This window comes from Rugamonas sp. FW305-51, assembly GCF_058786935.1.
Genome location: NZ_JBYSZG010000014.1, coordinates 58010 through 105490, shown reverse-complemented (window position 1 = coordinate 105490; position 47481 = coordinate 58010). Strand labels below are relative to the sequence as shown.

Annotated in this window: 53 protein-coding genes and 1 pseudogene; 34 read left to right on the top strand and 20 right to left on the bottom strand. The window is 66.0% G+C overall.

Translation table 11 applies throughout. The features are described from left to right. The 4 genes from AC3WOS_RS12345 to AC3WOS_RS12330 all read left to right on the top strand — a co-directional run. Window positions 1-834, top strand: an 834-nt coding sequence (locus tag AC3WOS_RS12345) for an SURF1 family protein (RefSeq protein WP_492716250.1), incomplete at its 5' end; no start/stop codon positions are given. After that, window positions 818-2167 (top strand): ATP-binding protein, encoded by a 1350-nt coding sequence (locus tag AC3WOS_RS12340; protein WP_492716249.1) that lies wholly within the window; start codon window positions 818-820, stop codon window positions 2165-2167. The genes AC3WOS_RS12345 and AC3WOS_RS12340, both read left to right, overlap by 17 nt. Continuing rightward, a complete protein-coding gene (locus AC3WOS_RS12335; protein ID WP_492716248.1) occupies window positions 2157-2693 on the top strand; it encodes a response regulator transcription factor in 537 nt (178 codons plus the stop codon). Before AC3WOS_RS12340 ends, AC3WOS_RS12335 begins: the two co-directional genes overlap by 11 nt. A 162-nt stretch (window positions 2694-2855) precedes the next feature. Then, the gene (locus AC3WOS_RS12330) at window positions 2856-3455 is read left to right on the top strand and encodes a hypothetical protein (protein ID WP_492716247.1); all 600 of its coding nucleotides are present in this window, start codon (window positions 2856-2858) and stop codon (window positions 3453-3455) included. 149 nt (window positions 3456-3604) lie between these two features. Here AC3WOS_RS12330 and AC3WOS_RS12325 read toward each other — a convergent pair whose 3' ends face one another. Further along, window positions 3605-4006, bottom strand: coding sequence for a cupin domain-containing protein (locus AC3WOS_RS12325; protein WP_492716246.1), 402 nt, complete (start codon window positions 4004-4006; stop codon window positions 3605-3607). A 410-nt stretch (window positions 4007-4416) separates the two neighbouring features. Between AC3WOS_RS12325 and AC3WOS_RS12320 the strand changes: the two genes are divergently transcribed. Beyond that, complete coding sequence (locus tag AC3WOS_RS12320; RefSeq protein ID WP_492716245.1) at window positions 4417-5502, top strand: M35 family metalloendopeptidase; 1086 nt, start codon at window positions 4417-4419, stop codon at window positions 5500-5502. 66 nt (window positions 5503-5568) lie between these two features. On the opposite strand, the gene AC3WOS_RS12315 is transcribed toward AC3WOS_RS12320, so the two are convergent. Both AC3WOS_RS12315 and AC3WOS_RS12310 read right to left on the bottom strand, forming a co-directional pair. Beyond that, on the bottom strand, window positions 5569-6072 hold the full coding sequence (locus AC3WOS_RS12315; protein WP_492716244.1) for a hypothetical protein: 504 nt from the start codon (window positions 6070-6072) through the stop codon (window positions 5569-5571). Between the two features lie 72 nt (window positions 6073-6144). Next, window positions 6145-6906 (bottom strand): substrate-binding periplasmic protein, encoded by a 762-nt coding sequence (locus tag AC3WOS_RS12310; protein WP_492716243.1) that lies wholly within the window; start codon window positions 6904-6906, stop codon window positions 6145-6147. Between the two features lie 269 nt (window positions 6907-7175). Between AC3WOS_RS12310 and AC3WOS_RS12305 the strand changes: the two genes are divergently transcribed. The 11 genes from AC3WOS_RS12305 (at window position 7176) to AC3WOS_RS12255 (ending at window position 14493) form a co-directional block, all read left to right on the top strand. Then, window positions 7176-7655, top strand: a complete 480-nt coding sequence (locus tag AC3WOS_RS12305; RefSeq protein WP_492716242.1) for a hypothetical protein — start codon at window positions 7176-7178, stop codon at window positions 7653-7655. A gap of 119 nt (window positions 7656-7774) precedes the next feature. Continuing rightward, a complete protein-coding gene (locus AC3WOS_RS12300) occupies window positions 7775-8059 on the top strand; it encodes a type II toxin-antitoxin system Phd/YefM family antitoxin (protein WP_492716241.1) in 285 nt (94 codons plus the stop codon). Next, entirely contained in the window at window positions 8056-8478 is a 423-nt protein-coding gene (locus AC3WOS_RS12295) for a PIN domain-containing protein (protein ID WP_492716240.1), read from the top strand. The genes AC3WOS_RS12300 and AC3WOS_RS12295 overlap by 4 nt, the downstream gene beginning before the upstream one ends. Window positions 8479-8652: 174 nt before the next feature. Beyond that, the gene (locus AC3WOS_RS12290) at window positions 8653-9540 is read left to right on the top strand and encodes an urease accessory protein UreD (RefSeq protein ID WP_492716239.1); all 888 of its coding nucleotides are present in this window, start codon (window positions 8653-8655) and stop codon (window positions 9538-9540) included. A 12-nt stretch (window positions 9541-9552) separates the two neighbouring features. Continuing rightward, the gene (locus AC3WOS_RS12285) at window positions 9553-9855 is read left to right on the top strand and encodes an urease subunit gamma (protein ID WP_182157469.1); all 303 of its coding nucleotides are present in this window, start codon (window positions 9553-9555) and stop codon (window positions 9853-9855) included. Between the two features lie 146 nt (window positions 9856-10001). Then, window positions 10002-10328 (top strand): urease subunit beta, encoded by a 327-nt coding sequence (locus AC3WOS_RS12280; RefSeq protein WP_492716238.1) that lies wholly within the window; start codon window positions 10002-10004, stop codon window positions 10326-10328. Window position 10329: 1 nt separating this feature from the next. Further along, on the top strand, window positions 10330-12030 hold the full coding sequence (gene ureC / locus AC3WOS_RS12275) for an urease subunit alpha (protein ID WP_492716237.1): 1701 nt from the start codon (window positions 10330-10332) through the stop codon (window positions 12028-12030). A gap of 27 nt (window positions 12031-12057) precedes the next feature. Continuing rightward, window positions 12058-12591 (top strand): urease accessory protein UreE, encoded by a 534-nt coding sequence (ureE, locus tag AC3WOS_RS12270; protein WP_492716236.1) that lies wholly within the window; start codon window positions 12058-12060, stop codon window positions 12589-12591. Beyond that, window positions 12591-13271: an urease accessory protein UreF gene (locus AC3WOS_RS12265; RefSeq protein ID WP_492716274.1), complete on the top strand. Its 681-nt coding sequence runs from the start codon at window positions 12591-12593 to the stop codon at window positions 13269-13271. The genes ureE and AC3WOS_RS12265 overlap by 1 nt, the downstream gene beginning before the upstream one ends. Window positions 13272-13292: 21 nt before the next feature. Next, a complete protein-coding gene (ureG, locus tag AC3WOS_RS12260; protein WP_492716235.1) occupies window positions 13293-13937 on the top strand; it encodes an urease accessory protein UreG in 645 nt (214 codons plus the stop codon). Between the two features lies 1 nt (window position 13938). Further along, window positions 13939-14493: a HupE/UreJ family protein gene (locus AC3WOS_RS12255; RefSeq protein WP_492716234.1), complete on the top strand. Its 555-nt coding sequence runs from the start codon at window positions 13939-13941 to the stop codon at window positions 14491-14493. A 172-nt stretch (window positions 14494-14665) separates the two neighbouring features. On the opposite strand, the gene AC3WOS_RS12250 is transcribed toward AC3WOS_RS12255, so the two are convergent. Further along, the gene (locus AC3WOS_RS12250; RefSeq protein WP_492716233.1) at window positions 14666-15286 is read right to left on the bottom strand and encodes a 1-acyl-sn-glycerol-3-phosphate acyltransferase; all 621 of its coding nucleotides are present in this window, start codon (window positions 15284-15286) and stop codon (window positions 14666-14668) included. On the opposite strand from AC3WOS_RS12250, the gene AC3WOS_RS12245 reads away from it, so the two are divergent. The 8 genes from AC3WOS_RS12245 to AC3WOS_RS12210 all read left to right on the top strand — a co-directional run bounded on the left by AC3WOS_RS12245 (window position 15285) and on the right by AC3WOS_RS12210 (window position 23345). Further along, entirely contained in the window at window positions 15285-15506 is a 222-nt protein-coding gene (locus tag AC3WOS_RS12245; RefSeq protein WP_492716232.1) for a hypothetical protein, read from the top strand. The genes AC3WOS_RS12250 and AC3WOS_RS12245 overlap by 2 nt on opposite strands. 3 nt (window positions 15507-15509) lie before the next feature. Further along, entirely contained in the window at window positions 15510-16904 is a 1395-nt protein-coding gene (locus AC3WOS_RS12240; protein ID WP_492716231.1) for a sigma-54 dependent transcriptional regulator, read from the top strand. A gap of 322 nt (window positions 16905-17226) precedes the next feature. After that, window positions 17227-18915: a hypothetical protein gene (locus tag AC3WOS_RS12235; protein WP_492716230.1), complete on the top strand. Its 1689-nt coding sequence runs from the start codon at window positions 17227-17229 to the stop codon at window positions 18913-18915. A 97-nt stretch (window positions 18916-19012) separates the two neighbouring features. Then, window positions 19013-19594 carry a hypothetical protein gene (locus AC3WOS_RS12230; RefSeq protein ID WP_492716229.1) on the top strand — a complete coding sequence of 194 codons (582 nt, stop codon included), beginning with the start codon at window positions 19013-19015 and terminating at the stop codon, window positions 19592-19594. Then, window positions 19591-20274, top strand: coding sequence for a C39 family peptidase (locus AC3WOS_RS12225; RefSeq protein WP_492716228.1), 684 nt, complete (start codon window positions 19591-19593; stop codon window positions 20272-20274). The genes AC3WOS_RS12230 and AC3WOS_RS12225 overlap by 4 nt, the downstream gene beginning before the upstream one ends. Before the next feature lie 14 nt (window positions 20275-20288). Further along, on the top strand, window positions 20289-20780 hold the full coding sequence (locus AC3WOS_RS12220) for a hypothetical protein (RefSeq protein WP_492716227.1): 492 nt from the start codon (window positions 20289-20291) through the stop codon (window positions 20778-20780). Window positions 20781-20827: 47 nt separating this feature from the next. Next, window positions 20828-22306, top strand: coding sequence for an acetate kinase (locus AC3WOS_RS12215; protein ID WP_492716226.1), 1479 nt, complete (start codon window positions 20828-20830; stop codon window positions 22304-22306). A 73-nt stretch (window positions 22307-22379) separates the two neighbouring features. Further along, a complete protein-coding gene (locus tag AC3WOS_RS12210) occupies window positions 22380-23345 on the top strand; it encodes an MBL fold metallo-hydrolase (protein WP_492716273.1) in 966 nt (321 codons plus the stop codon). A 138-nt stretch (window positions 23346-23483) separates the two neighbouring features. Here AC3WOS_RS12210 and AC3WOS_RS12205 read toward each other — a convergent pair whose 3' ends face one another. Then, window positions 23484-24545 carry an alkene reductase gene (locus AC3WOS_RS12205; RefSeq protein WP_492716225.1) on the bottom strand — a complete coding sequence of 354 codons (1062 nt, stop codon included), beginning with the start codon at window positions 24543-24545 and terminating at the stop codon, window positions 23484-23486. 53 nt (window positions 24546-24598) lie between these two features. Further along, on the bottom strand, window positions 24599-24895 hold the full coding sequence (locus AC3WOS_RS12200; RefSeq protein ID WP_492716224.1) for an ArsR/SmtB family transcription factor: 297 nt from the start codon (window positions 24893-24895) through the stop codon (window positions 24599-24601). A gap of 392 nt (window positions 24896-25287) precedes the next feature. On the opposite strand from AC3WOS_RS12200, the gene sugE reads away from it, so the two are divergent. Next, window positions 25288-25605, top strand: a complete 318-nt coding sequence (gene sugE, locus AC3WOS_RS12195; RefSeq protein WP_492716223.1) for a quaternary ammonium compound efflux SMR transporter SugE — start codon at window positions 25288-25290, stop codon at window positions 25603-25605. Between the two features lie 13 nt (window positions 25606-25618). On the opposite strand, the gene AC3WOS_RS12190 is transcribed toward sugE, so the two are convergent. The 5 genes from AC3WOS_RS12190 to AC3WOS_RS12170 all read right to left on the bottom strand — a co-directional run bounded on the left by AC3WOS_RS12190 (window position 25619) and on the right by AC3WOS_RS12170 (window position 29800). After that, window positions 25619-26383, bottom strand: coding sequence for a substrate-binding periplasmic protein (locus tag AC3WOS_RS12190; protein WP_492716222.1), 765 nt, complete (start codon window positions 26381-26383; stop codon window positions 25619-25621). Window positions 26384-26460: 77 nt separating this feature from the next. Continuing rightward, on the bottom strand, window positions 26461-27420 hold the full coding sequence (locus tag AC3WOS_RS12185; RefSeq protein ID WP_492716221.1) for a M14 family metallopeptidase: 960 nt from the start codon (window positions 27418-27420) through the stop codon (window positions 26461-26463). A 58-nt stretch (window positions 27421-27478) separates the two neighbouring features. Continuing rightward, window positions 27479-27946: a hypothetical protein gene (locus AC3WOS_RS12180; protein ID WP_492716220.1), complete on the bottom strand. Its 468-nt coding sequence runs from the start codon at window positions 27944-27946 to the stop codon at window positions 27479-27481. Window positions 27947-28260: 314 nt separating this feature from the next. Then, a complete protein-coding gene (locus AC3WOS_RS12175; RefSeq protein WP_492716219.1) occupies window positions 28261-29151 on the bottom strand; it encodes a pirin family protein in 891 nt (296 codons plus the stop codon). 49 nt (window positions 29152-29200) lie between these two features. After that, window positions 29201-29800, bottom strand: coding sequence for an FMN-dependent NADH-azoreductase (locus AC3WOS_RS12170; protein ID WP_492716218.1), 600 nt, complete (start codon window positions 29798-29800; stop codon window positions 29201-29203). Between the two features lie 111 nt (window positions 29801-29911). Here AC3WOS_RS12170 and AC3WOS_RS12165 point away from each other — a divergent pair, with 111 nt between their 5' ends. Next, window positions 29912-30817 (top strand): LysR family transcriptional regulator, encoded by a 906-nt coding sequence (locus AC3WOS_RS12165; RefSeq protein WP_492716217.1) that lies wholly within the window; start codon window positions 29912-29914, stop codon window positions 30815-30817. 4 nt (window positions 30818-30821) lie between these two features. On the opposite strand, the gene asd is transcribed toward AC3WOS_RS12165, so the two are convergent. Continuing rightward, a complete protein-coding gene (gene asd, locus AC3WOS_RS12160; RefSeq protein WP_492716216.1) occupies window positions 30822-31667 on the bottom strand; it encodes an archaetidylserine decarboxylase in 846 nt (281 codons plus the stop codon). A gap of 589 nt (window positions 31668-32256) precedes the next feature. Between asd and AC3WOS_RS12155 the strand changes: the two genes are divergently transcribed. Continuing rightward, the gene (locus AC3WOS_RS12155) at window positions 32257-32547 is read left to right on the top strand and encodes an H-NS histone family protein (protein WP_492716215.1); all 291 of its coding nucleotides are present in this window, start codon (window positions 32257-32259) and stop codon (window positions 32545-32547) included. Window positions 32548-33001: 454 nt separating this feature from the next. Further along, window positions 33002-33622 (top strand): LON peptidase substrate-binding domain-containing protein, encoded by a 621-nt coding sequence (locus tag AC3WOS_RS12150; RefSeq protein WP_492716214.1) that lies wholly within the window; start codon window positions 33002-33004, stop codon window positions 33620-33622. Between the two features lie 10 nt (window positions 33623-33632). Here AC3WOS_RS12150 and AC3WOS_RS12145 read toward each other — a convergent pair whose 3' ends face one another. From AC3WOS_RS12145 to trpS, 3 genes are read right to left on the bottom strand one after another with little or no spacing between them, the layout of a single operon-like run. Then, the gene (locus tag AC3WOS_RS12145; protein WP_492716213.1) at window positions 33633-34610 is read right to left on the bottom strand and encodes a DMT family transporter; all 978 of its coding nucleotides are present in this window, start codon (window positions 34608-34610) and stop codon (window positions 33633-33635) included. A gap of 53 nt (window positions 34611-34663) precedes the next feature. Next, on the bottom strand, window positions 34664-35020 hold the full coding sequence (locus AC3WOS_RS12140; RefSeq protein WP_492716212.1) for a DUF1294 domain-containing protein: 357 nt from the start codon (window positions 35018-35020) through the stop codon (window positions 34664-34666). Between the two features lie 4 nt (window positions 35021-35024). Next, a complete protein-coding gene (trpS, locus tag AC3WOS_RS12135) occupies window positions 35025-36047 on the bottom strand; it encodes a tryptophan--tRNA ligase (protein WP_492716211.1) in 1023 nt (340 codons plus the stop codon). Between the two features lie 284 nt (window positions 36048-36331). Between trpS and AC3WOS_RS12130 the strand changes: the two genes are divergently transcribed. Next, a complete protein-coding gene (locus AC3WOS_RS12130; RefSeq protein WP_492716210.1) occupies window positions 36332-36592 on the top strand; it encodes a hypothetical protein in 261 nt (86 codons plus the stop codon). Window positions 36593-36728: 136 nt separating this feature from the next. Here AC3WOS_RS12130 and AC3WOS_RS12125 read toward each other — a convergent pair whose 3' ends face one another. Together AC3WOS_RS12125 and AC3WOS_RS12120 are read right to left on the bottom strand one after the other, a co-directional pair. Further along, complete coding sequence (locus AC3WOS_RS12125) at window positions 36729-37547, bottom strand: substrate-binding periplasmic protein (RefSeq protein WP_492716209.1); 819 nt, start codon at window positions 37545-37547, stop codon at window positions 36729-36731. Between the two features lie 40 nt (window positions 37548-37587). Beyond that, window positions 37588-38856: a TCR/Tet family MFS transporter gene (locus tag AC3WOS_RS12120; protein WP_492716208.1), complete on the bottom strand. Its 1269-nt coding sequence runs from the start codon at window positions 38854-38856 to the stop codon at window positions 37588-37590. A gap of 232 nt (window positions 38857-39088) precedes the next feature. Here AC3WOS_RS12120 and AC3WOS_RS12115 point away from each other — a divergent pair, with 232 nt between their 5' ends. Beyond that, entirely contained in the window at window positions 39089-39412 is a 324-nt protein-coding gene (locus tag AC3WOS_RS12115) for a hypothetical protein (RefSeq protein WP_492716207.1), read from the top strand. A gap of 205 nt (window positions 39413-39617) precedes the next feature. Beyond that, on the top strand, window positions 39618-40106 hold the full coding sequence (locus AC3WOS_RS12110; RefSeq protein ID WP_492716206.1) for a chemotaxis protein CheW: 489 nt from the start codon (window positions 39618-39620) through the stop codon (window positions 40104-40106). A 122-nt stretch (window positions 40107-40228) separates the two neighbouring features. On the opposite strand, the gene AC3WOS_RS12105 is transcribed toward AC3WOS_RS12110, so the two are convergent. The 3 genes from AC3WOS_RS12105 to AC3WOS_RS12095 all read right to left on the bottom strand — a co-directional run bounded on the left by AC3WOS_RS12105 (window position 40229) and on the right by AC3WOS_RS12095 (window position 42124). Beyond that, window positions 40229-40927 (bottom strand): ribonuclease HI family protein, encoded by a 699-nt coding sequence (locus tag AC3WOS_RS12105; RefSeq protein ID WP_492716205.1) that lies wholly within the window; start codon window positions 40925-40927, stop codon window positions 40229-40231. Between the two features lie 56 nt (window positions 40928-40983). Further along, a complete protein-coding gene (locus tag AC3WOS_RS12100) occupies window positions 40984-41658 on the bottom strand; it encodes a YXWGXW repeat-containing protein (RefSeq protein WP_492716204.1) in 675 nt (224 codons plus the stop codon). Between the two features lie 202 nt (window positions 41659-41860). Further along, window positions 41861-42124: a hypothetical protein gene (locus AC3WOS_RS12095; RefSeq protein ID WP_492716203.1), complete on the bottom strand. Its 264-nt coding sequence runs from the start codon at window positions 42122-42124 to the stop codon at window positions 41861-41863. A 467-nt stretch (window positions 42125-42591) separates the two neighbouring features. Between AC3WOS_RS12095 and AC3WOS_RS12090 the strand changes: the two genes are divergently transcribed. The 3 genes and pseudogenes from AC3WOS_RS12090 to AC3WOS_RS12080 form a co-directional block, all read left to right on the top strand. Beyond that, window positions 42592-45810, top strand: a complete 3219-nt coding sequence (locus AC3WOS_RS12090; RefSeq protein ID WP_492716202.1) for a penicillin-binding transpeptidase domain-containing protein — start codon at window positions 42592-42594, stop codon at window positions 45808-45810. 114 nt (window positions 45811-45924) lie between these two features. Next, complete coding sequence (locus AC3WOS_RS12085) at window positions 45925-47271, top strand: hypothetical protein (protein WP_492716201.1); 1347 nt, start codon at window positions 45925-45927, stop codon at window positions 47269-47271. Window positions 47272-47282: 11 nt separating this feature from the next. Then, a pseudogene (locus AC3WOS_RS12080) lies at window positions 47283-47481 on the top strand (hypothetical protein); the annotation flags it as partial.

Here is a 47481-nt window from a genome sequence, read left to right as displayed (position 1 = left end):
GCCATGCGCCTTGCATGGCAGGCCGGCGCCGCGTTGATGTGTGCCGGTTTCCTGGCGCTGGGCTGCTGGCAGCTGTGGCGCCTGCAATGGAAACTGGCGCTCATCGAGCGGGTCGAGCAGCGCGTGCATGCCACGCCGGTTGCCGCGCCCGGTCCCTCGCAGTGGCCGCATCTGTCGGCCACGGCGGACGAATACCTGCGTATCACGGCAGCCGGCACCTGGCTGCCAACCCTCTCTACCCGAATACAAGCTTCCACCGAACTGGGCACCGGCTTCTGGCTGCTCACGCCCCTGTGCCGCCCTGACGGCACCGTCTTACTGATCAACCGCGGCTTCGTGCCGGCCCGTCCCGCCGATTACGCCCCCGCCGCGCCCGTGCGCGCGCCGGCCAACGCCTGCCTGCCGCACAACGCGGGCGGGCAGGGCGAGGCCACCGTCACCGGCCTGCTGCGCCTGAGCGAGCCGCGCGGCAGCGTGGTGCGTTATAACGACGCGGCCAGCAGCCGCTGGTACTCGCGCGACGTGGACGCCATCGGCGCCGCGCACCGCCTGCGCCGCGTGGCCCCGTATTTCATCGATGCCGAGGCCGACGCCAATGCCGCCATCGCCCCGGCCGACACCAACGTGGCCGCCAAACCGGCCGCCGCTGCCAATTTGCCCGCCGCCGGCGCCCCCGACGGCGAGCATCCCGTGGCCGGCCTGACCGTGATTTCCTTCCGTAACAACCATTTGGTTTATGCTCTCACCTGGTTCGCGCTCGCCCTGATGGCGGGCGGCGCCTGCCTGTTGCTGACGCGAGACAAATGGAAACGCCAAGATGGAGAAACTAAATGACGGCCTGGACAAGGAATCAGGCTTGACGGAGCGCTGGAATGCCGCCGTGAGCGGCGGCCGCGCCCCCGGACACAAGAACATGCTGTTGCTGATCCAGCTGCGCTGGATCGCCGTGGCGGGACAGGTGACGACCATCGTCATCGCCGCCATCGTCTTCGGCGTGCAGCTGCCGCTGCCCTACATGCTGGAAGTGGTGGCCTGCCTGGTCGGCTTCAACGTGGCCAGCCACCTGCGCTGGAGCGAACAACAGGAAGTGACGAACAGCGAACTGTTCCTGTCGCTGCTGGTGGACGTGATCAGCCTCACGGCCCAGCTTTATTTGAGCGGCGGCACCAACAACCCGTTCGCCTTCCTCTACCTGCTGCAAGTGATTTTGAGCGCCGTGCTGCTGCGGGGCTGGGCCACCTGGATCATCGTGCTGGCCACCAGCGTCTGCCTGGCCGGGCTGGCCCTGTTCGCCAAGCCGCTGCCGCTGCAGCTGGACCATAGCCGCGGCATCTTCAGCCTGTATGTGCAGGGCCTGCTGCTGTGCTTTGCGCTGGACGCGGCCCTGCTCGTGTTCTTCATCCGCCGCATCACCAACAACCTGCGGGCCGGCGACGCCAAGCTGGCCGCGCTGCGCCAGCGGGCCGCCGAGGAAGAACACATCGTCCGTATGGGATTGCTCGCGTCCGGCGCCGCCCACGAGCTGGGTACGCCGCTGGCCACCCTGTCCGTCATCCTGGGCGACTGGCGCCGCATGCCCGCCGTGAGCAAGAATCCCGACCTGCTGGACGACATCACGGAAATGCAGACCCAGCTGCAACGGTGCAAATCCATCGTCAGCGGCATCTTGCTGTCGGCGGGGGAGGCGCGCGGCGAATCGTCGGTGCGCACCACCATCCACACCTTCCTCGACCAGTTGATTACGGAATGGCGGGCCAGCCGCCCCGTGGCCTCGTTCGACTATTACAATCGCATCGGCGAAGACTTGCCCGTCGTGTTCGACTCGGCCCTGAAGCAGATGATCTGCAACGTGCTCGACAACGCGCTGGAAGCGTCGCCGGAATGGCTGAGCTTTGTGGCCACGCGCGAGGACGAGATGCTGGTCATGTCCGTCTCCGACAGCGGACCGGGCTTCGCGCCCGAGATCCTGGCCCAGTTCGGCAAGCCGTATAACTCCAGCAAGGGACGGCCGGGCGGGGGGCTGGGGCTGTTCTTGGCCGTCAACGTGGCCCGCACGCTGGGCGGCACGGTCGAAGCGCGCAACCGGCCGCAGGGCGGCGCGTCGGTGCAAATGCGGCTGCCGCTGGCAGCGCTGGTGTTGGAAGAGGAGTCGGCAGATGCCGAATGAACGACTGTTACTGATTATCGAAGACGACGCCGCATTCGCGCGCACCCTGAGCCGCTCGTTCGAGCGGCGCGGCTACACGGTGCTGCTGGCCGCCAACCAGGACGAGGCGGCCGCACTGCTGGAGAGTCACAATCCCGGTTATGCCGTCGTCGATCTCAAGCTGAAAGGCAATTCATCGGGGCTGGCCTGCGTGCAGATGCTGCATCAGCACGACGAAGACATGCTGATCGTGGTGCTGACCGGCTTCGCCAGCATCAACACGGCCGTCGAGGCGATCAAGCTGGGCGCCTGCCAGTATCTGGCCAAACCGTCCAACACGGACGACATCGAAGCCGCCTTCGGCCATGTGGCCGGCAGCGCGGAAGTTGAAGTAACGGCGCGCTCCACGTCGATCAAGACGCTGGAGTGGGAGCGCATCCACGCCGTACTGGCGGAGACCGACTTCAACATCTCGGAAACGGCCCGCCGGCTGGGCATGCACCGGCGGACGTTGGCGAGGAAGTTGGAGAAACAGCGGGTGAAGTAGGGCGTATATACGGGGGTATAGGCTGGCAGCTCCCTCCGGCGACGTGTCTCGTTGGCCTGTCTCGTTCTGTCTCGTTTTGTCTGGTTTGAACTCGGCGCGAATTTCCTTGTCTAAATAGACAGGACGAGACAGAACCAGACAACTCTGACAGGAGAAACGAGCATGGATGCCACAAGCAGTTTTTCGGCCATACCACACGCCGCCTACATCGAACTGATCGACTACCTGCGCATGTCGGGCAGCACGCTTTCCACCACCGAAGCGGTCGTGCGGGCGCTCCAGCACTGGATGGCCGCGCAGCGTGAAATAGCAACGCCGCTGCAAGGATATCAATGGAAATGCCTGTTCCTGCCCGACCAGAGCCGGGTGCGCATGCATGTAGCGGACACTTGGCATTACGCCGATGTGGTGGGCGATGAACTGATCTACCGTGGCCGCGCCGTCTCGCCGCGCCAGTTGACGCTGCTGGTCGCAGGAGATGGCCGCAATGCCTGGCGCGATTTGTGGATACGCCGCCCCGGCGAGAAGAACTGGACAGCGGCGGCTCGGTTGCGGCGCCAGCTGCAGCAGCAGGCCCAAACTCCGCCCACCTCACCAATGGAAGCTATGCGGGCGGCGGCCAGCAGCATGAGCGATGCGCTCAAGACCGCGTTGACGCTGGTCGAACACGCCAGTTTTCATGCCGAACAGCATGTCGAACGCCGTTTGCCCAAACACCGGCGCCGGGAGGATTTCATGGTCGATGATTGCAAGGCTGACTGACCCGGCCTGCCGTTCGTGCAAATGTTCGCCGGCAGGGGGGGCGACGAAGGCTGGCGGAAGAAGTTGGCAAATATAAAGTGGCGGCGGCATCGTGTCCGTACTTGCCCGATGCCCGCCGCCACTTAGCCAGCGTTGCCGATCATTTGGTTTTATCGCGGGTTGTCGTACAGCGGTTTGTTTTTGTCGACGACATGGACAGTAAAAAGCTTGAATGACTTATCTCCCACGACCTTGACACCGCCGTGAACGATATCTCGGAGGTTCATGATTGCGGTCCCGGTGGCAACGACGGCCGGTTCTTTACCGGGAGCCTGTAACGTTGCCCCCTGCAACACGTAAGCGGCCTCAACGCCGTGATGGAAATGTTTTGGGACATCATCGCCTGGCTTGAATTCCACAATGGAACTAATTACCTCCATGCCGGCCGCGCCGCTCAAATCGGCTCGTTTAAGCTCGGTTCGCGCGGTGGAATCCTGTGCATAGACTGGCGCGTTGTTCACCATGGCAACAATGCTGCATGTGAGCAGCAGGATCGATCGAATCGCCTTCATATGTTTGCCCCCAATGAGTGATAGAGCTATTGATTCTATCTGCAATTGTTAGAGAAATACTACGATTAGATCTGACTTGTGGAAAGCATGCACACGACGACGTCTGCGCATTAATAGTGCCCTAAAAGCAACAATTTACATCTCTAAACATTGCCTATAAGGATAGTCAGTTAAATAACAATGCAAATTCATTGACATTTTTGCATTGCCTCAACATCATCAATGCATGGGCCTGTGCGCCCATATCCCACTGCCGTCCACCATGTGCGAGGCCCGCTACGCGGCGCCACGTCAGGCCGCGCTTTGCCTGACGAAAGCGCCGCCGCGGTCCGCGCACACGGCTACGGCAGGAATCCCCTCACTTTCACAAGGAGTCGAGTATGTATGTGCATCGTTTTTTGAAACTTGGCATGGCAGCAATGGCGGCAACGGCGTGCTTCAGCGCGCAGGCCGGCTCGAATGGCGTGATCGCTTCCATCACGCCCGAGCGCGACAGCCTGGGTGCGAGCGACGACGTGGTCGTCAACGTCACGATCACCAACACTTCGTCCACGCCGCAACACGTGCTGTCCTGGTACACGCCGTTCGGTGAGACGCAGGAATCGCTGTTCGATGTGACCCGTGATGGCGTCAAGGTCAATTATCGCGGTGCCCACTACAAGCGTCACGTGCCCAGGCCCGGTAATTACATCACGCTGGAACCGGGGGAATCGCGCAGCGCCAAGGTCGAGCTGTCGGCCCTGTACGACATGAGCGTGACGGGCGACTATCAGGTCCGCTACCACACGGCGTCGCTCAACCTGTTCAACAGCGCCGTTGGCCACGGCCAGCAGGCGCTGGACACGGCCAGCGCCGATGCCGTCAGCACCGAGAAGGAAATCGGCGAGATCGAATCCGACCCCGCCCGCATCTGGATCGACGGCGTGCTGCAGCGTGGTGCGGAGCCGGCGCCGCGCCTGCTCGATACGCTGCGCGCAGACGCCACCGCTGGCCTGAGCACGGCCAACTGCAGCTCGTCGCAGGTCAGCCAGGTCACCTCGGCCTTCAACGCGGCCAAGACCATGCTCGCCAACAGCAACAGCTACCTGGGCGCCGGCACCAGCGGCACGCGCTATACCAAGTGGTTCGGCTCCTACACCTCGTCGCGCTACAGCACCATCAAGACCCACTACACGGCGCTGAAGGATGCCTTTGCCAACAAGCCGGTGCTGGTCGATTGCGGTTGCAAGGGCAGCGAGTACGCGCACGTGTATCCGGACCAGCCTTACCACATCTACGTGTGCAAGGCGTTCTGGCCGGCCCCGATCACGGGCACCGATTCCAAGGGCGGTACGCTGATCCACGAGATGAGCCACTTCTACGCCGTCGCCTCGACCGACGACTGGGCCTACGGACAGTCGGCGGCGGCCAGCCTGGCCGTCAGCAATCCGACCAAGGCCATCGACAACGCGGACTCGCACGAGTACTTCGGCGAGAACACGCCGGCCTTGCCGTAATGCCGGTTTAGCGCCGCCGATGCTGGCGGCGCGTCGCGCGGCGTGGCTGCCGCGCGTCCGCCGCCGTCACGGCGCCGTGTGCGTGAACTCGGCGCTGGCGGCTGGCGCGGGCAGGGCCGCTTCCACATTTTCCAGATTGCTCAGATAGCTGCCTTCATGCGTAAGCCGGTAGCGGTGGGTGCCGTCCTTGAACGCATAGTCGCTGGTGATGTCGATGGTGTTGTGGCGCACGGCGTGCGGCGCCAGGCGGATGAAATCGTCCGGGCCAAGCGGCCCGCGCTTGACCATCTTGCCAACGTAGAGGAGGGACGTGCCATCGGCCAGGTCGACTATGCCGAACAGGGGGCCGGTCAGCGTGCCGCTGCCGGCGATCGCGGCCGGCACATAGACGGGCTGGGCGCCCTGATTCTCCAGCTTGACACGCACCAGCACCTTGCCATGCGCCGAGCGCACCTGCAACTGCTCGCGTACAGTGCCCGGCGGCGGTGCCGATGTGGCCGCGCCGGCCTGGGGGAGCACGCTCAGCATCAGGGTTGCGCTGGCCAGGAGTAACGATGGCGTATTCTTCATGCTTGCCTCTCAGATAAGTTTTTACCTGATTGTGCTACCGAAGCGGGCGGCCGCCAAGTGAATTCCGGCGTGTCAGTTTGTGCTTTCCACCTTGTATTTACCCAAAAGCTGTTGATACTCCGCTGAACCGGCAAATTTCCTCAGGGCGTCGTCGAAATTGTCGCGCAGCCCAGTGAGATTTTTCGTTTTGGAGAATCCGATAAAGCTTGGGACGATTTCTATCGGTTCCGTCAAGTTCATGATGTCGCCGATGCGTTCGTGCAGCTCGGGGCGCGCCAGCATCGCCGCTGCCGTGGCCTGGTTGCTGGGAACGAGATCGACCCGGCCAATGGCAAGCTTCCTGAAATTCTGTTCTATGCTCGAAGACTCGTCGAGATGCAGCGAAGCCCGGGCTGCCTCAAATTTCGGCCCGTAGTTAATGCCACGCACGACACCGATACGCATGCCCCGCGTCGCTGCCAGGTCGCCGTTGAACACGAAGTGGAAGTCCTGGCGCGCATAGAAATAGACGGTCTGGCGGGCGACGGTTTCCCGGCTGAAGTCCAGAAATTGCTCGCGTTCGGTGGAACGGTACAGTGTAAATATGCAATCGGCTTCGCCCGTCCTGGCCATGAGCAGCGCCCGCGACCATGGGTAGAAATTGATTGTGACCGCGTGGCCCAAATTCCTGAAAACCTGGGTGACGAGTTCGACAGCGAACCCCTCCGGCTGCCCGTTCCGTCCTTTCTGCATCAACGGCGGATAGTCAAACGCCACGCAGGTGTAGGATTCAGCCAGTGCGCCGGGAGACGGCAACAGCAGCAACGCGAATGCGAGACAGTAGAGCGACTTCATGGTCGTGTTCCTCCTGGCAAACTGGCCGCTCATTCGCCTGATGGCAAGCCCGAGCGTGTTGTGATCGCGGGAAACTCCTTGATCAGGTATTTACTGTCTGCATATTTCGGTTCTAACATATTTGAGGGGATCAATCCAGCCGACGGCTAGATCGGCCCCTCTTGAAGTGCTTGTGATTTGAACAGCTTTGGTGCAAGAGGGCATCCGCCCGCTCGGCGGATCGCGTCACACCGAACCTATGACCGCATGATCAGTTCCTGGAGGAGTAATTGAAACAATGGACCATAGTCGTCGCTTTGCTCGTCGGCGGCATGATCGCCGCCACGCTCGATATCCTGTTCGCGCTCTCGTTCGCTGGCTACAACGGCATGCCGGCCATACGCCTGTTACAGACCGTGGCGAGCGGCGCGCTGGGTAACGCGGCCTTTGCGGGCGGCACGAAGACGGCGGCCGCCGGGCTGGTATTGCACTTTGCTTTGTCCTATCTGTGGGCGGCCATTTTCATGGCGGCGGCATGGCGGGCGCCGGCGTTGCTGTGTCGTCCGGTGGTGTCCGGTATGTTGTTCGGGGTCGCCGTTTTTTTTACGATGCGGCTGCTCGTGTTGCCATTGTCGGCGTTTCCGTTCCCGGTCAGGTTCAAGCCGCTCGGCACTATCCTTGATTTGCTATCGCATATGTTCCTGTTCGGCGTTCCGATTGCGGTCACCGCTGGCAAGACTGTGCTCGCGCGGCGGCCGGTTCGCAGCTAGCAGATAAGCGTATTGATCATCACGGGTTTCTTCTAAAAAAGCGTTGTACAAGCCATATCTGAGCCCTAGACTGTGTACACAGTGATAAACATTGTTGAATTCAAGGTCTGGGAGAACAGATGGACGCGACAAAGGTCGGTATCCGGAAATTTCGCGCCAGCTTGGCCGAGCTTCTGGAGACGGGCACGCCGGTGGCGGTCACCCGTCATGGCCGAACCGTTGGATATTTCATCCCGACGCCAGTACAAGATGATGAAAATATCGCTGCCTTACGAAAAGCGGGCGAAGTGCTCGATCAAATGCTGACAGATAAGGGCCTGGATGTTGAGACTTTGGTGACCGACTTCAAGCATGCTCGCAAAGATGCGAACCAAAGAACCAGCCGCTCATCCAAGAAGGCATGAGCGACAAAGCGATCGTACTTGATGCAAACATACTAATACGAGCGGCGTTGGGACGGCGGGTGCGCGAACTCATTTTGAACTACGCTCCGACTGTCGCCTTTTTTGCCCCCGACGTCGCGTTCATTGATGCGCGAAAATACCTTCCTGCTATTTCGAAGAGGCGGGGCATCGATCCGACCGCAGTGTTATCAGTGTTGGATCGTGTGGCCGCTATAGTTCAGCAAATGGATATTTCTGTCTATCGTGGAGCGCAGCCACAAGCACTCCAACGTATCGGTAAACGCGATGCGGATGACTGGCCGGTTCTGGCATGTGCAATGATATTGGCGTGCCCAGTTTGGACGGAGGATGCCGATTTCTTCGGTACTGGAATACCGACCTGGACAACTGATCGTGTGGAGCAGTATTTCGTAGGATAAATGAGCGAGCGCTCCAACGGCGACGGGATAGTTCAAAGCAATGTGAATCTGCACCATACTGGTGCAGATTCACATTGATGGTGCTCAAAAGTTGACTCAAAGCATGATTAACTGAACATAAACGCTGGCACGCATATTGCTCATCAGTAAGGGTTTTCATTTGATTGCCCCACTATGCCCGATTGCATCGCATCCACCGAAACGGCCGCCAGCCACAGCGCATGGCAGGCCAGTCTCGCGCTCGGATTTGCCGACGATGCCGGGACCACGCGCCTGATCGATAACACCCACTGCGGCCCGCTGCGGGTGCAAAAGCCGCTCTATCCCGAAGGCGGGGCCGTGTGCCACGCCATCATCGTCCATCCACCCGGCGGCGTGGTGGGCGGCGACCAGCTGGCCATTGCCGTCAACGTGGGCGCCAATGCACGCGCCTTCCTCACCACGCCCGGCGCGGCCAAGTGGTACAAGGCCAACGGCAAGCTGTCGCGCCAGCGTGTGCGGCTCGAAGCAGGCGAGGGCGCCTCGCTCGAATGGCTGCCGCAGGAAACCATCTTCTTCGACCAGGCCGACGTGGCGCTGGAACAGACCATCGACCTTGCCGCCGACGCCTGCTACATCGGCTGCGAAATCCTGTGCATGGGCCGGCGCGCGTCGGGCGAGACCTTTGCCACCGGCCGCGTAGCGCAGCGCACCGAGATCCGCCGCGACGGCAAGCTGGTCTGGTGGGAGCAGGGCGCCTTGCTGGGCGGCCGGCTCGCCAGTCCGCTGGCGCTCAACGGCCACTCCGTCTGCGCCACCCTGATCGCCGTTGGCCCGCCGCTGCCCGCGTCCCTGTTGACCGAAATCCGCGCCGACATAACCACCATGATGACCGCCAGGATGGCCGTCGATGCGGCCGTCGACATGGCCTTCGGCATCTCCCAGGCCAAGGGCGTGCTGGTGGCGCGCCACCTGGGCGATGACAGCGAGGTGGCGCGCCGCATCATGCTATCCGTGTGGCGCCGCCTGCGCCCGCATCTGCTGGGACGCGAGGCCGTCACGCCGCGCATCTGGCAAACCTGAACTGGAACCGACATGGACCTGACTCCACGAGAAAAAGACAAACTGCTGATCTTCACGGCCGGCCTGCTGGCCGAGCGCCGCCTTGCGCGCGGCCTCAAGCTCAATTATCCGGAAGCCATCGCGCTCATCACCTGCGCCATCATGGAAGGCGCGCGCGACGGCAAGACGGTAGCGCAGCTGATGTCGGACGGCGCCAAGATCCTCACCCGCGCCGATGTGATGGAGGGCGTGCCCGAGATGATCCCCGACATCCAGGTCGAGGCCACCTTCCCCGACGGGAGCAAGCTGGTGACCGTGCATCACCCGATTCCGTGAGCGGCCATGACGATGCTGATCCATCCATTTTCCCGGCCGGCGGCGCTACCTGCGCCATCGGCTTCCCCTGCGCGTCCGCGCGGCCCATCCGGCCCGCGGCGTGCGAACATTTTTCACTACCCACCATTGTTCTTAAGGAGCCCCTCATGATCCCAGGCGAATATCTACTTGAAGAGGGCGAAATCGGCTTGAATATAGGCCGCGAGACGGCCACCGTGGTGGTCCAGAACCGCGGCGACCGGCCCATCCAGGTCGGCTCGCATTTCCATTTTTTCGAGGTTAATCCCGCCCTCGGCTTCGAGCGCTGGAAGGCCTACGGCATGCGTTTGAATATCGCGGCCGGCACCGCCGTCCGTTTTGAACCGGGCCAGCAGCGCACCGTTGAACTGGTCAAGCTGGCCGGCGACCTGGAGGTCTACGGCTTCAACGGCGCAGTGCAGGGCAAACTGAAATCCTCTCCACCCAGGAGCTGACATGGCGACCATTTCGCGCCGGGCCTATGCCGAGATGTTCGGCCCCACCAAGGGGGACCGCATCCGGCTGGCCGACACCGAACTGTTTATCGAGATCGAGCATGACTACGCCACCTATGGCGAGGAAGTGAAATTCGGCGGCGGCAAGGTGATCCGCGACGGCATGGGCCAGTCGCAGCGCGTCCATGCCCACGTGATGGACACCGTCATCACCAACGCCGTCATCGTCGACCACTGGGGCATCGTCAAGGCCGACATCGGCCTCAAGGACGGCATGATCGCCGCCATCGGCAAGGCCGGCAATCCGGACATCCAGCCCGATGTCACCATGGCGATTGGCGCCGCCACCGAAATCATCGCCGGCGAAGGCATGATCGTCACCGCTGGCGGGGTCGATACCCACATCCACTTCATTTGCCCGCAGCAGATCGAGGAAGCGCTCATGAGCGGGGTGACGACCATGATAGGCGGCGGCACCGGTCCGGCGGCCGGCACCTCGGCCACCACCTGCACGCCCGGCCCGTGGCACCTGCACGCCATGCTGGGCGCGGCCGACGCCTTCCCCATGAACCTGGGCTTTCTCGGCAAGGGCAACGTGAGCCTGCCGGCGCCGCTGGAGGAACAGGTGCGGGCCGGCGCCATCGGACTGAAACTGCACGAGGACTGGGGCAGCACGCCGGCCGCCATCGACAACTGCCTGTCCGTGGCCGACCGCATGGACGTGCAGGTGGCCATCCACAGCGACACGCTCAATGAGGGCGGCTTCCTGGAACACACGCTGGCCGCCTTCAAGGACCGCACCATCCATACCTTCCATACCGAGGGCGCGGGCGGCGGCCATGCGCCCGACATCATCGCGGCGGTGGGGCAGGGCAACGTGCTGCCCTCGTCCACCAATCCCACTCGCCCGTTCACCGTCAACACGCTGGACGAACACCTGGACATGCTGATGGTGTGCCACCACCTGGACGCGGCCATCGCCGAGGACGTGGCCTTCGCCGAGTCGCGCATCCGCCGCGAAACCATCGCGGCCGAGGACATCCTGCACGACCTGGGCGCCATCTCAATGATGTCGTCCGACTCCCAGGCCATGGGCCGGGTGGGCGAAGTCATCATGCGTACCTGGCAGACGGCGCACAAGATGAAGCAGCAGCGCGGCCCGCTGGCGCCCGATACGGCCCGCAACGACAACTTCCGCGTCAAGCGCTACGTGGCCAAGTACACCATCAACCCCGCCATCACGCACGGCATCGCCCATGCCGTCGGCTCGCTGGAAGCGGGCAAGATCGCCGACCTGGTGCTGTGGAAGCCGGCCTTCTTCGGCGTCAAGCCGTCGATGATACTCAAGGGCGGCATGATCGCGGCGGCGCAGATGGGCGACCCCAACGCCTCCATCCCCACGCCGCAGCCAGTGCATTACCGGATGATGTTCGGCGCCTTCGGCGGCGGTCTGAAAAAGTCGTTCACCTTTGTCTCGCAGGCCGCGTATGACGCCGGCATCGGCGAGCAGCTCAAGTTGAACAAGACGCTGATCGTGGCGAAGAACATGCGCACGCTGCGCAAGGCCGACATGGTCCACAACGGCGCCACGCCGAAGATGGAAGTCGATCCCGAAACCTATGAAGTGCGCGCCGACGGCGAGCTCCTCGTTTGCGAAGCGGCGGCCGTGCTGCCGATGGCGCAGCGCTACTTCCTGTTCTGAGTCTTCCCTGAATCTGTCGAGGAACCCATGCTGACATTGCATACCAAGATACCGCCGGCCGGCGCCGGCCCGATCGCCGCCCAGCTGGTGCTGCCTTATGAACTGCGCGAGAAATGCCGTTTGCGCGCCACGCTGAGCACGGGCGAGGAAGTCGGCGTATTCACCGTGCGCGGCACCGTGCTGCGCGACGGCGACCTGCTCACCGGCGAGGACAAGCGTGTGATCCAGGTGGTGGCGGCGCCCGAGCCGACCTACAAGGTCACCTGCGCCGACGCGCACACCCTGCTGCGCTGCGCCTTCCACCTGGGGAACCGCCACACGCAGGCGCAGGTGGGCGACGGTTTCCTGCGCATCCGGGCCGACGCGGTGCTCAAGGAAATGCTGGCCGGCCTGGGCGCGCGGGTGGACGAGGAAATGGCGGCGTTCGAGCCCGAGTCGGGCGCCTACGGCGGCGGCCATGGCCACCATGGCGACGACGGTCAAGGCGGACATGGCGGCCACAATCCGCTGGCCCCCATCCCGCTGCGCCAGAAAATCCACCGTCCCGGCGATCCGAAATGATGCAGGCATCCGCCCTGTTAAACCTGCTGCAGTTCGCCAGTCCGGCCTTGCCGATCGGCGCCTACAGCTATTCGCAGGGCCTGGAGGCGGCGCTGGAAAACGGCATGGTGCGCGACGCCGCGTCCGCGCGCGCGTGGATCGCGCGCCACCTGCATGAAGTGGTGGCGCAGTGGGAGGCGCCCGTGTGCTGGCGCCTGATGCGGGCCTACGCGCGGCGCGACGCACAGGCGGTGGCCGATTGGACCGAGCGCTTCATCGCCTCGCGCGACAGCGCCGAATTCCGCGCCGAGACCATCCAGATGGGCTACTCGCTGGCCAAGCTGATCGCGGAACTGGATATCGCCGACGCCGGGCTGCTGGCGCTGTTGCAGCGCACGCCCGAAGTGCCGCTGCCGGCCGCCTTTGCCTGCGCCGTGGCAGCGCTTGATATCCCGCACGAGGCGGCATTGCTGGCCATGCTGTTCGCCTGGGCCGAGAACCAGGTGCTGGTGTGCGTCAAGTCCGTGCCGCTGGGGCAGGTAGCGGGGCAGCGCATGCTGCTGTCGCTGCGGCCCGAACTGGAGGCGGCGGCGCGCCACGCGCAAACCGTGGCCGACGACGACATGAGCAACTGGGCGCCCGGCCTGTCGCTGCTGTCCATGCAGCACGAGGTGCAGTACAGCCGGCTGTACCGATCCTGATTTGTGAAAGAGAGAACCGACATGACAACCACCACCTCCAATCCGCTGCGCGTGGGCATAGGCGGCCCCGTAGGTTCGGGCAAGACGGCGCTGTGCGAGATGCTGTGCAAGGGCATGCGCGACCAGTTCGACATGGCCGTCATCACCAACGACATCTACACCAAGGAAGACATGGAGATCCTGCTGCGCGCAGATGCGCTGCCGGCCGAGCGCCTGATGGGCGTGGAGACGGGCGGCTGCCCGCACACGGCCATCCGCGAGGACGCCTCCATCAACCTGGAGGCCATCGCCCGCATGCAGGCCGACTTTCCCAATCTGGACCTGATCCTGGTGGAGTCGGGCGGCGACAACCTGGCCGCCACCTTCAGCCCGGAGCTGTCGGACCTGACCATCTACGTGATCGACGTGGCCGGCGGCGAGAAGATCCCGCGCAAGGGCGGTCCCGGCATCACCCGCTCCGATCTGCTCATCATCAACAAGACCGACCTGGCGCCATACGTGGGCGCCAATCTCGACATCATGGCGCAGGACGCCAAACGCATGCGCGGTGCGCGGCCCTTCGTGTTCACCAACCTGCGCAGCGGGGAGGGCGTGGCCGCCGTCATCGATTTCATCCGCGAACAGGGCTTGCTGGGGCAAGACCATCACATGGCAAAGGAGCTATGACATGAAACTGATCAAACCCGTGCTGGCCGGCGTGCTGGCCCTGGCCTGCCTGCCCGCGCTGGCCCATCCCGCCGCGGGGGCCCATGCGCACGGCTTCGCGGCCGGCTTCATCCACCCGTTCACGGGACTGGACCACGTGTTGGCGATGCTGGCCGTGGGCATCTGGAGCGTGCGTCAGCCCAATGCGCGCGCGCTGCCGCTCACCTTCCTGGCCATGCTGTTCGTGGGCGTGGTGACGGGCGTGGCGGGCCTCGTCATTCCGGCACTGGAAACGGGCATCGCGCTCACGGTCGCCGTGATGGGCGTGCTGATCGTGGTGGCCGCCCGTCTGCCCGGCACGGTGGGCGCGCTGATGCTGGCGGGGTTCGCCATCTTGCATGGCAACGCGCATGGTCATGAGATGCCGGAAGTGGCCAGCGCCATGGGCCTGCTGCTGGCCAGCGCCGTGCTGCTGGAAACAGGGCGGTTGTTGGGCCGCGTGAGCCCGGCGCTGGTCGTCAAGCTGGCCGGCGCCGTGATCGCAGCGGCCGGCGTGATGCTGGCGGCGGCTGCCTAGCGGACTGTAACGGAAGAATCAAAAATGGGGATAAAAATGGGGACGTACCCCTTTTTCGATTTTAAAAATGGGGACGTACCCCTTTTTCGATTTCATCCGCGAGCAAGGCTTGCTGGGGCAGGACCAGCACGTTGGGGCGCAGCTATGAAACGGTAAGCCGCCGCCCGCCTGCTTATTTGGCGCGCGGTTCGTGGCGCCGTTCGGACAGCACGATGGGCGCCGCCTTGTCCGGATACAGGCCCAGGTGGCCTTCGTAGCCGGCGCGGATGGCGGCCATGTCCGTTTCCTCGTCGCCCGTCAGGTGCACGTGGTCCACCAGGCCCAGCGTCTTGTTCGGATAGTCGATGTACACCAGTGCCAGCGGCACCTTCGCCTCCAGTGCCAGGTGATAGAAGCCGCTCTTCCAGTTGGGGCGGTAGCTGCGCGTCGCCTCCGGCGTGATGCCCACCCAGTACCACTCGGCCGCGTTCATGCGCGCCGCCTGCAGCTTGATGGTGCCGCTCGGCGTGCCCCGTTCCACCGGTTCGCCGCCCAGCGCGCGGAACCATTTTCCCAGCGGCGACTTGAACAGCGTGTCCTTGGCCAGCCAGCGGAACGGCAGGTTCAGCGCCCACTTGCCGAACAGGCCGACCATGAAGTCCCAGTTCGACGTGTGCGGATAGATCACGCAAATGCCGCGTGGCCCCGGCAGCGGCCGGTACAACATGCGCCAGCCGAACAGCCCCAGTATGCGCAGCGACGTGCGCTGGCCCCATGTGGGCAGGTCCTGTGGCCGTAAAAGATAGTCGCTCATGCTCTTTACCCCGTCGTTTTTTGTATTTGTTTTGTTTTCACTATTGACAGGCTGGCATATAGCTAGTCAAAAAATCCGCGCCCGCATTCTATCCGGGCATGGCCAGAGCGGCAAGTCATTCAGCGCCGAGCCCGTCTTGTCCGGGGAACAATGGGCGCCATTCCCGGTCAAAGAGAATCACGCCGGCCTGGCTGTGCGGCGGCTTTTCCTGATCGGGTAGCCCATGACCTCAACCACCATTCTATGCCTGGCCACAGGCGAGCGCGACGTGCTGGACGCGGCCGCTGCCGCGCTGCCCGGCTGGCAACTGTCCTGCGTGGCCGGACTGGCCGAAGCGCGCCGCGCCTTGCGCGCGCGTCCCGCCACGGTCGGCCTGTTGCTGTTCGACACCCATCCCCACGGCGAGGAAAGGCTGGACGCCTTTCTGCGCGAACATTGGCACATGCTGTGGCTCGCCGTGTTCCATCCGCCGGCACTGCAGCAACCCGTCTGGCGCCGCCTGGTGCAGGAACATTGCTGGGATTTCCACACCTGGCCATTGGACCCCGCCCGCCTGGACCATACGCTGGGCCATGCCCAGGGCATGGCGGCCCTGCGGGGCTGGCCGGCCGGCGGTGATGGCTGGCCCGGTGCGGGCGCGCCGGGCCATGCGGAAGGCGCGCAATCCGCCCCGGACGGTACGTTGACGGGGCAGAGCGCGGCCATCGTGCGGCTGCGGCGCCAGATCGCCAAGGTGGCCGGCGCCGCCGCGCCCGTCCTGATCTGGGGCGAGAGCGGCAGCGGCAAGGAACTGGCGGCCAAGGCCGTCCACCTGCAGTCGCCGCGCGCGGCCGGGCCCTTCGTGCCCGTCAACTGCGGCGCCATGCCGGCCAGCCTGATCCAGTCCGAACTGTTCGGTTATGAACGGGGCGCCTTCACCGGCGCGGCGCGCGAGAAGCGGGGCCTGATCGAATCGGCCGAGGGCGGCTCCCTGTTCCTCGACGAAATCGGCGACTTGCCGATGGAACTGCAAGCCAACCTGCTGCGCTTTCTGCAGGAAAGAACCATCTGCCGCCTGGGCGCCACCCGCAGCATCATGGTCGACGTGCGCGTGATTGCCGCTTCGCACGTGCAGTTGCAGCAGGCCGTGCAGCGCGGCGCCTTCCGCGAGGACCTGTATTACCGGCTCAACGTGCTGGCGCTGGACGTGCCGCCGCTGCGCGAACGGCGCGACGACGTGCCCTTGCTGGCCGAACACTTCTTCCACCTGTACGCGAGCGAACGCGCGCCGCGCCTGCGCGGCTTCAGCGCGCGCGCCATGCAGGCCCTGCGCGACCACGACTGGCCCGGCAACGTGCGTGAGCTGATCAACCGCGTGCGGCGGGCCATGGTGATGGCCGAAGGACGGCTGATCTCGGCCCAGGACCTGGGCCTGACGGCAAACGCGGCGCCGGCTGACGGCGCCCCGCTGGGCGACGCCCGCAGCCGTGCCGAGCGCGACGCCATCGACGCGACGCTGCTGCGGGCGGGGCGCAACATGACGGTGGCGGCGCGCGAACTGGGCGTGTCGCGCATGACGCTGTACCGCTTGCTGGCCAAGCATGGCATCGCGCCGCCGTCGCGGGCCAGCCAGCCGTAGCCGTGTCACTGCCGCGTTACAGCCTGCACCCTGGCAATCTTCGCCCCGCCATGCCGCTTGCTTCCCATGTCGGCCCCATGTTTTTCAGCGCGTTGTCCGCCGGCCGGCCCGGCGGCTGTCACATAGCCGAGACGACTGGCTAGCCCGAGGACCGTGCCAGGCCGTCTTTACGGTCCTGCCCGGCATCAATTTCTTCTTGTTTTTCAACGGCTTGTCGTTACTGCCGCAAGGTGGCACCAAGTTTGCGATCACAGGATGGCCGGGCGCATGCTCCCCCGGCCAGGAAACTTCTCGATCAACCCTTGGAAGCTAGGAAACTGCCATGAAAAGAACTTTGATCAGTACTGCCATCGTGCTTGCTTTCAGCGCCAGCGCGTATGCACAGACGACGCCGCCATCCTCGACCGCCCAGTCCGGGGCCGGTGCGATTGCCAACGACAATTCCAGCGCCATGCAGGACAGCAGCAGCAATCGCAACAACGACAGCAGCAACAAGAACAATAACAATAACAGCACCGGCGGAGCCGACGCGAGTGCTGCCGGTGCCGTATCGGCCAACAACGGTGCCGCCGCCACCTCTACCTTCAGCAATTCGTTCAACAATTCCAACGCCACGGCCACCAGCAACCTGAACGGATCGGTCACCAACAATGCCGTCCAGAACATCGGCAACACGGCCAGCAATAACGGCAATACGACAGGCGGATCGGCGGCCGGCGGCGTGGGCGGTACGGGTACGGGCGGCATGGTCACCGCCGCCGGCGGCACCGGCGGTGGCGCGGCCGGCGGCAATGGCGCTGCCGGCGGCATCGGCGGCACGGCCACCAACGGCAGCGCCAGCAATGGTGATGCCTATGGCGGCAACGCCAGCGGCGGCGCCGGCGGTGCCGGCGGGGCGGGTGGAGCGGGTGGTGCCGGCGGCACGTCCGGTAACGCCTTTGGCGCCAGCGGCGGCATGGGTGGCGCCACGGGCGCGGCCACGGGCGGCGCCGGTGGACAGGCCGGCGGCTCGACGGGCGGCGCCGGCGGCAGCAGCGGCCTGGCCAATGGTGCCAACGGCGGCATGGGCGGCAGCACCGGTAACGCCGGTGGCGGCACGGGCGGCGCCGGTGGCGCGGGCGGTCTCGGCGGTGCCGGGGCGGCCGGCGGCGGCGCCGGTGGCGGTACGTCCACGGCCAGCAATATGCCGGCGGCCGGCGGCGCCAGTTCCGGCGCCGGCTCGGCCACCAACACCAGTGGCGCGGGCGGCGAAACGACGGGCATACCGCCCAGCCAGGCGGCCAGCGCTTCGACCGGCGCCAGCACGGGCGGCGGCGCGACTTCCGGTGACAGCAACAGCACAGCCGGCGCCTCGAGCGGCGGCGCCGGGGGCGCCGGTGCCGCTGGTGGTGCCGGCGGCGCCGGGGCGGCCGGCACGGCTGGCAGCAATACGGCCGGTGCCGGTGCGGCCGGCGGCAGCGCGGCCAGTGGCGCTGGCGGTGCGGGCGCCGGCGTGACCAACACGGCAGGCGCCGGTGCCGGCGCTTCCAGTGGCGCCGGCGGCGCGGGTGCGGCCGGTGGCTCGGGCGCCAGCACGGGGGGCGCGGGGGCGGCCGGTGCTGCCGGCGGCAACGGCGCAGCCAGCGGCATGGCCCAGAACACGGGCGGCGCCGGTGCCGGCGGCGGTTCGGCCACGGGCGGCAATGGCAGCAACGGCAACCCGACCAACGGCAGCGCCAGCGCAGGTGATGGCGGCGCCGGCGGGGCTGGCGGTGGCGGCAACAGTGGTGGCGCCGGCGGCGACGGCGGCACCAACACGGCCGGCGCGGGCACGGGCGGCGCCGGTACCGGCGGCACTGGCGGCGCTTCCGGCAATGTCTCGGTCGATGCGGGCACGTTCAACATGTCCAACAGCATGAACAACGTTGGCCAGTCGGCGGCCGGGGTCATGGTCGTCAGCCAGAACAGCGGGATCGCGGCGCTGGTGCAGCAAAGCGTGAACGTGCAAGCCAATTTGCAGGTCGGTAAATAGTAGGCGGTGGCGGGGCCGGGCCAGGTGGACGGCCCGGTCCCGCCTGCGCCGGTCCGCCACACCGGACCGGCGCCCGCATCTCCAGGCAGAGGACGATATGCAACAACGACCAATTCTATGGGGCGGCACGCTGGCCCTTGCTGCCGGCCTGCACGGTATGGCGCAAGGACGGGAAGCCGCCGCGACAGACGCCGCGCCTTACGCCATCGGGCCCATTGCGGCGGCGGCGCCCGCCCCGGTGCCACCGGACGTGATCCGGTACGTGCTGGCTCATGCCGCGCTGGTCCCGCGCGGCGCGAATGGGGCAACGGCGGACGGGGCAGCGGCTGCCGGGGCGGCTTCGGCCGGGGTGGCTTCGGCGCCCCTGGCGATGGTGCCGGCGCCAGCCCTGGTTGCCGGTGCCGCCAACGGCGGCGTGCCGGACGAGGCTCCGTTCGCGGTCCCGCCGCTGGCGGCGGCACGGCTGGAACAATTGCGGGGCGGGACGGACACGGTGTGGAACGACATGAAGCTGGGCGGCACCGTGACGGGCAACACGGCCGTCAACGTGGCCACGGGCGCCAACATCATCACCAACGGCTCGTTCAGCAATGCTTCCGGCCTGCCGGTGGCGATACAGAACTCCGGCGCGAACGTGCTGATCCAGAACGCGACCATCATCAATGTCCAGCTGCAATGAAACGCGCCGTGCTCAGCCTGTTTGTGCTTGCCGCCCTGTGCGGCCGGACCGCTCCCGCCGTCGAGCTTGAGTTGCCGGCCGGGGGCGGCTTTTTTGCGTTGCCCGTGGCCAGTGTCAAGGCCGTGCGCTACCAGGGCACGGTGCACCAGCAATATGACTTCAGCTGCGGTTCGGCGGCCGTGGCCACCTTGCTCAGCTACCACTATGGCTATGCCGTCGATGAACAACACGTATTTTCGGAAATGTTTGCCCATGGCGACCAGGCCAGGATACGGCGCGAGGGCTTTTCCCTGCTGGACATGAAGCGCTACCTGGCCCAGCACGGCTTTACGGCCGACGGTTACGAATTGCCGCTGGCCAAGCTAGTCGAGGCCCGCTATCCGGCCATCGTGCTCGTGTCGGACCAGGGCTATCTGCACTTCGTCGTCGTCAAGGGCGTCGCCGGGGGGCGGGTACTGCTCGGCGACCCGGCCAGCGGCACGCGCGCCATGAGCGTGGCCCGCTTCGAAGCCATCTGGCGCAACGGGCTGCTGTTCGTGATCCACGGCGCGCCCGGGGCGGCCCGTTTCAACGCCGCGGCCGACTGGCGGGCCGCGCCGCGCGCGCCGCTGGCCGACGCCATCGACCGCCGCAGCCTGGCCGACGTCACGCTGCCCAAGAACGGCGCCGGCAATTTCTGATCGCGAGCCCGACCATGCCGCCCCTGCGTCCTCTGTTATTGACCCTGTGCCTGTGCTGCGCGCCGGCCCTGGCCCGCGATCCGGCCGACGACTGGGTGGCTGTGGACGACGGCCGGCTGGCCGACGCGCGCGGCGGCCTGGATGCCGGCAATGGCCTGATCTTGTCGCTAGGTGTGGAAAGATTGGTTTCGATCAATGGCAACGTTGTCGCAAGTAGTAACTTTTCCATTTCCGATGTAGGCAAGCTGGCGGCCGGCGACAGCCGGCTGGGGGGCGAGGCGGTGGCGGCGCTGACGCTGGTGCAAAACGGGGTGGGCAATGAGTTCGCTCCGGCGCTGACGGGCCAGGCGGCGGGCGCGCTGGTGATCCAGAACAGCGCCAGCGACCAGCTGATCCGCAGCCAGACCACCATCAGCACGGTCGTCAACAGCTTGTCCCTGCTCAAGAACCTCAATTTCGAAGGCGGCTTGCGCGATGCGCTGAGCAACGCCGTGCGTCCGAAGTAGGGCGCCGCCGCCCGGCCTGCAGTGAGACCTGTGCTTAGGGAGACACGATGCCATACCGCGAGAAGCTGCGTATCAGTTCGATAGGATTGTCGGTGGTGCTGTGCAGTGCGCCCGTGCTGGCGCAGCAGGGCGGTGGCGGGGCGCAGACGGCCGATGCCGTCACGCTGGCCGGCTTGCAGGCCAGACTGGCGGCCATGCAGCAACAGCTGGCGGAACAGAAGACGCAGCTGCAGGCGCTGCGGCGTCTGCTGGACGAACAATCCGGCTGGCAGCCGGATGGACGAGCGGCGGGGCAGCCAGGCGGCCAGCCAGCGCCGGCGGCGGGCCGGGGCAGCGTGGCGGCTGGCGCCGGGCCGGTGGCATCCGATGCCCAGCTAGCGGCGCAGCGCGGCGCCGGCATGATCGGTGCGGGCGGCATGCATGGCGTCGGTGGCACGGGTGAGACAGGCGGCGCAGGCGGGAGCGCCGGGGGGGCTGCAGCGGGCGGCCCAGGCCCCGCACAGGGCACTGGCGGCACCAGCGTCGCCACCGGCGCGCCCGTGGGCGAGGCCCCGCCCGGGGAGGGCCGTCCGCCCGAGGTGGCGCCCCTGTTCGAGCAGCCCGGGGTGCTCACGCCCAAGGGCCGCTACGTGCTGGAGCCGTCGCTGCAGTTTGGCTATTCGTCCAGCAACCGGGTGGCGCTGGTGGGTTACACCATCATTCCGGCCCTGCTGATCGGGCTGGTCGATATCCGCGAGCTCAAACGCAACACGGTGACGGCCACGCTGACGGGGCGCTACGGCGTCGGGCCCCGCACGGAAGTGGAAATGAAGCTGCCCTATGTGTACCGTTCCGACAGCACCGTCAGCCGCGAAATTCTCACCGGCACCGGCATCGACCGCGCCTTCGACACCAGCGGCAAGGCGATGGGCGACATCGAACTGGCGCTGCGCCACCAGTTCCGGCACGGGCCGGCGGACCAGGCCTATTACGTGGGCGGCCTGCGCTTCAAGACCCGCAGCGGCAGGGACCCGTTCGACGTCGTCACCGATTGCGCGACCCGCTGCGTGGGGCCGGACGCCACCGGCACCGGTTTGCCGCTGCAACTGCCGACCGGCTCGGGTTTCTATGCGCTGCAGCCCAGCCTGACGTGGCTCTATCCCAGCGATCCGGCCATCTTGTTCGGCAGCGTCAGCTATCTGCACAATTTCCGGCGCAGTAACGTGACGCGGCGGGTGCTGAACGGCCAGTCCGAGCCGCTGGGCACGGTGGCGCCGGGCGGCGTGATCGGCTTTAATTTCGGCCTGGGGCTGGCCCTGAACGACAAGGCGGCGCTGAGCCTGGGCTACGACCACAGCTCCATCGCCCGCACCCGCCAGAACGGCCAGCCCGTGCCCGGTTCGGTGCGCACCCAGCTGGGCACCTTGCTGGTGGGACTGTCCTACCGGCTCAGCGACAAGCGCACCGTCAACGTGGCCGTGGGCGCCGGCCTGACCCGCGACACGCCGGACGTGCAACTGTCGGTGCGCTTGCCCGTCACGTTTTGAAGCGAGCTCTGCGGGAAAATGGCGATTCAGGTATCTTAGTGTTCCTGGCAACTTTTTACAGAGGGAACACATGATGTCGACGAAGCGCTCCACCCCGGCCATGGCCGCCATCGCCGCGGCCATGGCCGCCGTTTTCTGCGCCGCACCGGCGCTGGCGGCCGCGCCCATGGCCAAATTCCAGGCCCCGGGCTTTTATCGCACGATGCTGGGCGATTTTGAGGTTACGGTCCTCAACGACGGTACCCTCGACCTGCCTGTGGACACCCTGCTCAAGATGCCCAAGGACAAAGCCGACCAGGCGCTGGCCAAGTCGTTCGAGCACAGCCCGCTGGAAACGTCCGTCAATGCCTACCTGATCAATACGGGTCCGAAACTGGTGCTGGTGGACGTGGGCGCGGCCGGCCTGTTCGGCCCCACCCTGGGCAAGCTGCTGGCCAACCTGAAGACGGCCGGCTACCAACCGGAGCAGGTCGATGAAATCTACATCACCCATCTGCATCCCGACCACGTGGGCGGCCTGATGGCGGCCGGCCAGCGGGCCTTCCCCAACGCCATCGTGCGGGCTGGCAAGGCCGATGCCGATTATTGGCTCAGCCAGGCCAATATGGAGCGGGCGCCGGCCGAGCAAAAAGGATTCTTCCAGGGGGCCATGGGCGCGCTGGGGCCCTATGTGCAGGCCGACAAATTCGTGCCCATCGTCGGTGATACGGAACTGGTGCCGGGCGTGAAGTCCCATGCCAGCGCCGGCCACACGCCGGGCCATACCAGCTACGTGGTGGAAAGCAAGGGCCAGAAACTGGTCTTGCTGGGTGACTTGATGCACGTGGCAGCCGTGCAGTTCGATACCCCGGCCGTGACCATCGGCTTCGACACGGACAGCAAGGCGGCGGCCGCCCAGCGCAAGGCGGCCTTCGCGGAGGCCGCCAAACAGGGTTACCTGATCGGCGCCGCCCACCTGCAATTCCCGGCCCTCGGCCACCTGCGCGCCGCCGGCAAGGGCTACCAGTTCGTGCCCGTCAACTACACCATCCCGCGCTGACCGCTGACCACTGACTGCCGACCGCTGCACGCGGCGCCGGCAAGACAACAGGGCGCCGCAGCGCCCTGTTGTCGATCCGCGCCCACCAGGAGGCAGCGGCCATCCGTCGCATGGGGCGCCGTGGCGCCCCATGGCAACTTACGCCACTTCCAGCGCCGGATAGTCGGTATAGCCTTCTTCGGTCGGATGGTAGAACGTTTCCATCTTCCACTCGTTGAGCGGCGCGTCCAGCTGCAAGCGGCGCGGCAGGTCCGGATTGGCGATGAACGCCTTGCCGAAGGCGATGGCGTCGGCCGTGCCGGCCTCGAGCACGTGCTGGGCCGTCTGCTTGTCCATCTTCTCGTTGGCGATGAAGACGCCGCCGAACTCACGCTTGATCATCGGCGCCAGGCTGTCGTCGCCCACGGCCTCACGGGCGCAGATGAAGGCGATCTTGCGCTTGCCCAGCTCGCGGGCCACATAGCCGAAGGTGGCGGCCGGGTCCGAGTCGCCCATGTCGTGGGTGTCGCGGCGCGGCGCTAGGTGCATGCCCACGCGTTCGGCGCCCCAGACGGCGATGCAGGCGTCGGTCACTTCCAGCAGCAGGCGGGCCCGGTTTTCGATCGAACCGCCATAGTTGTCGGTGCGGTGGTTGGTGCTGTCTTGCAGGAACTGGTCGAGCAGGTAGCCGTTGGCGCCGTGCACTTCCACGCCGTCAAAGCCGGCCAGCTTGGCGTTTTCGGCCGCCTTGCGGTACGCGGCCACGATGCCAGGCAGTTCGGCCGTCTCCAGCGCGCGCGGCACGGGGAAGGGACGCTGCGGACGCAGCAGGCTCACATTGCCCTTGGCGGCGATGGCGCTGGGCGCCACGGGGGCCTGGCCGTCCAGGAACGAGGGGTCGGAAATGCGGCCCACGTGCCACAGCTGGGCGAAGATGCGCCCGCCGGCCGCGTGCACGGCGGCCGTCACCAGTTTCCAGCCTTCCACCTGCTCGTCCGACCACAGGCCGGGCGTGTCCGCATAGCCGACGCCCTGCGGGGTGACCGCCGTCGCCTCGCTCAGGATCAGGCCGGCGCTGGCGCGCTGGGTGTAGTACTTGGCCATCAGGGCATTGGGCACGCGGCCGCCGCCGACGGCGCGGGCGCGCGTCAGGGGCGCCATGACGATGCGGTTTTTCAGGGTGAGGTTGCCGATGGTGATGGGATCAAACAGATTTGCCATGATGAGTTCCTGTCATAAAAGTGCCGGACCGGGCCGGCAAAGGCGGGCCCCGTTCAGAGGCCCGTGTTCATGTGGTCAATGAAAGCTTGGATGGTCGCTTCATCGCGCTTGAAGTAGTTCCACTGGCCGACCCGGTACGACACCACCAGGCCAGCCTTCTGCAGCGTGGCCAGGTGGGCCGACACGGTCGACTGCGACAAGCCGCAGCGGCGGTCGATCAGGCCGGCGCACACCCCCAGGCTGAGCGGGTGCTGCTGGTCGGCGAAAAACACTTCCGGCTCCTTGAGCCACGCCAGGATCTGGCGTCGCACGGGGTTGGCCAGCGCTTTGTGAATTGCATCTATGTCCATCGTTGCTCTCTTGTTTCGTCACAGGACGATATATGTATCGGTTTTTACCGATTTCAATATCGGTATCTTACGATATAAATGAAAAATGTGCTGGCGGCGGCCAAAAACGGCCGTGCCCGGCGAGCCGGCGGCGGCGGTGCTACACTGCGGCCTCATTCGCTTCCGCGGGGACGGCCCCGCCGCGCAAGGAAGCTAGCAGCCTGTCGGGCTTAGGGAGTCGAAGCGAAAAAATAGCTGGGCGAGGCCAGATTTTGACGATTTCGCAGTGCCCATAGCGAGCTATGGGCCGAGAAAGCGGCGAAATATGGACCGCCCAGGTATTTTTGCAGCCGACGATCCTAAGTCCGACAGGCTGCCAAGCAGGGACGGCCCTGCCCATCGAGGAGATGATATTGACCTGGCTGATCTTGATCCTGGCTGGCCTGCTGGAAGTGGCCTGGGCCGTCGGACTGAAATACACGGCGGGCTTCACCCGCCCCCTGGCGGCGGTGCTGACCTTGCTGTCCATGGCGGGCAGCGTGGGGCTGCTGGGGCTGGCGCTGCGTAACTTGCCGCTGGGCACGGCCTATGCCATCTGGACCGGCATCGGCACCGTGGGCACTGTGATCTTCGGCATCGTCGTGCTCGATGAACCGGCCAGTGCGGCCCGGCTGGCCTGCATCGCGATGATCGTGGCCGGCATCCTCGGCCTGAAGCTGGCCACTGTGTGATGGACGCGGGCCGTCAGCGCCCGCCGCTCCAGCGCTCGTAAATGCGGCTCAGTTCGCCATTGGCCCTGAGTTTCAACAGCGCCTGGTCCAGCAGGCGAGTCGTCTCGGGCGGAATTTTCTTGCTGACCCAGAAATAGATAGGCTCCTCCTTCAGCACGCCGGGCACAATGCGGATCTGGTCGCGCAGCCCGTTCTCGCGCACGATCCAGGTCAGCGTCAGCTCGTTCATGTAAAAGAAGCGGCCATGTCCCGCGATGATCTTTTTCAGATTGACGACATTGTCGCCCGTGCTGTCGTCCACCTTCAGGCCCAGCGCCCGCAGCTGGTAGGAATAGCCGGCCCCGCGCGACGTGTTGACCAGTGGCTTGAGCTTGGCGAGTTCGTCGAGGCTGTTCACTTCCACGTGGTCGCCGGCGGCGGCCGCCAGCCGGTGGCGCACCATGTACAAGGGCTTGCCGGCGATGGTGGCAATCGCGCGCCGGTGCGGCGTGTCGAGCAGGGCACAGGCGCAGGCCACATTGCCCGATTCCAGGCCCTGTTCGATAACGGGAATCGAGCGGAAATCATATTGGCCGGTAAAGTGCAGCTGCGGCTCCATCTTCTCGATCGCTTGCAGGATGTCGGGGCAGACCCCTTCGCTATGGTCGCCGCGGTTGATCCACTTGGGCGGCAGGCTCTCCTGCGCCATCACGGACAAGGTGACCGCCTCAGCCTGCGCGCAAGCGGCCCAGGCGCACTGGCCGGCAGCGATGAGCAGTAATTGCCTGAGGATATTCATGTTGCCTCCCAGCGATGATTCTAGACGCATCCCATGCGGCGCGCCACCATTGCATGAGGCTAGTATGTCCGGAAACGTCACAGCCCGGCAGTGGGCCTGGCCAGGTAATACCATTCGCTGTGGGCGGCGGCGGCGCTGTCCGGGAACAGCATCACGCCGTCGAAGCCGGCCAGCACGGGTGTGCCATCGGCACGGCGGCCGATTTCCTCGCCCTGGCGCACCGGGTCGAAGCTGGCCCAGTCGCGGCTGAAGCGGTCGTCCCCGTGCAGCTTGTCGTGTACCTCGACCATGCTGAGCGCTTCCAGTTGCCCGTCCGGCAGCGGCGCCGGCGCCGGCCCGTCGCAAAGGCCGAGGAAGGCCAGCGTGTTGCGGATGGCCCGGTAAGCCACCTGCGGCGCTTGCGGATCGTCATGCTGGCCGCATTCGAGGGTGAGGGCGTAACCGCCTGTGCTGCGCATGTATTCGGTGGTGCCCACGCCGTAGCGCAGCACCGTCTCCAGCCGGCTGTCGCCGCGCAGGCGGCGCTGCACGCCCTGGCCGTAGGTGCGCAGCCAGCCGTCCACGAAGCGCCGCACGCCCAGCCGGCGCGCCAGGGCCCGCTCCTGTTGCGCGCGATGAAACGGTTCCAGCGGCCCGTCGTTGTCGCGCGGGCCCACCATGGCGAACGGCTGGCTGTGGGCGTTGAATGAATGCAGGTCCAGCAGCACGTCATGGCTGGCCAGCAGGGGACACAGCCAGTTGGCCACCCGGTCCTCGAAATCCTGGGGCGCAGCGTTGGGAAACAGGTTGCGGTTCAGATTGCGCTGGCCGGCCCGTTCGCCCTTGGCATAGGCCAGGGGATTGGCCACCGGCACCAGCGTCAGGCTGCCGTTGGCGATGGACAGGGCGCCGCTGTCCAGCTCCCCCATCAGGCGTTCGATGGCCCGCGTGCCGCATGTCTCGTTGCCATGCACGGCGCCCAGCACGATCAGGCGCGGCCCACTGCTTTGGCCGCAGTACTGGATGGACTTGAATTGCATCTCGGTTGCATTGCTCATGCGTCTGCCTCTATTTGGTGCCGCGCGCGGCGCGGACGGGAGCGCCGGCGTGGCGCCGTCAGGGGCGGGCCTCGATCACATCGAACGGCGACTGCATGCTGCCCAGATAGGCCATCAGGCTGCGGGCCCGCTCGCCGCTGTCCATGTGGGCGGTGCTGGCGATGGCCGCCCGCAGCCCGGGCAGCACTTCCGTCACGTGTGGACTGCGGTAGGCTTCGATCAGCAGTAGCGCCAGCTCGGTGGCGCGGCCACGGTTGTTGCGCATGCGCTGTTCCAGCACGGCCAGCAGGGCGCGCTGCATGCGCGGCGTGGGATTGGTGATGTAGCCGAACACCAGCGGCGTGTTGGCGATGGCCTCGCACAGCCGGCTTTCGATCTGGTCCGGCTTGACGTCGGAGGCGATGTCGAAATAGGCGCCGTTCCAGCGCGTGCGCTCGTAGGGATGGCCGGGCGGGAAGGCGTCGGCGGTCTCGAAACCGCAGATGCGGCTTAAATGGCGTAGCCAGGCAAGGATGGTGGAAGTCATGGCGCCATTTTAGCTGCATTGAAACGGCCGCGTGCAAGCGTACCCAGGAAACCAGGACAAAAAAACGGCCAGGAGAACCTGGCCAAAAATGGGGTGAAACAGAGGAGTAACGCGGTGGTCCTGGCGCCGCCAACGCAGCTGGCAGGGCCGCCCCGCCGAGGCGTCGTGCGTGGGCCCGGCGCGCGCGGGTGCAAAGAAGTCAGCCCCGGGTCGTGAAAACCCGGCGGCTGGTGAAATCGGGTTGAACGGGCGGCACCAACCGCCGCCCGTTGCCGCGCCGCCGCCACGGAACCGGGGCGGGGCGACGGGCCGCTTCAGCCTTGGGCTTGCTCGCCCAGGCGGCCGGCGCGGAAGTCTTCCACGGCCGCGAAAATCTCGGCCTGGGTATTCATCACGAACGGGCCGTATTGCGCGATCGGCTCGTTCAGGGGCTGGCCGGCCAGCAGGATGGCGCGGCTGGCCTCGGCCGCGTGCAGCGTCACCCCGTCGGCGCCGGCCGTGTTGGCCAGGATCGCCATCGCCTTGGACGGCACCGCCTTGTCGCCCACCGTGACGCTGCCGCGATAGGTATACAGGAAGGCGTTGTGGCCGGCCGGCAGCAACTGGCTGAAGCTGGCCCCGGCCGGGATCTCCAGGTCCAGGTACAGCGGCTCCGTCACTTCGCGCTGGACGGCGCCGTCCACGCCGTGGCTGCGGCCGGCGATCACCCGCACCGTCACCCCTTCGGGCGTGGTGTAGCGGGGGATGTCCTCGCCGTTGAAGTCGCGATACCACGGCTGGCGCATCTTGTCGCGCGCCGGCAGGTTCAGCCACAGCTGGAAGCCTTCCATCAAGCCTGCTTCCTGCTCCGGCATTTCCGAGTGGATCACGCCGCGCCCGGCCGTCATCCACTGCACGCCGCCGCTGGTGAGCAAGCCTTCGTTGCCGGCGCTATCCTTGTGGCGCATGCGCCCCGTCAGCATGTAGGACACGGTCTCAAAGCCCCGGTGCGGGTGCGAAGGGAAGCCGGCAATGTAGTCGTTGGCCTCGTCGCTGCCGAAGGCGTCGAGCATCAGGAACGGGTCCAGGCGGCGCTGCAAGGCTTGGGTCAGGACGCGGTTGATCTTGACGCCGGCCCCATCCATCACGGCCTGGCCGTGGATGATGCGCTCCACGCCGCGGCCTTGTTGCACTTGTTCCGGTACTGCAGTCATCGTCGTTGTCATCATAATCTCCAGTCATTGCGCGCCGCCAGGGCGCGGGATTTACCTGTACTTACACCAGCACGGCGTTGATTTCCGCGTCGGCCTGGGCTTGCGCCTTGGCCACGGCGTCCGGGCCCAGGCCCATGCCTTCAGCGTACACGAACTGCACGTCGGTCAAGCCCAGGAAGGCCAGGAAGGTCTTCAGGTGCGGCAACTGGGTGTCGGTCGGGCCGTCGCGGTGCATGCCGCCGCGGGCCACGGCCACATACACTTTCTTGCCCGTCAGCAGGCCCACAGGGCCGGTGGCCGTGTACTTGAAGGTGACGCCGGCGCGGGCGATGGCGTCGAACCAGCTCTTGAGCTGCACGGTGATGCCGAAGTTGTACATCGGCGAACCGATCACCAGCACGTCCGCTGCCTGCACCTGGGCGATCAGGGCGTCATCCAGGGCCACGCGGGCGGCCTGCTCGGCGTTGCGCTGCTCGGCCGGGGTGAACAGGGCTTGCAGGCCCGCTTCGTCCAGCACGGGATGGGGCTGGGCGGCCAGGTCGCGGCGGGTCAGTTGGACGTCCGCTGCCGTGGCGCTCAGCTTGGCAACGATGGCGTCGGCCAGACGGGTCGATTCGGAACCGGTGCTGCGGGCGCTGGAATTGATTTGCAGGATGTTCATGGTGTGCTCCATCTGTGGGGTTGTTGTTGCGATGGATGAACTTTAGCAGTTCCAAATTTCAACCGGAAGCCGTTAAAATGGATAACATTAATCCACCGATGGAACAATCCTATGGAAATCGATCCCGGCGACTTGCTGCTGTTTGCCCGCATCGTCGAATGCGGCAGTTTCAGCCTGGCGGCCGCGCGCGTGCAATTGCCCAAGTCCACCGTCTCGCGCCGCATCTCACAGCTGGAAACGCAGTTGGGCGAGCGCCTGCTCCAGCGCACCACGCGCAAGCTGGTGTTGACGGAATTCGGCGCCAGCCTGCTCGAGCATGCGCGCCGGGTGACGGAGGAAACGGAGGCGGCCGGCGCCCTGGCCCAGCACCGGCAGGGCGCGCCCAGCGGCTTGCTGCGGGTGTCGATGCCGGCCGACTTCGCCAGCGGCGTGATGGGCGCGCTGCTGGCCCGCTTCATGACGCAATATCCGGCTATTTCGCTGGAACTGGACCTGTCGCCGCGCCGGGTCGACCTGGTGGCCGAGAATTTCGACCTGGCCATCCGCATGGGGGCGCTGCCGGACGACGCCACGCTGGCCGCGCGCCGCATCACCTTGAGCACGCTGGGCCTGTACGCGGCGCCTGCCTACACGGGCTTGCGGGGCTTGCCGGAACATCCGGACGACCTGTTCCAGCATGATTTGCTCAGTTTGCCGCCGCGTGCGAACGGGCTCACGCGCTGGACCCTGCAGCGCGGCAAGGTGCAATGGGAACGCGATTTGCCGGTGCGGATGATGGCCAATTCGCCGGAACTGCTGGTGCGCATGGCGCGCACGGGGGTGGGCATCGCGGCCAGCACGCAACAGCTGGCGCAGCCTTATCTGCAGACGGGAGAGTTGGTGCGGGTATTGCCGGACTGGTGTTTTCCCACTGTGACGGGGTGGGCGGTCTTCCCCGGCCGCCGGCTGATGCCGGCCAAGACCAGGGCCTTCCTCGATATGCTGGAAGCGGGCTTCGCGCCGGACGGCGCCGGCTGAGGGATCAGCCGGCGTTGCCCATCATCTCGCCCAGCTGCACGGCGGCGGCCGGCTGCCAGCCCGGGTTGAAGTTGATCGTCTCCTTGGGGAACAGCATGACGACGGTGGAGCCGAGCAGGAACCGGCCCATTTCCTCGCCTTTTTTCAGCACGATGTTCTGGTCGGCGTAGTTCCACTCGCGCACCTCGCGCGTGCGGGGGGGATTGACCACGCCGTGCCAGACGGTGGCCATGCTGCCGACAATGGTGGCGCCCACCAGGGTCAGCACGAAGGGGCCGTGGGCGCCTTCGAACACGCACACCACGCGCTCGTTGCGGGCAAACAGGCCCGGCACGCCGCGCGCCGTGGTCGGGTTGACCGAGAACAGCGCGCCCGGAATGTAGATCATGCGGGTCAGCTTGCCGTCGCACGGCATGTGGATGCGGTGGTAGTCGCGCGGGCTCAGGTACAGGTTGGCGAAGCTGCCGTGGCGGAAGTGTTCGGCCAGCGCGGCGTCGCCGCCCAGCAGGGCCGTGGTGCTGAATTTGTGGCCCTTGGCCTGGAAGATCTGGTCGTCCTCGATGGCGCCGAACTGGCTGATGCGGCCATCGACGGGGCAGACATAGTCGGCCGCGGCCAGCGGGCGGGCGTCCGGGCGCAGGGCGCGCGTGAAAAATTCGTTGAAGCTGGCGTAGTGGCTGATGTCGGGGTCGAGCGCCTCGTCCATGTTGACGTCGTAACGGCCCACGAACCAGCGGATCAGGCCGGTGGTGGTGGAGCCGCCTTTGGCGCCCGCCACCCGTCCCGCGAAGTTGGTCAGCGCTCCCTTGGGAAGCAGATATTGGGGCAGCACGGCAAGGCGATCGGACACGATAGTAAATCCATGGCAAATAAATGGTGTCGCATTATAGCGTTGCTCCGGGCGAAAAATGCATTTCCCGTGCCGGCTTCGAATGCCCGGCGTCGAAAGGGCTTTGCTGATGCGCTGGCATGGCCGCTTGCACTGCCGTTTCCCTCGGCCAGGCTGCTGTTTGTTGCTGCGGCCATCCTTGGCGTCAGCGCTGGCGGCGCCGTCCGCGGCGTAAATACCGGTTCTGCCGCCGGCCCTCGCTTTATATCCGGTTTAACTACCTGGACTTTGCGCTGTAACAAAAAAAGAGCGACACTGCCTTTACTGATGGTGACCGAAAGGCCTGCCGCAGTGCCCGGATTGGGGCAGTTGCGGCCTAATTTCTCCTTATTCTCCAGCCGCTCCCGAATACAATCAGATAGTTGTAGAAATTATTCGGAATTCTATTTATATTGGTATTTGTTGTACATATCGCTAGAGAATTTCTCCGGTCTTATGGTAAATTCTCATTTCGTGAATTCTCACACTTTGTCACACCGAGAGTTACTGCCACCACGGCATGGAAGATGAGTTTAAACATTCGCTGTCAACCGATCAAAGGGATATAAATATGACGACGTACCAGGAATACAAAGCAAAGATCGCGGAATTGGAAAGCCTGGCGGAGACCGCGCGCAAGAATGAATTGCTGGCAGCCAAGGAAAAAATCGCCGCCATTATGCGCGACTATGGCCTGACCTTGGCCGATCTGGGCGCGGTCGCGAAAGCCAAGCCCGCCAAGACGCGCGCTCCGGTGCCAACCAAATATCGCGACGACGCCACCGGCCAGACCTGGACCGGCCGCGGCCGTGCTCCGAAATGGCTGGAAGGTAAAGACAAGGATCAATACCTGATTAAATAATGGCAGGGCCGGGATGGGTGTGGAATTCTATCCATACACCCGTCCCGCTGCCATCATCATGTATCACCGCCGGCAGCGGCGGACGCCATGTTCGCCGCTGCCGGCAGTTCTGTTTTGGCATGACCTGGCGTCTGCCGATATTCAAGGCCGACATTCACGGCCCACGTTATTTTCCTGGCGATCGCGCGCTGCTCCACCGCTCTGCCGTGCAGCGATGCGCGTGGCCCCATTGTATTCATCAGCGACGGATTAAAGCTTGCCGTCGGGCGCCGGCATCACCTGCCGCGCCGGCAATCCGTTTGCACGCCGGCGTTCAATGGCCGCGGCGCCAACGGCATATCCGATGCACGGCCGATGTTGCATTTGTGCTGAAAGTAGGGAACTCTGCCCGATTCCTTGCGCTATCCCTCGCTGACGGCAAACCCAGCGTTCCCGATCTATGCGATCATGCGGGATGCTTGCCATTTCACTATTTCCACTTAATACAATTTTATTCCCCGACGGGCATTTGCCATTGCAGGTGTTCGAAGTGCGCTACCTGGATTTGATTAAGCGCTGCATTGCCCAGGAAGAGCAGTTCGGCGTGGTGCCCTTGCTGGAAGGGAGCGAGGTGCAATTGCCGGAACAGGAGCAGGTGCTGTCCGGCGCCGGCACCATGGCCCGCATCCTGGACTGGTCCGCGCCCATGCCGGGGCTGTTGCGGGTGTCGTGCGTGGGCACCACGCGCTTCCATGTGCGCAGCAGCGAGCGGCTCCGGCACGGCCTGTGGGTGGCCGACGTCGATCCGCTGGAGGCCGACCGCGCCGTGCCTGTGCCCGAAGAGCAGCAGGACGTCGCCGATGCCCTCGCATCGCTGATCCGTTCGCTGGAAAAGAAACAGATTTCCACCGCCAACATGCCGCTGGCCCCGCCATACCGGCTGGACGACGCGGGCTGGGTGGCCAACCGCTGGTGCGAACTGTTGCGGCTGGACTTGCGCGATAAACAAAGGCTGATGTTGCAGGAAAATCCAGTGCTGCGGCTCGAGCTGATCCAGGACTTGCTGAGCGAAAACGGCCTGCTCACCAGCCAGTAAGGCCGCCGGCCTAGGCGGGTGCCGGGCCGCTGGCGCCGGCTTGCCGGGCCTCTTCCAGCGCGTGCACGCGCACCGACCACACCACACCGGCAATCAGCAGCACGATGGCCGCCACCTCCAGCGTGCGCGGCAGCTGCTGTTTGTAGATGAAGCCGTACAGCAGGGCAAACAGGGTTTCGAACAGGATCAGCTGGCCCGACAGGGTGACGGGCACGCGGCGGCTGGCCACATTCCATAAATGGTTGCCGATCACGGAAGCCCCCAGTGCCAGCAAGCCGTTGACGATCCAGAACGTGCCCCAGTGCCGGCCGCTGGCCGCACCGGCCGCGCCCGTCACATCGGCATGGTAGACGGCCAGCGCCGCCAGCCCGATCACCAGCGCGATCAGGCCGCTGGACAAGCCATACAGGGCCGACCATTCGCCGCTGCTGAAATGGGGATTGCGCTTGAGGTAGCGCGCGTTGTCGAGCGTGTACCAGCTCCAGCACAGCAGGGCGCCGGTGGCGCACAGCACACCCGCCAGCTTCTGGCCGATGGCGATGCCGGCCCCGCTGCTGTCATGGGTGAATACGTCGATGTTGATGCAGACGATGCCGGCCGCGACTACCAGCAGCGGCACGGCCAGCTGGCGCAGCGGCACCGAACCGTGGTCCTTGTGGCCCATCAGCGTGACGGCGATGGGCAGCACGCCGATGATGAGCGAGGTAGGCGCCACCCCGGCCAGCTTGACGCCCAGGGCCAGCAACATGTAGTAGACGATGTTGCCGGCCAGCGCGTGGCGCACCAGGGCCAGGTAGTCGGCGCCGTCGAGCCGGCGCAGCAGGCTGCCCAGGCGCGGCAGCATCAGGCCGGCGGCGATGGTGCCGTAGGCAAGGTAACGGCCCACGGCCAGCTCCAGCGGCGAGAACGCCGCCATCAGCTCCGGCACGATGAACACCATGCCCCACATCGCGCCGGCCAGCAGGCCGCATAACACGCCATTCCACATCGGCCAGGCTCTTCAGGTTGAGGTTGAGGTTGGGGCGGCGCGATGGGCGGCGTTCACGCCGCCCGCCACTGCGCCAGCCAGACAAAGGCGGCCACATTGGCCGCCACGGTGCACCAGAATACCGCACGAAACGCCGCCTTGCTGGACTTGTGCCGCAGCCACTGCTGGGCCAGGATGGCGCCGGGCCAGCCGCAGGCCAGTCCCAGCATCAGCAAGGTGCGTTCCGGGGTACGCCAGCGGCCGCGCACGGCGGCCGCCTTGTCGAGCGCGTAGGCGCCAAAGCACAGCACGCTCGCCGCGCCGTACGCCAGCGCCACCCACGATGGCAGGCGCCACAGGACGGTGGCGGCCAGGTACAGCACGGCGAACGCGGCCAGCACCAGGTAGCCGGCGCCGCCCCGGGCCGGCATGGGCTTAGAAATAGCTCAGGCCGAGGGCGGCCTTCACTTCGTCGGCCGTGCGGGCCGCCACTTCGCGCGCGGCCGCCGTGCCATCCTTCAGCACCTGCATGATGTAGCCGCGGTCCTTGGCCAGTTCTTCGCGGCGGGCGCGAATGGGGGCCAGCATTTCCTGCAGCACCAGTTCCAGCCGCTTCTTGACGATGCTGTCGCCCAGCCCGCCGCGCACGTAATGGGCCTTCATTTCGGCCAGCGCGGCCTGGTCGGGATCGAACGCGTCCAGGTAGATGAAGGCCACGTTGCCTTCCAGGTGGCCCGGGTCTTCCACCCGCAGGTGCAGAGGATCGGTGTAGACCTTCTTGACGGCGGCCGTGATTTCGGCGGCCGTGGCGCCCAGGTTGATGGTATTGCCCAGCGACTTGCTCATCTTGGCCTTGCCATCGGTGCCGGGCAGGCGGCCGATTTCCGGCACCAGCGCCTTGCATTCGACCAGGATGTCCTGGTTGACCAGGCGGTTGAAGCGGCGCGTGATTTCGTTGGTCTGCTCGATCATGGGGATCTGGTCTTCCCCCACCGGCACCAGCGTGGCCTTGAAGGCCGTGATGTCGGCCGCCTGGCTGGCCGGGTAGGTGAGAAAGCCGGCCGGAATGTCGCGTTCGAAGCCGCGCAGCACGATCTCGGCCTTGACGGTGGGATTGCGCTCGAGGCGGGCCACCGTCACCAGGTTCAGGTAGTAGAAGGTCAGTTCGGCCAGTTCCGGAATCTGCGACTGGATCAGGATGGTGGACTTGGCCGGATCGATGCCCACGGCCAGGTAGTCGAGCGCCACTTCGACCACGTTGCGGTGTACCTTGCCCGTGTCGTCCATATTGTCGGTCAGGGCCTGCGAGTCGGCCAGCATGATGTATTGCTTGTAGTCGTGCTGGTAGGTGACGCGATTGCGCAGGCTGCCCACGTAATGGCCCAGGTGCAGGGGGCCGGTGGGGCGGTCGCCGGTCAGGATCACGGCAGGGGAAGTGGACTTGGCTGGCTGACTCATCAGGGTTCCTTTACGTTACCCCCGTCCGGCGCGCCAATAAAAACGCCGCCTGGCGGAGGCGGCGTTGATAAAAACATCATTCACTATGGATAAACAGTGGCCGCTCGCTGTCAGCGGCACCACCAATTCAGGCTAGCACGATGTATAGGGGTAAATTTCATGCGCGTATGGTTGCAGTTCGGCGCCGGTCTGTCAAGTTGTTGTGCTGGCTCAAACGGCGTACGCTTGCGGGGAACCTCCATCCCGAACGGACGATCTAACAGGATCGGACAGGAGGGGGCATAATGTCATTACCTTTTAATTCTCTGGCATTCAAGGACACTCTGGTGGAAGGTGGATTCAGCGACAGGCAGGCGGCTGTGCTGGCCAACGGGATATGGGACCTGGTGACGAATACGCTGGCAACCAAGGACGATCTGCTCGCTCTTGAGAACCGCATCGACGTCAAACTGGCGCATCTGAAAGCAGATATGCTCATGTGGATCGTCAGCCTGGCGGTCGTGCAGACGACAATACTGGGCGCGATGCTGAAATTGCTGCGTTAATTGTTTCGGTTGGTAACTATTCCGATCCTGCAAATTCACGGGTAGCGGCGCTGCAGCATATCGCGGCAATCTATTCAGGGGGCGCTGTGTCGCATCGTCCTGTGCGTTGGCGCCGGCGTGTATCCTGGGCGCACGTTCAATGCGCCCGCACGCTGGCAGCCAGGATGTCGGCCCGGTGGTAGTGCTGGAAGCCTTCCATCACGGCCCCAGACTTGGCCGCTTTCTCCAGCAGTTCGCGCAGCACCTTCTGGTCTTCCGGCGTCAGCGACAGGCGCGAGATGTAGACGCCGCTCTGGCCCCAGGGCAGTTCCGGTATTGGCTCCAGCCGCAGCTTGTCGAGCATGCCGCTCACGCGCGGTTCGTGGGCGATGGCGCCGGCCAGGATGGTCGGCCCCATGATGGTCATGTCGACCGCGCCCATATTGAGCAGGCGCGCCACGGCGCTCACGTCCACTTCCGTAAATAGCCGTCCCTGTTTGGCCAGTTCCTTCACCAGCGCCGTGTACTGCTCGCCGTGGTCGAAGCCGCGCACCACGGCCACCCGCAGTTCTCGCCGTTCCAGCAATTCCCTGGCGCTGGTGATGGGCGGGCGGTCGCTGGCCAGTGAAATCAGGGTAGCGCGGTGGCCCATCATCGGCACGAAGATGCCGATCTGGTCGCGCGCGGGCGTGCGCGTGGCCGGCACCAGCATGTCGGCCTTGCCGGCCTCGAACATGGCGACCTGGCGCGCGCGCGGCACGATGGGAAACTCGAAGGCGCAGCCGCTGCGCGGGCCGATGCTGCGCAACAGTTCCGGATAAATGCCGCTGACGTTGCCGCCTTCGATGATGACGCTGGCCCCGGTCGGCGCCACGGGCGCACTGATTTCGCGCGAACAATGGGCGCCGGTGCTGCCCGTCGCCAGTGCCAGCAGCCATGCCAGGCTGCTGCGCCGGAAAATATCGCTGTGCTTCATATTGTTGCTGCCTGACAAATGATGATCGTATCGCCCCGGTTCAGGCTTGCATCTGGGCTTGCTGTTGCAGCCGGCTGAGGCGGAAATAGCGGCGCGCCACCAGGATGGCCAGCGCCTGCATGGCGGCGCAGGCGAAGAAGGTAGTGCCGATGCGCCAGTCGCGCGACGGCAGGTGGCTCACTTCGGCCACGATGGCATTGCCCAGCACGGGCATGATGATGATGCCCAGGCTGCTGATCGATTGCAACGACCCCATCAGCTCCCCCTGTTCCTGGGCCGGCGTGGCCTTGGAAATGATGCCCTGCAGCGCGGGGCCGGCCGCGAACGCCAGCAGGTTGCACAGGATGAAGACGTACATCATCCAGCCTTCCGTGGCCAGGCCGTACAGCATGTAGGTGATGCAGCCCGAACCGAGGCCGAGCAGCATCAGCCGCACCTCGCCCAGGCGGCGGATGAACATGCCCAGCAGGCCGGCCTGCACCACGGCCGCCGCCAGCCCCACGCAGAACAGGGCGATGCCGTTTTCGCGCGGGCTCCAGCCGAAGCGGAAGTGGGTGTACAGCACCCAGGTCGAATGCAGCATCATCTGGGCGAACGTCACCAGCGAATAGACGATCACCAGGCCGCGGATGTCGGTGCGCCGGGCCAGCTTGGCGATGGCCGCCAGCGGGTTGACCTTGGCCAGCTTGAACGACTGGCGGCGCGCCTGCGGCAGCGATTCCGGCACCACCAGGTAGCCGTAGATGAAATTGGCGGCCGACAGCGCGGCGGCCACATAGAATGGCAGGTGCAGGTCGACGCTGCCCAGCAGCCCGCCCAGCATGGGGCCGCAGATGAAACCCAGTCCGAAGGCGGCGCCCACCTTGCCAAAGCTCTTGGCGCGGTTGTCCGGCGTGGAAATGTCGGACGCGTAGGCCGACGCCACCGACATGCTGGCCGACGACATGCCGCCCACCACGCGGCCGATGAACAGGCAAGCCAGGTTGGGGGCCCAGGCCGTGGCCAGGAAATTGAGACACATGCCCGCCATCGAATAGAGCAGCACGGGGCGGCGGCCGATGCGGTCGCTGAGGGCGCCCAGCATGGGCATGAAGATGAATTGCATCAGGCCGAAGGTGGAACTGAGCGCGCCATACCACCACGCCTGGCCGGCCCGGCCATGGACGAACTCGCCCACCAGGATGGGCAGTACCGGCACCACCAGCCCTATGCCCAGCATGTCGATGAACACGCAGACCAGGATGAAATTGAGATTGCCTGCCGGCGCGGCCGGCGGAACAGGGGAGGTGGCGTTGTCGAGTGTTGTCATGGCAAATGGAAGGTATGCGGAGCGGTGGCCGGCGGCATATCCTGTGTGCCTGGCTACCCGTTTCATCAATGCAATTGTGGCATGAAACGGCTGTCGCACCATAGGGGACAGCAGCAATTAATTGTGGAAGCGCACAGGTGGAAATATTTTTCCCAAAGAAACATTGCTCGCTTGCTAATTCTAGCGTAATTGTGCAAAATACTACAATAAATAACAACATTGGGAGCCGCCGATGCGCACCATGTTCGCCGCCAGCCTGCTTTTGTTCTGCACCTGCGCCTACGCGCTGGATGATACGCCGACCCAGAGTGTCTACATGGGCCCGCGCGGCGAGGATGTGCGGAGCGCGGTGCGCGTGCGCCAGCCGGTGCCGCCCCCGGCACGGGTGTCCGATGCCGTCCGTAATGGGGCGCTGCCCGCCGGCCGCGAAACGGCGCCGCTCGTCGTCCCCTCTGCGCCAGCCGCGCCGCCGGCCGTTTCGTCGGGCCGCTCCGGTGTGCAGCCCTGGCTGGACATCCGCCAGCCCGGCACGGCCGGGCGCCACGGCCAGAAATAGCGGCCGGGGCCGCCTTGCTGGGCCCGGCCGCCGCCTGCCGGGCCGGCCGGGCGCCATGCCCTTGCGGCCGGTTAACAAGCGGAACGTTAATTGATGCAATTGCTGTTGACTTACGGTAACATTGCTCCCGTTAAAGAACCACTCGGGTGACCGGCCGGGCGCCAGCCTGCCATGCCAGGGCGCAGCCCTCAATTAAGGAACCGTTATGTCCATCATTACCAGCGACGCTCAAGCAGCGTCCCCTGCGGCCGAATACCTCGCCTTTACCCTGGGCCAGGAAGAGTACGGCATCGACATCCAGAAAGTAAGCGAGATCCGCAGCTACGAAACGCCGACCCGGATCGCCAACGCGCCCGAATTCGTCAAGGGGGTGGTCAATCTGCGCGGCATCATCGTGCCCATCGTCGACATGCGCATCAAGTTCAGGCTGGGCACGCCGTCCTACGACCAGTTTACCGTGGTGATCATCCTCAATATCGGCCATCGCGTGGTGGGCATGGTGGTGGACCGCGTGTCGGACGTGACCACGCTCACGCCGGACCAGCTCAAGCCGGCGCCGGACATCGGTTCGGCGCTCGATACGGACTACATCATCGGCCTGGGCACGATCGACGAACGCATGCTGATCCTGGTCGATATCGACAAGCTGATGTCGAGCGCCGACATGGGCCTGCTCGAAGCCGCCGCCGCCTGATCGCGCGCCCGGCGCCACCGCGGCCCGTGCCTGGTCCGGGCCGGCGCCGGTCCGCAATCTACGGCCAGAGCTGTCCCTGATGCGGGCAGGCGCCCGTCATCACTCCCGTCCGGCGCCGGTCCTCAGTCCGACCCATCCGCTTCGTGCGTCATCCATGTGGCGATGGCCCGCTGCGACAGACCGTCCGCCTCGCCGTTGCGGTGGCGCGGCACCCAGCGCACGCTGACCTCACCGTCTTGCGCCAGCTGCCGCAACAGCTCATGCACCCGGCTGCGGTGCGCCTCCAATCCCTTGGCACCCGTTGCCGGCGCCAGGTTCACATCGTCGATCACCACCTTGCTGTCGCCGTACACCACCAGTTGCGCCATTTGCAGCGGCGCAGCCGCTTCCAGCAGCGCGATCAGCGCCAGATATTCCGCCTCGCCGCTGTTGCCGTGACCGGCGCGGCGGCTGATCTCGACCCGCTCCCCCGCGGGTCCGCACAGCAGGGCACCTATGCCCAGCCGGCCCGGATTGGGATGGGCTGAACCGTCGAACCAGGCGCGCCATGCGCCGGCGGGTGGCTGCGCTGCCGTGCGCCTGAGCGCCTGGCGGGCCTGCTGCGCGTGCAGTCGGTCGGCGCGCCGGGCCAGCTCATGCGCGCGCAGCTGGGCCCGCGCCGCCAGCAAGGCGGGCAGGCCCTGGGCGCCGGCCGCCTGGTTCAATGTCTGGCGTAGCGCGTCCAGCTCAGACATGCCGGTGCGTGTCGCCAGACGGCGGCTGGCCACGCGTTCGCCCTTGTAGGCAGCGGTGGCCAGCTGGTCAAATTCGGAACTGCTCATGCGGGAAGGTCAGGGTGGCGAAAGGCGCCAGCATAACCGATGTGGCCGATGAGGCATCAATCGCGATAGGGATTATCCGGGTGGCGGTCGTAGCGGTTCGGGACGCCGTCGCCGTCGCGGTCGTGGTCGTAACGGTTGGGAATGCCGTCATGATCGCGGTCGCGGTGGCCGTGATGGTGTTCCCAGCGGCCTTCCTCGCGATACCAGCGGCCCTCCCGTTCAATCCAGCGCGGTTGCGCGTACACATAGCCGGGCCGCTCGGCCACCCAGCCGCCCGCGATCCATTCATGGCGATGGCCGCGCCACTCCCAATAGCCGGGGGCCCAGAAATAGCCGGGACGCGCATGGGGCACAGATTCATAGCGGGGCGGCGGCGGCGCCACGGTCACGTAGTCGTAACCCACTTGCGCCGGCTGCACCATCACCCAGCCGCCGGGATCGAGGCGCCAGCCCTCGGCGTCGCGCATCCAGACGGCGCCCCGGTACTGGTAACCGCTGCGTTCCAGTTCCCAGTGGCCGGCCGCCCACACGTGGCGGTAACCGTCCCAGTTCCAGTAGCCGGGCGCCCAGACGTAACCGCGGCGCGGCACGGGCACGCTCTCGAAACGGGGTGGTGGCGGGGCATTGCCGATCACGACGCTGACGCCCACCTGTGCCGATGCGGCCGGGGGCAGGAAGGCTGCGGCGCTGATGGCGATCATCGCGGCGGCGTAAAAGGTAGGCTTGATCATGATGTTCTCCGTAGTGCAGGCTGGCATACGGGAACTATATCAAGCGGGGGTAGGGCGGCAGAACAGATGATGCAACTTCTTACAACTGACACAAACCATGTGCGGCATGGCCGGCAGCGGCTACCGCGGATGCCGGGCTTCGCCTGTCACGCTGCGGCACGCGGGCCGGTGCGCAGGTCCAGGCGAAGCGAAACGCGGCCCATTACATTTTGCTCGCGGCGTGGTCGGCGGCCATGGCGGCTTTGCTCTCGTCGAGCAGGGATTGCTTCTTCTGGTCCGCGCTGAGCCGCTTGGCGCTCACCACGATCACCGGGGCGTTATACGCGAGCGGAGGGGCAACGCTGGCGACGCTGGCCACGGCGGGAGTGGCGATCGCGTTGTCCTGCCTGTCGAGCACATAGTTGGCGGCGCAGGCCAGGCCCAGGGCGGCAACGAACAGGGCTTCGAAGTTTTTGACGAGTTTCATGACGCTTCCTTTCGGTGGAGTGAGTGTTGATGTGATCACTGTATCCAGTACGCCCCGGCGCCGCCACGGCGTTGCGACGGGCGGCCGGTTTGGCGGCGCGAACTGCAAAAAATGGCGACCGGTTGCGGACTGCCCGCGCGGTTTTACCCGTTCCCTCCGCTAGTCGCCTGCATACCATCTACAGCAAGCGCGAGGGGCATATGCGGCGCACGATCACTTATCTTTTGCAAGCCATGGTGGAATGCCGGCGGGCGTGGCGGCGGCAGGCTAATCTGCGCGCCGGTGCCGGTGCCAGTGCCGCCACGGTTGCCATCCCGAACCGGCGGCGGACATGGCCCGGCCACAGCCGCGCGCTGCCTGCGTGCGGCGTGCTGGCCAGTCTCGCCGGCGCCGGCCTGATCGCAGGCCATGCGCGCCATCTGGCGGCAGCGACCAGGCGTACCGCCGATGAGGGGCAAGCACCCCATGTGGTCCAAGTATTTCAATCTGCATTGCCGGGCGCGCGGTTCCAGGTGCCGGCCGCGCCCGGTGTGCAACTGAGCTTGCAGGCCGATGGCGCCTTGGTGACGGTGGCCGGCATGCAGGCCGCGCCGCCGGTACGGATCGATCTGTGCAGCCAATTAGGGGCCGGGAACGACGCGCGCATGGTTCCTCTGCGGCTCGGTTATCGCTTTGACGACGTGCGGCGCTGGGTGGAACGCAACCGGGACGGAGGGCCAAAGCTCGCCCTGCATAACGTCCTGCTGGTGGACGCGCCGCGTGACGGCGAAGCGCCCATGCCCGAAATACAGATCAGCGGCCAGCTACGGCCGGACTTCGCCAGCCAGGACAGCGAATCACTTCAACTGCGCTGGCGCAGCGTGGCCGGCGATGCGCGCTGGCTCAGCGATACAAGTCTTGGCCAGGTTGAACAGGGCGCCGGCGGACAGGTGAGCCTGCGGGAGCAGGGTTGGCTAAGCTGGGATGGTGGCGCGGCGGCGATGCGCCTGGAACGGCGCACTAATGCGTTATGCCCGCAGGCCGGAGAGCTGCTGGTGCAACTGTACCGGGCGCCGCAACGGAGTGCGAGCATGGACCGCCATGGCCTGGCGGCGCTTGCCTCGCTCGCCGGCCTCGCACGCGTAGCGCCGCTCGCCGCACGGGACGCGCTGGTGACGGCGTTTCCCGCCCGCGGCAGGCCGGTCGGCGCGACGCTGCCGCCTGGCGACTATCTGGTGCCAGCGGCGCCGCGGCCGCCGCTTGAAGACCAGATGCTGTTCCGTAGCTTGCTCGACAAGGGATTGCTGCGCATACGCGCGGATGGCGATATCGAAGCGGCGCCGCGCGATCTGGCGCAATGGGCCGCCAGCCCCGCGTCCGCGCAGGCGTCCGCACTGGCAGGCTGGCGCGGCGTGGCGTCCGATCCGGTTACGGCCAGGCTGCTCAAGCGCCTGTACTACGAGGCCGATGGCGCCTACGTCCGCCAGCAGATCGGCATCTATAATGACGAACGGCGGTTGCTGGCATGGCGAATGCAGGAGGGCACGGCGGGGAGGGCGCAATGGAGCGCCTTCGCGCTGCCAGCGGCAGTGGAGGCGCCCGATGAATTTGCGTCCCCGCCGACAGGCGATGCCCCGCCGGACACCGCTGCGACTGCAGCGAACTCCGCCAGTTCCATCAGCACCACCACCACCAGCACCAGCACCAGCACCAGCACCAGCACCAGCACCAGCACCAGCACCGCCTCCGGCATGGTCGCCGACGCTGTCACGCCGCTGGCTACCACAGGTCAGATGCCTCCTGCTGCCGCGCGGCTGTTTGCCGACCTGCCGCAGGGCTGGCAACCGTGGACGCGGGTGGCGCGCTGGCCGCAGGCCGGCCGGCACCTGATCCTGCAGGCACAGTTGCCCCACCCGGCCGCGGCCGGCCAGACCATGCAGCTGCTGCTGATTGGCCATGTACAGGCCGTCCATGGCGCGCGCGTGCAAACGCAGCCGGCCTGCACGGGACGGGCCTGCGCCGCGCCAGGCGACGTCCGGCAGCTGACGCTGGAACTGGCGCCCGGCACGCGCAGCGTCCGGCTCGACGTGTCGCCGATCCAGGTCTATGCGCCTGAAGACCGCAAGTACCGGCACCTGGCCATCGCCGGTGGGCGGCTGGAATGGCAAGCGCTTGCCGTGCAGGGAACGCCGGCCCGGGCGGCATCAGTCATCACGCCGGCCCAGGTCCAGCTGCGGGACCGCAACGGCACCCCGCTGTATGCCGACGGCGCACCGACCCAGGCCGCGCTGGATGCGGGCATGGCAACGCTGCTCGGCGTGAACCCAGGCCAGGCCAATGGGATCGCCGGCATGCTGGCGCGCCTGCCGGCCACCGCCGGCGGCCCCGTCGCGGCCCGTCTCACGCTGGACTTGCCGCTGCAGGCACTGAGCCAGAATGTACTGGATTGCGTGGCCATGCGGCGCGGGCACTGGACCGGCAAGGGCTGCACGGGCGGCCAGGCGGCGCCGGACGGGCGTCATGCCGGCATCGTCATCCTTGATACCGAAACGGGCGACCTGCTGGCCGCCGCCGGCGCGGGGACCGGCACGGTCAGTGCCGCCAACTGGGCCGAAGTGCGCGACTTCGACCGCGCCAACCCGGCCCGCAGCGCCCTGCGCCTGCCGGCACTGCAGCATGACGGCGGCGCCCACCAGAGCCCCGGCTCGACCTTCAAGATCGTCAGCGCGCTGGGTCTGGAGCTGGCCGCGCAGCGCGATCCGCAGATCGACAGCCTGCTGGCCGGCATGCCGCTGGCGGCCATCAACCGGATGGCGGCGCAGCGCGGCTTCGGTTTCCAGACCGATGCGGCGGCCTATCCGCTCGATACCCGGCTGGCCCACATCACCAATTACAAGGAGCAGAGCCTGGACCGGCGAGCCCAGGATGGGCGGCTAGGACTGGCGCAGGCGCTGACCTACAGCCTCAATACCTGGTTTGCCTGGTCCGGCGAATTGAGCGACGCCAGCCTGTTCGGCCGGCCCGACGGCGGCGCCCCCGACTTGCAAGCCCTCGACGCCGATGCGCTCGATGCCGTGCGCCCCATCCTGGCGGCCGCCCACCGGCTTGGCTTCGGCCAGCCCCTGCGCCTGGACGGCGGCCTGCTGCCGCCCGATTTCCACTGGCAGCCGTGGGACGCGCTGCAAGCCACGCCGGCCCACATCGATCCTATCCACACCCGCCATGAACTGCGCCAGATGACGATAGGCTTGCGCATGCAGGCCACGCCGCTGCAAATGGCGCTGGCGGCGGGCGCGGTCGGGCAGGGCGCCGTGATCGCGCCGCGCATGCTGCTGGCGCTGGACGGCCAGGAAAGCACCGTCCCGCCGGAGCGCAAGTTGGGCATACGGCTGGACCGCATCCGGGCCGGCATGAAAGGCGTGATCGACGTGGGCACGGCCGCCGGCGCGTTCGGCGGCCCGGCGCTGGCCGCGCTGCGGCCCCACCTGTACGGCAAGACCGGCACCGCCCCCAGCGGCGACGGCACGGCGGCGGTGTGGTTTGCCGGGTGGCTGGAGCCGGGCAGCCTGCCCGGCCAGCACCACCGGCTGGCGCTGGCCGTCTTCGCCAGCCATTCCGAGGCCACCGGCGGCGAGCATGCGGCGCCGGTGGCGGCAACCATCCTGGCGGCGCTGGCCGAGCAGAATCGGGAACAGAAGGGGAAATAGCCCTGTTTACGGCAGCATGGCCGGGCCCGATCTGTGGCATGATTTTGAAGCGTCCGCCGGCGGCCGCTCATTGTGCAGCGGCCCGGCGCGCTCTTAATTAGTCAACAGGAAAGTATGCGCTTGCCAGGAACCCGGTATCAGGAGCATGGCTGGGAGCAGGTGCGCAAACTGCTGGGACGCTGCTCGTTGCAGGCGTTCCGGCGGCTGGACATGCATCTGGTGCTCGACGCGGCGCAGCATGGCGCGCTGCTGGACGGCTACGTCGATACGTTGGCCGCCTGCCTGCGCGCGGCCGAACGGTCGGCCCGTGCCGAGGCGCCCGGCAACAGCTATGGCGACAGCGTGTGCGAGCTGGCCCTGGGCCTGGCATTCGAACTGTATGCCCATCCATCGTTCTGGCAGGCTTTCGTGGCCACGCTGGCGGCCGAACATGCGCGCAGCGGCCCGTTCTGGGACGATCCCGCGTCGGAAGGGGCGCTGCGCAAGAAGGTCAACGACATGTACGCGGGCCTGCGCGACAAGGTCGATGCCGACAACTACATGGTCGCCACGGGCCGCGACTGCTCTCCCAACAAAATCTACACCTACCGCATGCTCGACACGGCCTGGCACGAGCTGGCGCAACTGTTCGCGGACTGGGAACTGCATCGCGAACGGGTGGCCGCCATCCTCGATCGGGCGCCGGACGGCATGCCGCCTGAAGTGCGGCAAATGAAGAGCATCGGCGACTGCAAGGCCGAGTGGATCATCCGCTGGAGCGAGACCCAGGAGCGCTACGCCGGCGCCCCCGGCCCCTTGCACACGCGCTCCAAGCGCTTCTCGAGCCTGAAGAACAGCCCCGCGAAAATTGGCGCCATGCTGGCCGAAATCGGCGACTACGAGCAGTTGTCCTCCAACCAGGATCGCGCCGACCCATGGCAGGACGATGCCGGCGAGGCCGCGCTGTGGCTGGAAGACTACTGGCGGGTGATGGACGCATCGGCAGCGCAGGATGCGGCCCACGGACCGCTCGCCATGGCCGACCGTATCCTGCCCGCGCCGCCGGAGGAAGAATCCGATCTGCCTTACGCGGGCGATCAGGGCGATGATGAGCCGGAACCCGACGTCATGGAGGCCGCCCCGTACGATGCCGCGCAACTGGCGGCCGAACAATCGGCTGCCGCCGCGCTTTCCCTGCCCCCCCGCTATCTGGAATTGGCACGGGCCGCGCAGGATACGGCCAGGGGGACGCTGCGCGTGCTGCATGCGGAATCGCTGCCGATCCGGCTGGCCGTGTACCACAAGTTGCTGGGGCCGGACGACGATAGTTACCCTGATCCGTGGCTGGACCCGGCCACCGGCGCGCTGCCCACCCTGCAGCAGCTGGCGGCGCTGGACGGCATATCCATGCCCACCTTGCGCAAGCGACGTAACGAAGCGATCGACCGACTGCAACTGGCCTATGCGGGAGCCGTGCGATGAAGGAGAACGAGATGAATTCGACACCGATGGACGACCGGTTGCGCGAGCGCCTGCTGCTGTCCCGGGCGGCGCCCGGCGACCGCCTGATGCTGGCCGACGCCACCTTGCTGGCGGCGCTGGACGGCAGCCGCCCACTCACGCCTAACGAGCGCATCGCGCTGCAGCAGTCGCCGCTGACGCTGCGCCGTTTCCGCCTGCTGGCGCTGGAAC

Excerpts from the sequence above, each read along its gene's own strand:
- AC3WOS_RS12125 (WP_492716209.1), bottom strand. The coding sequence starts at position 37,547 with ATGAAGCACAGCGATATTTTCCGGCGCAGCAGCCTGGCATGGCTGCTG.
- AC3WOS_RS12115 (WP_492716207.1), top strand. The coding sequence starts at position 39,089 with ATGCGCACCATGTTCGCCGCCAGCCTGCTTTTGTTCTGCACCTGCGCC.
- AC3WOS_RS12100 (WP_492716204.1), bottom strand. The coding sequence starts at position 41,658 with ATGATCAAGCCTACCTTTTACGCCGCCGCGATGATCGCCATCAGCGCC.
- AC3WOS_RS12215 (WP_492716226.1), top strand. The coding sequence starts at position 20,828 with ATGCCATACCGCGAGAAGCTGCGTATCAGTTCGATAGGATTGTCGGTG.
- AC3WOS_RS12235 (WP_492716230.1), top strand. The coding sequence starts at position 17,227 with ATGAAAAGAACTTTGATCAGTACTGCCATCGTGCTTGCTTTCAGCGCC.
- AC3WOS_RS12085 (WP_492716201.1), top strand. The coding sequence starts at position 45,925 with ATGCGCTTGCCAGGAACCCGGTATCAGGAGCATGGCTGGGAGCAGGTG.
- ureG (WP_492716235.1), top strand. The coding sequence starts at position 13,293 with ATGACAACCACCACCTCCAATCCGCTGCGCGTGGGCATAGGCGGCCCC.
- AC3WOS_RS12140 (WP_492716212.1), bottom strand. The coding sequence starts at position 35,020 with ATGCCGGCCCGGGGCGGCGCCGGCTACCTGGTGCTGGCCGCGTTCGCC.
- AC3WOS_RS12155 (WP_492716215.1), top strand. The coding sequence starts at position 32,257 with ATGACGACGTACCAGGAATACAAAGCAAAGATCGCGGAATTGGAAAGC.
- AC3WOS_RS12340 (WP_492716249.1), top strand. The coding sequence starts at position 818 with ATGGAGAAACTAAATGACGGCCTGGACAAGGAATCAGGCTTGACGGAG.
- AC3WOS_RS12180 (WP_492716220.1), bottom strand. The coding sequence starts at position 27,946 with ATGACTTCCACCATCCTTGCCTGGCTACGCCATTTAAGCCGCATCTGC.
- AC3WOS_RS12185 (WP_492716221.1), bottom strand. The coding sequence starts at position 27,420 with ATGAGCAATGCAACCGAGATGCAATTCAAGTCCATCCAGTACTGCGGC.
- AC3WOS_RS12240 (WP_492716231.1), top strand. The coding sequence starts at position 15,510 with ATGACCTCAACCACCATTCTATGCCTGGCCACAGGCGAGCGCGACGTG.
- ureC (WP_492716237.1), top strand. The coding sequence starts at position 10,330 with ATGGCGACCATTTCGCGCCGGGCCTATGCCGAGATGTTCGGCCCCACC.
- AC3WOS_RS12150 (WP_492716214.1), top strand. The coding sequence starts at position 33,002 with ATGCTTGCCATTTCACTATTTCCACTTAATACAATTTTATTCCCCGAC.
- AC3WOS_RS12120 (WP_492716208.1), bottom strand. The coding sequence starts at position 38,856 with ATGACAACACTCGACAACGCCACCTCCCCTGTTCCGCCGGCCGCGCCG.
- AC3WOS_RS12290 (WP_492716239.1), top strand. The coding sequence starts at position 8,653 with ATGCCCGATTGCATCGCATCCACCGAAACGGCCGCCAGCCACAGCGCA.
- AC3WOS_RS12165 (WP_492716217.1), top strand. The coding sequence starts at position 29,912 with ATGGAAATCGATCCCGGCGACTTGCTGCTGTTTGCCCGCATCGTCGAA.
- ureE (WP_492716236.1), top strand. The coding sequence starts at position 12,058 with ATGCTGACATTGCATACCAAGATACCGCCGGCCGGCGCCGGCCCGATC.
- AC3WOS_RS12255 (WP_492716234.1), top strand. The coding sequence starts at position 13,939 with ATGAAACTGATCAAACCCGTGCTGGCCGGCGTGCTGGCCCTGGCCTGC.
- AC3WOS_RS12225 (WP_492716228.1), top strand. The coding sequence starts at position 19,591 with ATGAAACGCGCCGTGCTCAGCCTGTTTGTGCTTGCCGCCCTGTGCGGC.
- AC3WOS_RS12230 (WP_492716229.1), top strand. The coding sequence starts at position 19,013 with ATGCAACAACGACCAATTCTATGGGGCGGCACGCTGGCCCTTGCTGCC.
- AC3WOS_RS12315 (WP_492716244.1), bottom strand. The coding sequence starts at position 6,072 with ATGAAGAATACGCCATCGTTACTCCTGGCCAGCGCAACCCTGATGCTG.
- AC3WOS_RS12245 (WP_492716232.1), top strand. The coding sequence starts at position 15,285 with ATGCTCTTTACCCCGTCGTTTTTTGTATTTGTTTTGTTTTCACTATTG.
- AC3WOS_RS12200 (WP_492716224.1), bottom strand. The coding sequence starts at position 24,895 with ATGGACATAGATGCAATTCACAAAGCGCTGGCCAACCCCGTGCGACGC.
- trpS (WP_492716211.1), bottom strand. The coding sequence starts at position 36,047 with ATGAGTCAGCCAGCCAAGTCCACTTCCCCTGCCGTGATCCTGACCGGC.
- AC3WOS_RS12325 (WP_492716246.1), bottom strand. The coding sequence starts at position 4,006 with ATGAAGGCGATTCGATCGATCCTGCTGCTCACATGCAGCATTGTTGCC.
- AC3WOS_RS12220 (WP_492716227.1), top strand. The coding sequence starts at position 20,289 with ATGCCGCCCCTGCGTCCTCTGTTATTGACCCTGTGCCTGTGCTGCGCG.
- AC3WOS_RS12205 (WP_492716225.1), bottom strand. The coding sequence starts at position 24,545 with ATGGCAAATCTGTTTGATCCCATCACCATCGGCAACCTCACCCTGAAA.
- AC3WOS_RS12285 (WP_182157469.1), top strand. The coding sequence starts at position 9,553 with ATGGACCTGACTCCACGAGAAAAAGACAAACTGCTGATCTTCACGGCC.
- AC3WOS_RS12170 (WP_492716218.1), bottom strand. The coding sequence starts at position 29,800 with ATGAACATCCTGCAAATCAATTCCAGCGCCCGCAGCACCGGTTCCGAA.
- AC3WOS_RS12250 (WP_492716233.1), bottom strand. The coding sequence starts at position 15,286 with ATGAGCGACTATCTTTTACGGCCACAGGACCTGCCCACATGGGGCCAG.
- AC3WOS_RS12175 (WP_492716219.1), bottom strand. The coding sequence starts at position 29,151 with ATGACAACGACGATGACTGCAGTACCGGAACAAGTGCAACAAGGCCGC.
- AC3WOS_RS12095 (WP_492716203.1), bottom strand. The coding sequence starts at position 42,124 with ATGAAACTCGTCAAAAACTTCGAAGCCCTGTTCGTTGCCGCCCTGGGC.
- AC3WOS_RS12265 (WP_492716274.1), top strand. The coding sequence starts at position 12,591 with ATGCAGGCATCCGCCCTGTTAAACCTGCTGCAGTTCGCCAGTCCGGCC.
- AC3WOS_RS12190 (WP_492716222.1), bottom strand. The coding sequence starts at position 26,383 with ATGAATATCCTCAGGCAATTACTGCTCATCGCTGCCGGCCAGTGCGCC.
- AC3WOS_RS12210 (WP_492716273.1), top strand. The coding sequence starts at position 22,380 with ATGTCGACGAAGCGCTCCACCCCGGCCATGGCCGCCATCGCCGCGGCC.
- AC3WOS_RS12280 (WP_492716238.1), top strand. The coding sequence starts at position 10,002 with ATGATCCCAGGCGAATATCTACTTGAAGAGGGCGAAATCGGCTTGAAT.
- AC3WOS_RS12105 (WP_492716205.1), bottom strand. The coding sequence starts at position 40,927 with ATGAGCAGTTCCGAATTTGACCAGCTGGCCACCGCTGCCTACAAGGGC.
- AC3WOS_RS12330 (WP_492716247.1), top strand. The coding sequence starts at position 2,856 with ATGGATGCCACAAGCAGTTTTTCGGCCATACCACACGCCGCCTACATC.
- AC3WOS_RS12130 (WP_492716210.1), top strand. The coding sequence starts at position 36,332 with ATGTCATTACCTTTTAATTCTCTGGCATTCAAGGACACTCTGGTGGAA.
- AC3WOS_RS12310 (WP_492716243.1), bottom strand. The coding sequence starts at position 6,906 with ATGAAGTCGCTCTACTGTCTCGCATTCGCGTTGCTGCTGTTGCCGTCT.
- AC3WOS_RS12145 (WP_492716213.1), bottom strand. The coding sequence starts at position 34,610 with ATGTGGAATGGCGTGTTATGCGGCCTGCTGGCCGGCGCGATGTGGGGC.
- AC3WOS_RS12295 (WP_492716240.1), top strand. The coding sequence starts at position 8,056 with ATGAGCGACAAAGCGATCGTACTTGATGCAAACATACTAATACGAGCG.
- AC3WOS_RS12110 (WP_492716206.1), top strand. The coding sequence starts at position 39,618 with ATGTCCATCATTACCAGCGACGCTCAAGCAGCGTCCCCTGCGGCCGAA.
- AC3WOS_RS12300 (WP_492716241.1), top strand. The coding sequence starts at position 7,775 with ATGGACGCGACAAAGGTCGGTATCCGGAAATTTCGCGCCAGCTTGGCC.
- AC3WOS_RS12320 (WP_492716245.1), top strand. The coding sequence starts at position 4,417 with ATGGCAGCAATGGCGGCAACGGCGTGCTTCAGCGCGCAGGCCGGCTCG.
- AC3WOS_RS12335 (WP_492716248.1), top strand. The coding sequence starts at position 2,157 with ATGCCGAATGAACGACTGTTACTGATTATCGAAGACGACGCCGCATTC.